General features: G+C 66.5%; 51 protein-coding genes and 2 tRNA genes. 21 read left to right on the forward strand and 32 right to left on the reverse strand.

All coding sequences use genetic code 11. From position 1 onward, the window contains the following. From VSO01S_RS11360 to hemP, 4 genes are all read left to right on the forward strand, one after another. A partial coding sequence (locus tag VSO01S_RS11360; protein ID WP_245684183.1) for an energy transducer TonB occupies nt 1–333 on the forward strand: 333 nt, incomplete at its 5' end. 21 nt (nt 334–354) lie between these two features. Continuing rightward, nucleotides 355–1,074: a MotA/TolQ/ExbB proton channel family protein gene (locus VSO01S_RS11365; RefSeq protein ID WP_068642392.1), complete on the forward strand. Its 720-nt coding sequence runs from the start codon at nt 355–357 to the stop codon at nt 1,072–1,074. Between the two features lie 5 nt (nt 1,075–1,079). Further along, complete coding sequence (locus tag VSO01S_RS11370; RefSeq protein ID WP_068642394.1) at nt 1,080–1,496, forward strand: ExbD/TolR family protein; 417 nt, start codon at nt 1,080–1,082, stop codon at nt 1,494–1,496. 141 nt (nt 1,497–1,637) lie between these two features. Beyond that, a complete protein-coding gene (gene hemP / locus VSO01S_RS11375; RefSeq protein WP_245684184.1) occupies nt 1,638–1,805 on the forward strand; it encodes a hemin uptake protein HemP in 168 nt (55 codons plus the stop codon). Nucleotides 1,806–1,980: 175 nt separating this feature from the next. Here the strand turns inward: hemP and VSO01S_RS11380 are convergent, their stop codons facing one another. Continuing rightward, nucleotides 1,981–2,388: a GlcG/HbpS family heme-binding protein gene (locus VSO01S_RS11380; RefSeq protein ID WP_068642472.1), complete on the reverse strand. Its 408-nt coding sequence runs from the start codon at nt 2,386–2,388 to the stop codon at nt 1,981–1,983. Nucleotides 2,389–2,560: 172 nt separating this feature from the next. On the opposite strand from VSO01S_RS11380, the gene VSO01S_RS11385 reads away from it, so the two are divergent. After that, nucleotides 2,561–3,262, forward strand: coding sequence for a Bax inhibitor-1/YccA family protein (locus tag VSO01S_RS11385; protein WP_068642398.1), 702 nt, complete (start codon nt 2,561–2,563; stop codon nt 3,260–3,262). Nucleotides 3,263–3,334: 72 nt separating this feature from the next. Here the strand turns inward: VSO01S_RS11385 and rlmD are convergent, their stop codons facing one another. The 5 genes from rlmD to surE are packed head-to-tail and all read right to left on the reverse strand — an operon-like array spanning nt 3,335 to nt 8,438. Beyond that, a complete protein-coding gene (gene rlmD, locus VSO01S_RS11390) occupies nt 3,335–4,795 on the reverse strand; it encodes a 23S rRNA (uracil(1939)-C(5))-methyltransferase RlmD (protein ID WP_068642399.1) in 1,461 nt (486 codons plus the stop codon). Nucleotides 4,796–4,841: 46 nt separating this feature from the next. After that, entirely contained in the window at nt 4,842–5,885 is a 1,044-nt protein-coding gene (locus VSO01S_RS11395; protein ID WP_068642401.1) for a sigma-70 family RNA polymerase sigma factor, read from the reverse strand. 4 nt (nt 5,886–5,889) lie between these two features. Next, complete coding sequence (locus VSO01S_RS11400; protein ID WP_068642403.1) at nt 5,890–6,837, reverse strand: peptidoglycan DD-metalloendopeptidase family protein; 948 nt, start codon at nt 6,835–6,837, stop codon at nt 5,890–5,892. Between the two features lie 12 nt (nt 6,838–6,849). Then, nucleotides 6,850–7,668, reverse strand: coding sequence for a protein-L-isoaspartate(D-aspartate) O-methyltransferase (locus VSO01S_RS11405; RefSeq protein ID WP_084241825.1), 819 nt, complete (start codon nt 7,666–7,668; stop codon nt 6,850–6,852). Nucleotides 7,669–7,676: 8 nt separating this feature from the next. Then, nucleotides 7,677–8,438, reverse strand: a complete 762-nt coding sequence (gene surE / locus VSO01S_RS11410) for a 5'/3'-nucleotidase SurE (protein WP_068642407.1) — start codon at nt 8,436–8,438, stop codon at nt 7,677–7,679. A gap of 102 nt (nt 8,439–8,540) precedes the next feature. On the opposite strand from surE, the gene VSO01S_RS11415 reads away from it, so the two are divergent. Beyond that, complete coding sequence (locus tag VSO01S_RS11415; protein WP_068642408.1) at nt 8,541–9,527, forward strand: NADPH:quinone oxidoreductase family protein; 987 nt, start codon at nt 8,541–8,543, stop codon at nt 9,525–9,527. 66 nt (nt 9,528–9,593) lie between these two features. On the opposite strand, the gene VSO01S_RS11420 is transcribed toward VSO01S_RS11415, so the two are convergent. From VSO01S_RS11420 to VSO01S_RS11455, 8 genes are all read right to left on the reverse strand, one after another. Then, a complete protein-coding gene (locus VSO01S_RS11420) occupies nt 9,594–9,932 on the reverse strand; it encodes an H-NS histone family protein (protein WP_068642410.1) in 339 nt (112 codons plus the stop codon). Between the two features lie 127 nt (nt 9,933–10,059). Next, nucleotides 10,060–11,499 (reverse strand): amidase, encoded by a 1,440-nt coding sequence (locus VSO01S_RS11425; RefSeq protein ID WP_068642412.1) that lies wholly within the window; start codon nt 11,497–11,499, stop codon nt 10,060–10,062. A 143-nt stretch (nt 11,500–11,642) separates the two neighbouring features. Further along, a tRNA-His gene (locus VSO01S_RS11430) sits at nt 11,643–11,718 on the reverse strand. Between the two features lie 44 nt (nt 11,719–11,762). Continuing rightward, the gene (locus VSO01S_RS11435; RefSeq protein WP_068642414.1) at nt 11,763–13,682 is read right to left on the reverse strand and encodes a SurA N-terminal domain-containing protein; all 1,920 of its coding nucleotides are present in this window, start codon (nt 13,680–13,682) and stop codon (nt 11,763–11,765) included. Nucleotides 13,683–13,766: 84 nt separating this feature from the next. Further along, a tRNA-Val gene (locus tag VSO01S_RS11440) sits at nt 13,767–13,842 on the reverse strand. Between the two features lie 17 nt (nt 13,843–13,859). Next, nucleotides 13,860–14,132, reverse strand: coding sequence for an HU family DNA-binding protein (locus tag VSO01S_RS11445; RefSeq protein WP_068642416.1), 273 nt, complete (start codon nt 14,130–14,132; stop codon nt 13,860–13,862). Nucleotides 14,133–14,367: 235 nt separating this feature from the next. Continuing rightward, nucleotides 14,368–15,453 carry a tartrate dehydrogenase gene (locus tag VSO01S_RS11450; protein WP_068642418.1) on the reverse strand — a complete coding sequence of 362 codons (1,086 nt, stop codon included), beginning with the start codon at nt 15,451–15,453 and terminating at the stop codon, nt 14,368–14,370. Then, the gene (locus tag VSO01S_RS11455; protein ID WP_245684185.1) at nt 15,450–16,331 is read right to left on the reverse strand and encodes an alpha/beta fold hydrolase; all 882 of its coding nucleotides are present in this window, start codon (nt 16,329–16,331) and stop codon (nt 15,450–15,452) included. Before VSO01S_RS11455 ends, VSO01S_RS11450 begins: the two co-directional genes overlap by 4 nt. 124 nt (nt 16,332–16,455) lie before the next feature. Between VSO01S_RS11455 and VSO01S_RS11460 the strand changes: the two genes are divergently transcribed. Then, entirely contained in the window at nt 16,456–17,436 is a 981-nt protein-coding gene (locus VSO01S_RS11460) for a LysR substrate-binding domain-containing protein (RefSeq protein ID WP_068642478.1), read from the forward strand. Here the strand turns inward: VSO01S_RS11460 and VSO01S_RS11465 are convergent. The 3 genes from VSO01S_RS11465 to uvrC are packed head-to-tail and all read right to left on the reverse strand — an operon-like array spanning nt 17,393 to nt 20,821. After that, nucleotides 17,393–18,235: a DMT family transporter gene (locus VSO01S_RS11465; RefSeq protein ID WP_068642476.1), complete on the reverse strand. Its 843-nt coding sequence runs from the start codon at nt 18,233–18,235 to the stop codon at nt 17,393–17,395. The two genes, VSO01S_RS11460 and VSO01S_RS11465, sit on opposite strands and share 44 nt — an antisense overlap. A 41-nt stretch (nt 18,236–18,276) precedes the next feature. After that, nucleotides 18,277–18,843 (reverse strand): CDP-diacylglycerol--glycerol-3-phosphate 3-phosphatidyltransferase, encoded by a 567-nt coding sequence (pgsA, locus tag VSO01S_RS11470; RefSeq protein ID WP_068642420.1) that lies wholly within the window; start codon nt 18,841–18,843, stop codon nt 18,277–18,279. Between the two features lie 43 nt (nt 18,844–18,886). Then, on the reverse strand, nt 18,887–20,821 hold the full coding sequence (gene uvrC, locus VSO01S_RS11475) for an excinuclease ABC subunit UvrC (protein ID WP_068642422.1): 1,935 nt from the start codon (nt 20,819–20,821) through the stop codon (nt 18,887–18,889). 62 nt (nt 20,822–20,883) lie between these two features. Here uvrC and earP point away from each other — a divergent pair, with 62 nt between their 5' ends. The 4 genes from earP to VSO01S_RS11495 all read left to right on the forward strand — a co-directional run bounded on the left by earP (nt 20,884) and on the right by VSO01S_RS11495 (nt 24,483). Further along, a complete protein-coding gene (earP, locus tag VSO01S_RS11480; protein ID WP_068642424.1) occupies nt 20,884–21,966 on the forward strand; it encodes an elongation factor P maturation arginine rhamnosyltransferase EarP in 1,083 nt (360 codons plus the stop codon). Nucleotides 21,967–22,147: 181 nt separating this feature from the next. Then, nucleotides 22,148–22,702 carry an elongation factor P gene (gene efp / locus VSO01S_RS11485; RefSeq protein WP_068642426.1) on the forward strand — a complete coding sequence of 185 codons (555 nt, stop codon included), beginning with the start codon at nt 22,148–22,150 and terminating at the stop codon, nt 22,700–22,702. 71 nt (nt 22,703–22,773) lie between these two features. Further along, the gene (locus tag VSO01S_RS11490) at nt 22,774–23,562 is read left to right on the forward strand and encodes a crotonase/enoyl-CoA hydratase family protein (RefSeq protein WP_068642480.1); all 789 of its coding nucleotides are present in this window, start codon (nt 22,774–22,776) and stop codon (nt 23,560–23,562) included. A 54-nt stretch (nt 23,563–23,616) separates the two neighbouring features. Next, nucleotides 23,617–24,483 carry an LOG family protein gene (locus VSO01S_RS11495; protein WP_153305231.1) on the forward strand — a complete coding sequence of 289 codons (867 nt, stop codon included), beginning with the start codon at nt 23,617–23,619 and terminating at the stop codon, nt 24,481–24,483. Here VSO01S_RS11495 and VSO01S_RS11500 read toward each other — a convergent pair. The 5 genes from VSO01S_RS11500 to pncB all read right to left on the reverse strand — a co-directional run bounded on the left by VSO01S_RS11500 (nt 24,471) and on the right by pncB (nt 30,685). Further along, nucleotides 24,471–25,655 (reverse strand): MFS transporter, encoded by a 1,185-nt coding sequence (locus VSO01S_RS11500; RefSeq protein ID WP_084241822.1) that lies wholly within the window; start codon nt 25,653–25,655, stop codon nt 24,471–24,473. The two genes, VSO01S_RS11495 and VSO01S_RS11500, sit on opposite strands and share 13 nt — an antisense overlap. Before the next feature lie 61 nt (nt 25,656–25,716). Continuing rightward, nucleotides 25,717–27,081: a DNA recombination protein RmuC gene (locus tag VSO01S_RS11505; protein ID WP_068642431.1), complete on the reverse strand. Its 1,365-nt coding sequence runs from the start codon at nt 27,079–27,081 to the stop codon at nt 25,717–25,719. 23 nt (nt 27,082–27,104) lie between these two features. Further along, the gene (locus VSO01S_RS11510) at nt 27,105–28,097 is read right to left on the reverse strand and encodes a 2-hydroxyacid dehydrogenase (protein ID WP_068642432.1); all 993 of its coding nucleotides are present in this window, start codon (nt 28,095–28,097) and stop codon (nt 27,105–27,107) included. A 6-nt stretch (nt 28,098–28,103) separates the two neighbouring features. Further along, nucleotides 28,104–29,459 carry a sodium:proton antiporter gene (locus VSO01S_RS11515; protein WP_068642484.1) on the reverse strand — a complete coding sequence of 452 codons (1,356 nt, stop codon included), beginning with the start codon at nt 29,457–29,459 and terminating at the stop codon, nt 28,104–28,106. Then, nucleotides 29,456–30,685, reverse strand: coding sequence for a nicotinate phosphoribosyltransferase (gene pncB / locus VSO01S_RS11520; protein ID WP_068642434.1), 1,230 nt, complete (start codon nt 30,683–30,685; stop codon nt 29,456–29,458). The genes VSO01S_RS11515 and pncB overlap by 4 nt, the downstream gene beginning before the upstream one ends. Nucleotides 30,686–30,858: 173 nt before the next feature. Between pncB and VSO01S_RS11525 the strand changes: the two genes are divergently transcribed. Both VSO01S_RS11525 and VSO01S_RS11530 read left to right on the forward strand, forming a co-directional pair. Continuing rightward, nucleotides 30,859–31,080 (forward strand): CsbD family protein, encoded by a 222-nt coding sequence (locus VSO01S_RS11525; protein ID WP_068642436.1) that lies wholly within the window; start codon nt 30,859–30,861, stop codon nt 31,078–31,080. A gap of 35 nt (nt 31,081–31,115) precedes the next feature. Further along, nucleotides 31,116–31,568, forward strand: a complete 453-nt coding sequence (locus VSO01S_RS11530) for a hypothetical protein (RefSeq protein WP_153305232.1) — start codon at nt 31,116–31,118, stop codon at nt 31,566–31,568. Between the two features lie 16 nt (nt 31,569–31,584). Here VSO01S_RS11530 and VSO01S_RS11535 read toward each other — a convergent pair whose 3' ends face one another. After that, nucleotides 31,585–32,025: an acyl-CoA thioesterase gene (locus tag VSO01S_RS11535; RefSeq protein WP_068642438.1), complete on the reverse strand. Its 441-nt coding sequence runs from the start codon at nt 32,023–32,025 to the stop codon at nt 31,585–31,587. A 227-nt stretch (nt 32,026–32,252) separates the two neighbouring features. Between VSO01S_RS11535 and VSO01S_RS11540 the strand changes: the two genes are divergently transcribed. Both VSO01S_RS11540 and VSO01S_RS11545 read left to right on the forward strand, forming a co-directional pair. Then, nucleotides 32,253–32,810: a phasin family protein gene (locus VSO01S_RS11540; protein WP_068642440.1), complete on the forward strand. Its 558-nt coding sequence runs from the start codon at nt 32,253–32,255 to the stop codon at nt 32,808–32,810. A 127-nt stretch (nt 32,811–32,937) separates the two neighbouring features. Beyond that, nucleotides 32,938–33,696: a 3-hydroxyacyl-CoA dehydrogenase gene (locus VSO01S_RS11545; protein WP_068642442.1), complete on the forward strand. Its 759-nt coding sequence runs from the start codon at nt 32,938–32,940 to the stop codon at nt 33,694–33,696. Here the strand turns inward: VSO01S_RS11545 and VSO01S_RS11550 are convergent. Beyond that, entirely contained in the window at nt 33,644–34,597 is a 954-nt protein-coding gene (locus VSO01S_RS11550) for a YihY/virulence factor BrkB family protein (protein ID WP_068642444.1), read from the reverse strand. The genes VSO01S_RS11545 and VSO01S_RS11550 overlap by 53 nt on opposite strands. An 80-nt stretch (nt 34,598–34,677) precedes the next feature. Here VSO01S_RS11550 and dnaG point away from each other — a divergent pair, with 80 nt between their 5' ends. The 3 genes from dnaG to VSO01S_RS11565 all read left to right on the forward strand — a co-directional run bounded on the left by dnaG (nt 34,678) and on the right by VSO01S_RS11565 (nt 40,767). Continuing rightward, a complete protein-coding gene (gene dnaG, locus VSO01S_RS11555; protein WP_068642446.1) occupies nt 34,678–36,669 on the forward strand; it encodes a DNA primase in 1,992 nt (663 codons plus the stop codon). 351 nt (nt 36,670–37,020) lie between these two features. Further along, nucleotides 37,021–39,384 carry an RNA polymerase sigma factor RpoD gene (gene rpoD / locus VSO01S_RS11560; RefSeq protein ID WP_068642448.1) on the forward strand — a complete coding sequence of 788 codons (2,364 nt, stop codon included), beginning with the start codon at nt 37,021–37,023 and terminating at the stop codon, nt 39,382–39,384. A 153-nt stretch (nt 39,385–39,537) separates the two neighbouring features. Then, nucleotides 39,538–40,767 carry a multidrug effflux MFS transporter gene (locus VSO01S_RS11565; RefSeq protein ID WP_068642450.1) on the forward strand — a complete coding sequence of 410 codons (1,230 nt, stop codon included), beginning with the start codon at nt 39,538–39,540 and terminating at the stop codon, nt 40,765–40,767. Nucleotides 40,768–40,830: 63 nt separating this feature from the next. Here the strand turns inward: VSO01S_RS11565 and VSO01S_RS11570 are convergent, their stop codons facing one another. The 8 genes from VSO01S_RS11570 to VSO01S_RS11605 form a co-directional block, all read right to left on the reverse strand. Further along, on the reverse strand, nt 40,831–41,559 hold the full coding sequence (locus VSO01S_RS11570; RefSeq protein WP_068642452.1) for an ABC transporter ATP-binding protein: 729 nt from the start codon (nt 41,557–41,559) through the stop codon (nt 40,831–40,833). Continuing rightward, complete coding sequence (locus VSO01S_RS11575) at nt 41,552–42,319, reverse strand: ABC transporter ATP-binding protein (RefSeq protein ID WP_068642454.1); 768 nt, start codon at nt 42,317–42,319, stop codon at nt 41,552–41,554. Before VSO01S_RS11575 ends, VSO01S_RS11570 begins: the two co-directional genes overlap by 8 nt. Beyond that, on the reverse strand, nt 42,316–43,308 hold the full coding sequence (locus tag VSO01S_RS11580) for a branched-chain amino acid ABC transporter permease (RefSeq protein ID WP_068642456.1): 993 nt from the start codon (nt 43,306–43,308) through the stop codon (nt 42,316–42,318). Before VSO01S_RS11580 ends, VSO01S_RS11575 begins: the two co-directional genes overlap by 4 nt. After that, entirely contained in the window at nt 43,308–44,180 is an 873-nt protein-coding gene (locus VSO01S_RS11585; RefSeq protein WP_068642458.1) for a branched-chain amino acid ABC transporter permease, read from the reverse strand. Before VSO01S_RS11585 ends, VSO01S_RS11580 begins: the two co-directional genes overlap by 1 nt. A gap of 63 nt (nt 44,181–44,243) precedes the next feature. Further along, nucleotides 44,244–45,416: an ABC transporter substrate-binding protein gene (locus VSO01S_RS11590; RefSeq protein WP_068642460.1), complete on the reverse strand. Its 1,173-nt coding sequence runs from the start codon at nt 45,414–45,416 to the stop codon at nt 44,244–44,246. 158 nt (nt 45,417–45,574) lie between these two features. Continuing rightward, nucleotides 45,575–46,552, reverse strand: coding sequence for a PDR/VanB family oxidoreductase (locus VSO01S_RS11595; protein WP_068642461.1), 978 nt, complete (start codon nt 46,550–46,552; stop codon nt 45,575–45,577). Nucleotides 46,553–46,593: 41 nt separating this feature from the next. After that, nucleotides 46,594–47,358: a GntR family transcriptional regulator gene (locus VSO01S_RS11600; RefSeq protein WP_068642463.1), complete on the reverse strand. Its 765-nt coding sequence runs from the start codon at nt 47,356–47,358 to the stop codon at nt 46,594–46,596. After that, nucleotides 47,355–48,470 (reverse strand): aromatic ring-hydroxylating dioxygenase subunit alpha, encoded by a 1,116-nt coding sequence (locus VSO01S_RS11605; protein ID WP_068642466.1) that lies wholly within the window; start codon nt 48,468–48,470, stop codon nt 47,355–47,357. Before VSO01S_RS11605 ends, VSO01S_RS11600 begins: the two co-directional genes overlap by 4 nt. Nucleotides 48,471–48,617: 147 nt before the next feature. Here VSO01S_RS11605 and VSO01S_RS11610 point away from each other — a divergent pair, with 147 nt between their 5' ends. The 3 genes from VSO01S_RS11610 to VSO01S_RS11620 all read left to right on the forward strand — a co-directional run. Then, complete coding sequence (locus VSO01S_RS11610) at nt 48,618–49,739, forward strand: 5-methyltetrahydropteroyltriglutamate--homocysteine S-methyltransferase (protein ID WP_068642468.1); 1,122 nt, start codon at nt 48,618–48,620, stop codon at nt 49,737–49,739. Nucleotides 49,740–49,767: 28 nt separating this feature from the next. Next, nucleotides 49,768–50,439, forward strand: coding sequence for a glutathione S-transferase family protein (locus VSO01S_RS11615; RefSeq protein WP_068642470.1), 672 nt, complete (start codon nt 49,768–49,770; stop codon nt 50,437–50,439). Nucleotides 50,440–50,466: 27 nt separating this feature from the next. Next, a partial coding sequence (locus VSO01S_RS11620; protein ID WP_174544724.1) for a PLDc N-terminal domain-containing protein occupies nt 50,467–50,702 on the forward strand: 236 nt, incomplete at its 3' end.

Genomic DNA, 50,702 nt, shown 5'->3' on the forward strand with positions numbered 1-50,702 from the left:
CCTGCTCCACCGGCGCCGGCGCCCGCCCCGCCGGCTCCGCCCGCCGTGCAGCTGCCCAGTACGGACGCCGACTACGCGCAGAGTTGCAGGCCTGTGTATCCGTCCATGAGCAAGCGCCTGAGCGAGCAAGGCAGGGTCGTGGTCAAGGTGGTGGTCGGTGCGGACGGTTCGCCCAAGCAAGTCGAGATCAAGAAGTCGAGCGGCTTCGACCGCCTCGACGAGGCTGCGCGCGAAGCCATGCTGCGCTGCCGCTTCGTGCCGGGCAAGGTCAACGGCGTGGCGCAGTCCATGGCCTATGACGCGCCGGTCAATTTCGTCCTCAACAACAACTGAACTTCGCTGGAGTAGCTTCGTATGGAAACCCAATTCGGTCTCTTGCACCTGTGGACGCAGGGCGACCTCGTCACCAAGGCAGTCGCGGTGCTGCTGCTGGGCATGTCGCTGGCGTCGTGGATCGTCATCCTGGTCAAGGCGCTGGATATCGTTCGCTACAAGCGCCAGGCGCGCCGCTCTTCCGACTTCTGGCACAGCGAAGACTTCGCCACCGCCATGGAAAAGCTCGGCAAGGACAACGGCAATCCCTTCCGTGCCCTGGCATTGGAAGGCCGTGAAGCAACGGCCCACCACCGCAACACCAAGGCACATCTGCATGACACGCTGGACGTGAGCGACTGGGTGACCCGCTCGCTGCGCAACGCCATCGACGAATTCACCGCGCGCATTCAAAGCGGCCTGGCGATCCTGGCGTCGGTGGGCTCCACCGCTCCCTTCATCGGGCTGTTCGGCACGGTCTGGGGCATTTACCACGCCCTCATGAGCATCGGCACCGCCGGGCAGGCCACCATCGACAAGGTGGCGGGCCCCATCGGTGAAGCGCTGGTCATGACGGCACTGGGCCTGGCGGTGGCCATCCCTGCAGTGCTCGGCTACAACGCGCTCGTGCGTGGCAACAAGTTCGTGCTGACCAAGCTCAACAGCTTCGCGCACGACCTGCATGCCTACTTCGTCACCGGCGCCCGTGTACAGGCCGGCGGCAGCAGCGAATCCACCGTGGTTGCGCTCAAGAAAGGCTGAATGCCATGGCCTTCGGGACCCAAGACGACACCGATGACGTGATGAACGAGATCAACATGACGCCGCTGGTCGACGTCATGCTGGTGCTGCTCATCATCTTCATCATCACCGTGCCGGTGATGAAGCATGCGGTCAACATCGACCTGCCGCGCGCCAGCAGCGAGCGCGAGCAGACCAAACCGGACAACATCCTGTTCAGCGTGGCGGCCGACGGCAGCTACTTCTGGAACGAGCAGAAGATCAGCGACACCGAATTCGCCAGCCGCCTCGCCGTCGAAGCGGCCAAGGAGCCGCAGCCCGAACTGCACATCCGCGGCGACAAGGAAGTGCGCTACGAACGCGTGGCCCAGGCCATGTCGCTGGCACGCGAGGCCGGCGTGCGCAAGATCGGATTCATCACCGAGCCCAAGCCGCAACAGTAGACGGCCGAGCGTTTCGCATTTTTTTCTATCGGATCGATTGACTTTTAAATGCGAACCATTATCATTTAGCCATCGACACCGCCAAAGCTCGCCAGTCCCATGCAAATCACTCTGACCTCCATGAACGCCATCCATCGCGCGATGCCCGTCGCGGCCGGCTCGAATGAGCTTGCATCTTCCGAACGGCCGGTCACCCTGGTGGAAAGCACCGAACTGCTGCGCGGCAACAAGACGGTGGGCATTCTGCACAACGGCTCGCTCTACCGTTTGCAAGCCACCAAGCTCGGCAAGCTGATCCTCACCAAATAGCCGAATCAGCCTGCCCCTGTTTCATCGTGGGGCGACTTGAGGGGATCATTCTCCAAGGGTCGTTTTTTGCTAGCCAAAGGTTCGCCGCCGCCAAGCATTTTTTCTCACGCATTGCCCAAGGAAAAAGCCGCCGACCAGGAAGGTCGGCGGCTTTTGTTTTTGTGCGACGCCGGGATCAGAGGCCGAGAGCGGCGATGCCTGCGCGCGCGATCTGCGCGTCTTCGTTCGACTTGACGCCGCTCACGCCGACGGCACCGATCACCTGGCCGTCCTTGACGATCGGCACGCCACCTTCGAGCAGGCCCTGCACGCCGGGCGCCGTGAGGAATGCCGTGCGGCCGCCGTTGATGATGTCCTCGTAGCCCTTGCTTTCGCGGCGGCCCATGGCGGCCGTGTGAGCCTTGGCCGGCGCAATGTGCGAAGAAAGTGCGGCGGCGCCATCCAGGCGCTGCAGCCACAGCAGGTTGCCGGCGTCGTCGGCAATGGCAATGGTCACGGCCCAGTTGTTCTTGAGGGCTTCGGCTTCAGCCGCAGCGGCAATCGCCTTGACGTCGGCCAGTTCGAGATAGTGCTTGGTCTTCATGAGGTCGCTCTTGTGCAAAGTCGGGAAAACCCACGAGCATACCGCCACGCCGAAGCAGTAGCCCTACAAACTGTAGGAACAGCGCATAGCGGGTATTTGGCGAGGCGCCCCTTGCACTTGCCTAGAATGGCCCTTACCTGTCGATACGGCAGCTTACAAGGAGATCTGATCCATGAACGAACGCGTCACCACCCTGGACACTTCGCACGGTTACGGGCTCAGCCTGGACCAGGCGCAGCGTCAGCGCGTCCTGCGCAACACCTACTGGCTGCTGGCCCTGAGCCTCATTCCGACGGTGCTGGGCGCCTGGCTGGGCGTGGCCACCGGCATCACCCGCTCCCTGACGGGCGGCTTGGGCCTGATCGTTTTCCTGGGCGGCGCCTTCGGCTTCATGTTCGCCATCGAAAAGACCAAGAATTCCGGCGCCGGCGTGCCGGTTTTGCTGGGCTTCACCTTCTTCATGGGGCTGATGCTCTCGCGCCTGATCGCCGTGGTGCTGGGCTTCAAGAACGGCTCCGAACTGGTGATGACCGCCTTTGGCGGCACGGCCGGGGTGTTCCTGGTCATGGCGTCGCTGGCCACGGTCATCAAGCGCGACCTGTCGGGCCTGGGCAAGTGGCTCTTCGTCGGTGCACTGGTGCTGATGGTGGGCGCCATCATCAACGTGTTCGTCGGCTCCACGGCGGGCATGGCAGCCATCTCCGTGGCGGCCATCGGCATCTTCTCGGCCTACATGCTCTACGACCTGAAGCAGATCATCGACGGCGGCGAGACCAACTACATCAGCGCCACGCTGGCCCTGTACCTGGACCTGTTCAACGTGTTCCAGAGCCTGCTGGCCCTGCTGGGCATTTTCGGCGGCGAGCGCGACTGAGCGCCGCCTGACGCGCTGAACGAAAAAAGGGCCCCGCGGGGCCCTTTTCTCTTGGCTGCAGCTGCGGTGCGTTCAGGCCGCCAGTTCGAACACCGCCATCGATTCGACGTGCGCGGTGTGGGGAAACATGTTGATCACGCCTGCATGGGTGCAACGGTAGCCTGCCTGGTGGACCAGCAGCCCGGCATCGCGCGCCAGCGTGGCCGGGTTGCAGCTCACATACACGATGCGCCGCGGCGGCTGCCACCCACCCGGCGCTGGCGCTTCTTCAGGATGCGCCAGGCGCTCCTGATGCAGGTCCGCGAGCGCCTTGGCGAGTGCAAAGGCGCCTTCGCGCGGCGGGTCGACCAGCCACCGATCTGCGTAGCCGTCGCGCACCAGCATCTCGGGCGTCATGTCGAACAGGTTGCGTGCCACGAAAGTGGTGGGGCAGAAACTGCGGCCTCCACCTGCGGCTGCCGCCTTGTTGGCCTGGTAGTTGTCGGTGGCACGACCGACCAGAGTGTCGCTGCCTTCGATGCCCAGGACTTCGCGCGCCTGCGTCGCCAGGGGCAAGGTGAAATTGCCCAGACCGCAGAACCAATCAATCACGCGCTCATTCTTCTGCACGTCCAGCAGCCTCAAGGCCCGTGTCACCAGCGCGCGGTTGATGTGCGGATTGACCTGGGTGAAGTCGGTGGGCTTGAAGGGCATGCGCACACCGAAGTCGGGCAGCTCGTAATGCAGCATCGGGCTGTCCTCGTCCAGAAGACGGACCGTGTCGGGCCCTTTGGCCTGCAGCCACCATTGCACGCCCTCGTGCGCCCGGGCAAAGGCCCTGAGGCGTTCGATGTCGCCTTGGGACAGCGGCTCCAGGTGGCGCAGCACCAGCGCGATCACGCCCAGCTGGGTCGAGCCCGGCGCATCGCCGCAGGCCAGTTCGATCTGCGGGCAGGTCTCGCGGGCGTCGAGGGAACCGATCAGCGCGCGCAGCGGCAGGAGCATGGCACTCACCTGCGCTGGCAGAACGGGGCAGACCTGCATGTCGGCGATGTAGCGGCTCTTGCGCTCATGGAAGCCGATCAGCACCACGCCCTTCTTGATCACGTAGCGCACCGACAGGCGGGCGCGATAGCGGTAGTTCCAGGCCGGCCCCTCGAGCGGCCGAAGCATGTTCTCGGCCTTGACCTTGCCCAGGTGCCAGAGCTGGTCTTCCAGCGCGCGCTGCTTGACCGCCACTTGGGCCGCCGCGTCGAGGTGCTGCATCTTGCAGCCGCCGCAGGCGCCTGCATGCAAGCCGAAGTGCGGGCAACCGGGTCGCACGCGCTGCGAAGACTCGCGCCGCATGGCGGTCAGTACGCCCTGCTCCCAGTTGTTCTTCGTGCGCAGGAGCTTGAACTGCACGTCCTCGAAGGGCAGCGCGCCTTCGATGAACACCACCTTGCCATCGGGTTTGCGAGCCACGCCCTGCGCGTCCAGGTCCAGCGATTCGACCTGCAGCCATTCGCCGTCCTCGTGGGAGGCCGCATCCTTCTTCTGTTTGGAATCCGTCATGCCTCGATTGTCTCAGGCGCCGGCAGGCGCCATGGCGGGGCGCAGGCTAGAACAGGGCGTCGCGCCCGACGCCGGAGCGGGCCAGCTGGCGCCTCATCTTCGCCAATGCCTCGTTCTGAATCTGACGCACCCGCTCGCGCGTCAGGCCCAGGCGCACGCTCAGGACCTCCAGGGTTTCCGGCTCCCGGTCGTGCAGGCCGTACCGGCCTTCCAGCACCTCGCGCTCACGTTCGCTGAGCGCCTGAATCCACTGGTTGAGCAGCCGCTCGACTTCATGTGCCTGGGCCACGCCGGTTGGGTCGCCCTCCTCATCGTCCGATGCCACCGTGTCGGCCAGCGTGAAGCCTGGCTCGCCGTGGTCGCCGGCCGCGTCCAGCGAACGGGGCGCCTCGGCCAGCGCCAGCAGCTCGGCGACCTCCTGAGGTTCCCGCCCCAGAAGCGCGGCCACGTCCTCCACGCGCACGCCATCGGGGCGGCTTTCGGCAAACTTCGGATCGGCTTCCAGCGATCGGCGCGCGCGCAGCACCTGCTGCAACTCGCGCACCACATGCACGGGCAGACGGATGGCGCGGCTTTGCATCATGGCGGCCCGCTCGACCGACTGGCGGATCCACCAGGTCGCATAAGTCGAGAAGCGAAAGCCTCTTTCGGGCTCGAACTTGGTGATGGCATGCATCAGGCCCAAGTTGCCCTCTTCGATCAGGTCGATCAAGGGCACGCCCCGGCCGAGATAGCCCTTGGCGATGTTGACCACCAGCCGCAGGTTGTGCTCGATCATCGACTGCCGCGCCGAGAAATCGCCCGCGCGCGCAGCGCAGGCGCAGCGGTATTCCTCTTCTGGCGTGAAAAGCTCGGTGCGCCGTACTTCGCTCAGGTAGTGCGTGAGCGAATCGCCGCCCTCGCCCGATGGCACTGCAGACAGCCCCTTCAGGGTGGCATCTGCGCCATCGATCAAAGAATCTGGCCCTACCGATGCACCGGCGTTTTCGCCCGCACTGGGCAGGGCGTGGCGCTCGGCGCCCGGTTCGCCTCGGCCTTGGCCCGCAGACCCGCGCGCAACCCGAATGCGGCGGATTCGCGGGGCGGCCATGGCATCACCGTGACGGCAGGTAGCGCGCCGGGTCGACTGGCTTGCCCTGGCGGCGGATCTCGAAGTGCAGCTTCACGCGGTCAGCGTCGCTGTTGCCCATTTCGGCAATCTTCTGGCCCTTTTGCACCGACTGGTCTTCCTTCACCAGCAGCGCCTGGTTGTGCGCATACGCGGTGAGGTAGGTGTTGTTGTGCTTGAGGATGATGAGGTTGCCATAGCCGCGCAAGCCGGCGCCGGCGTACACCACCCGACCATCGGCAGCGGCAAGCACCGGATCCCCGGCACGGCCGCCGATGTCCAGGCCCTTGTTCTTCACTTCATCGAAGCCAGCGAGGAGCTGCCCCTGGGCCGGCCAGATCCAGCCCACGTCGTCGTCACCCGATGCGGTCGCCGGAGGCGTCGGCTTGGTCGGCGCGGCGGTCGATGGCGTCGTGGTCGCAGGCGAAGAGGACGGCGGCGCCACAGCCACGGCGGTGCCGGCCGCAGCAGCGCCGGTGGTGGCGACGCCAGGCGTGCTGGTGCCCGTAGTGCTACCAGCCGCCACGACCGGGGTAGTCGCCGCAGGCGTGCCGCTCACTGGCGGAATCACGCGCAACACCTGGCCGACTTCGATGAGATTGGCGTTCTCGAGGTTGTTCCACTTGACGATGTCGCGCCAGTTCTGTCCCGTTTCCAGGCCGATGCGCATGATGGTGTCGCCGGGACGCACGGCGTAGTAGCCAGGCTTGCCGTAGTTCTCGATGCCGGGCAGCGGCTTGCCATTGGCATCGACGGTGATCGGCGGGACCGGCATGCCAGGCGTCGCCGGCGTGGCGGAACCGGCGGGCGTTCGGCTCGCACCGCCACGGTCTTCAACAGGAGCAGGCGTGCGGGGACTGGTGCAGCCAGAAAACACGAGCAACACAGCCAGCCAGGCGCTGACGATAGAAGCTCGACGACCAAGACCCTGCATGCATTTCCTCCATTAAGCAATCCCGGATTTTAGGGGGACAAAGTGAACCGCCTCAAGAACGCGTCTCTGTACCCCCGAAGGGCCGCGATCGATGACGACGAGGGCCTGCCCTCCATCGGCCGATCGCGTCGGCGCCACGATGCGGCCACCCACTGCCAGTTGGGCGATCCAGGCATCCGGCACGGCATCGCCGCCGGCTGCGGCAATGATGCCTGCATAGGGTGCGCCCTTCGCATAGCCCAGCATGCCGTCGCCGAGCAGAAGATGAACGGTGGCCAGGCGGAAGTGGCGCAGATTGGCGCGCGCGCGCTCGTTCAGCCCGCGCAGCCTTTCGATGCTGTACACCTCGCTGGCCACATGGCTGAGCACCGCTGCCTGATAGCCGCAGCCGGTGCCGATCTCCAGGACGCGGCCTAGCCGCGCGTCGGCCTGGCCGTTCAAGGCCGGGGCCCCCAGCAGCAATTCGATCATGCGCGCCACCACGCTCGGCTTGGAGATGGTCTGGCCCAGGCCGATGGGCAGGCTCGTATCTTCGTAGGCCTGGTTGACCAGCGCGCTGTCGACGAAGCGATGTCGCTCGACGCTCGACATGGCGCGCAGGACCCGCGCATCGGCAATGCCTTGCGAGGCCAGTTTCTGCACCATGCGGGCACGCACGGCGTCCGAAGCCATGGACGGGGTCGCCGGAATCGGCGCAGCAACAACTGCCGCAGCACCTCTGGTGCCCGGCTTGGGTGGCATGCCTGCAGGCACCTTGGCAGCACGCGCGCCAGGGCCTGGCGCAGGTGCCGACGTCGTCAGCCGGGCAGGAAAGCCAGGGCGCGGCTTCACACCGCCGCTCACTGCGCGCCCAGCCGCATGACCGCTTCGCCCCAGTGGCCCAGGCGGGCATGGTCGGTCAGGTCGATCTGCAAGGGCGTCAGGGCCACGTGGCCTGCCGCAGTGGCGTGGAAGTCGGTGCCTTCGCTGCTGTCCTTGGCACCTCCGGCCCCGGCGATCCAGTACATGGTCTCGCCGCGCGGACTGTCCTGCGTGATGACGCGCTCGGCCGCATGGCGCCGGCCCAGCCGGCAGACCTTCACCGGCTTGAGTTCTTCGAGCGGCAGGTTCGGCACGTTGACATTGAGCAGCCACGGCTCGCCCTTGAGCATGCCTTCGCGTTCGATCTGCTGGACCAGGCGCCGCGCCACTTGTGCCGCCGAATCGATGTGTTGCCATCCCTTCTGGATTTGCGAGAACGCAATGGCCGGCACGCCGAAGAGATAGGCCTCCATCGCCGCGCCCACGGTTCCGGAGTAGATCGTGTCGTCGCCCATGTTGGCACCGTTGTTGATGCCCGAGACCACCAGGTCCGGCCGATAGTCCAGCAAGCCCTTGAGCGCAATGTGCACGCAGTCGGCCGGCGTGCCGGTGACATAGCGAAAGCCGTTGTGCGCCTCGTGCACATACAGTGGCGCGGCCAGCGTGAGCGCGTTGGACTTGGCGCTGTTGTTGTGCTCGGGGGCAATGACCTCGACCTCGGCAATGTCCTTCAACGCCGCATGCAATGCGACGATGCCGGGCGCCTGATAACCATCGTCGTTGGAAATGAGAATTTTCATGGGCGTCAATCGATGTGCCATTCTAGGATGCGCGCGGTCACGGCTGAGACATTGGCCGGGTCCAGCCGCTCTTATCATGGCCGCCCGAATTAGGAGACCTCCATGCATGCATGGCTTTGCGAAAACCCGACCGGCGTCGACGCGCTGAACTGGAAAGAACTGCCTACGCCGCAACCCGGCCCCGGCCAGGTGCTGATCGAAATCAAGGCGGCCAGCCTGAATTTCCCGGATCTGCTGATCGTGCAGAACAAGTATCAAATGAAGCCGCCGCTTCCTTTTGTGCCGGGCTCCGAATATGCGGGCGTGGTGCAGGCCGTGGGGGAAGGCGTCACCCACTTGAAGGTCGGCCAAAACGTGGCGTGCCTCTCGGGCACCGGCGGATTTGCAACGCACACGCTGGCACCTGCCGCTTTGTGCATGCCGTTGCCCGATGGCTTTGGCTATGTGGATGCCGCCGCATTCATCATGATTTACGCCACGTCCTGGCATGCATTGATGGATCGCGCGCAACTCAAGGCCGGAGAAACTGTGCTGGTGCTGGGCGCCGCGGGTGGTGTCGGGACCGCCGCCATTCAAATTGCAAAGGCGGCAGGCGCCAAGGTGATTGCCGCGGCGTCGTCCGACGAAAAATGCGCGCTGTGCAAATCGATCGGCGCCGATGCCACCATCAACTACAGCACGCACGCGGTGCCCAACGCATTTCGCGAAGCAATCAAGACGGCCACGGACGGCAAGGGCCCGGACGTCATTTACGATCCGGTCGGCGGTGATTTCGCCGAGCCCGCATTTCGTTCGATCGCATGGCGGGGCCGCTATCTCGTCGTGGGTTTTGCTTCGGGACCGATACCGGCACTGCCCTTCAATCTGCCGCTGCTCAAGGGAGCGTCGGTGGTCGGCGTCTTCTGGGGCGATTTCGCCAAGCGTGAACCCAGGGCGAACGCCCAGATGATGGCGGAATTGGCCAGCTGGTATGGCCAGGGCAAGGTCAAGCCGGTGATCGATCGCACCATGCCCATGTCGCAATTGAAGGAGGCCTATGCCCACATGGGCTCGCGCGCAGTGATGGGCAAGCTGGTCATGGTGAACTGACGCTCGCCCACGGCAGCCAGAAAAAAAGCCCGCGAATGCGGGCTTTTTATTTGGAGTCGGCCACTCTTACTTGATCTCGAAATCCGAAAGCGACTTGCCGGCCGCCAGCGCTTCGGTCACCCAACGCGGCTTGCGGCCGCGGCCACCCGACCAGGTTTCTCCCGTGGGCCCGCGGTATTTCGCTGCACCGCGCGAGGAGGCCACAGAACCAGCGCGTCGTCCAGGGACGCGGCTGGTCAACTTGAGGTCCGAAGCAGTAATACCATATTCCGCAATCTTCTTGCGGATCTCCTCGATCACTCCGGAGCGTTCCTGATTGCGGAGTTGTTCGGCCTGCATGCGCAATTGTGCGATCTGCTCGTCGTGCTTTTTGATCTGGGAATTGATATCGGCAAGGGTGGTCATTCCGGATTCCTCGAATTGAAACGGGAAAAATTGTAATTCAAGACCACGAAAAAAAACAACAACCGGAGAATCCGGGTAAAAAGCAAGTGCTAATGGACCTTTGGTTCGCAATGGCCAGCAAACGAACTCAGTGGGGGTCCGGTGGACGGCGCCGGATCACATCCCCCATCAATTGCTCATAAATGGCTGCCAATTGCAGCAGTTCGGCCTCGCCGCCTGGTTTGCCAATGAGTTGGAGCCCCATCGGCAGGCGCTCGGCAGGGTCAAAACCGGCCGGAACGCTCATGGCCGGCAAGCCCGCAAAAGTGGCATAAAGCGTCACTTCCATCCATCGGTGGTAGGTATCCATCGGCCGGCCCGCAATTTCGCGCGGCCAGCGCTCGCGAATGTCGAAAGGCCAGACCTGGGCCGATGGCAAGGCCAGCACGTCGAAGCGCTCCAGCAATGCCAGCATCTGGCCGTGAAAGGCGCTGCGCGCCTGGCTGGCGTGCATGAATTGCGAGAAGCTGAGATCGGCGGCACTGTCGTGCTCCCAAAGTGCCTCGGGCTTGACGCTGCCGCGCGCGCCGGGCTGGGCCAGCACGGCGCCGACGGCAGACGCCACGAGTGCGCGGCGCCAGACCAGCCACGCCTGCCACACCGCCTCGGGTTCGAAGCCTGGCGCCACTTCTTCGACGTGCGTGCCCGCGCTGGCCAGCACGCCCAGCGCCTGCTCGCACACGGGCAGAACCCCGGGCTCGATCGCCAGGTAGCCGCCCAGGTCGCCGAGCCAGCCGACGCGAAGCTGCGCAGGTTCCGGCAGGCGGATCGGAACGAAGCTCTGCGGCCCCTGCGCGATGGACAGGGGTACCCGCGCGTCATGGCCCGCCTGGACCGACAGCAGTTGTGCCAGGTCGCGAACATTTCGCGCCATGGGGCCATCGGTGGCCAGCTGATTCACCCAGATTTCAGGCTTGGGCCAGCCCGGCACCCGGCCCTGGCTCGGACGCAGGCCGAAGACGTTGTTCCATGCCGCCGGATTGCGCAGCGATCCCATGAAATCAGAGCCGTCGGCCACGGGCAACAGCCGATGCGCCAGCGCCACCGCCGCACCGCCGCTGCTGCCGCCTGCTGAACGCTGCGGATCCCAGGCATTGGCGGTGGGGCCGAAGAGTTCGTTGAAGGTGTGCGATCCGAGGCCGAACTCCGGCATGTTGGTCTTTCCGATCACGATGCAGCCCGCGGCCTTCATGCGTGCCACATAGAGACTGTCGACCGCAGGCGTCGCCTGCTCGAGCACGCGACTGCCCAGGGTGGAGGGAAATCCCAGCGCATGGGCCGTGTCCTTGATGGCCTGCGGCATGCCATGCATCCAGCCGCGCGACTCGCCGCGCGCCAGCTCGGCATCGCGCTCGTCGGCCTGCTCGAGCAGCGGCTCCGGGGGCGCCAGATTGACGATGGCGTTGAAGCGCGGATTGAGCCTGTCGATGCGTGCCAGGTAGGCCTGCATCACCTCGCGGCAGGAAAGCTTGCGGGCATGGATGGCGCGCGAGAGCGCGTCGGCGTCGAGTTCGGTGGGATCAGCCATGGCCGCATGTTAGTTGCGACGCTGACGATGTTCTTTTGATCTTCGGTGCGCCGGGCCTCGCCGCGCAATCCAGGTACAAGGGGCACCCTGTACCCGCGCACAAATGAAAACAGGCGCCGCGGGGGCGCCTGTTCAATGCTATTTGGGGTGGCTGATGGGACTCGAACCCACGACGACCAGAATCACAATCTGGGACTCTACCAGCTGAGCTACAGCCACCGTTTGAGAAGCTCGCTATTGTAGCCTGAAATTTCGCGACTCCATCAGCGGGCTGCGGCAGGCAGTGCCTCGGCCACACGCGGCACCAGGATCTGCGCCTTGTAGCGCGCCTTGAGCAGCTCGTAGTAGGCCAAGTCTTCCGCGCCTGCCACCGACTGTGTGATCTGCGCGGCCTCGCGCTGGGCCACCTCGGGCGCAGCCGCCTCGCGGGGCAGCGACTTGTTCACGCGCAGCACGGCGTAACCCTGCGCCGCAAGGTTCACCCCGACCCACGCGGGCAGCTTGGTGCCGTCGGCGCGCAGGGCGCCATCGACCAGCTGCTGCGACTGTCCTTGCGTGTCGGTGCGGGACAGGACGAGCGGCGAACCCAGTTGAGCGCTCTTCGGATCGGCCTGCCACGCAGCCAGCTTGGCCTCGCCTTCCTTGCGCGCGAGTTCGGCTGCGCGCACGTTCACCAGTTGCGCGCGAACCTGCTCCTTGACCTCGGTAAAGGGCAAGGTGCGCGCAGGTGCGTACTGGGTGATGCGGCCTGCGGCCAACTGATTGGCACCGACCTCGACGGCTTCGGTGTTGTGCTTGCGCTCGAGCGAATCGGGCGCAAACAGCGCATTCAGGAAATTGCGGTTGCTCAATGCGCCGGCGGCGCCTGGCGCCGGCTGGCGGCCCACCTTGGTCGCGGTCTGGACCGTCAGCTTGAGCTTGTCGGCCGCCGGCTGCAGGCTGTCGGCCTGCTGGTAGACCGCGTCGCTGAAGGCTTCCGCGGCCTTGGCGAACTCCGCCGTGGCCTGCTGTGCGCGCAGGTCGTTCTCGATGGAGGCACGCACCTTGTCGAAGGGCGGCACCACACCCGGCTTGATGTCATCCAGCTTGATGATGTGATAGCCGAATTCGGTTTCGACCACCTTGCTGGAGATTTCGCCCTTCTTGAGCGCGAACACCGCATCTTCAAAAGGCTTGACCATGGCGCCGCGGGTGACGAAGTCGAGGTCGCCGCCCTTCTCGGCCGAGCCGGGGTCCTGGGAGTTCTTGCGTGCCACGTCGGCGAACGTAGCCGGCGCGGCCAGCACCTGGGCCAGCAACTCTTCCGCCTTGGCCTTTGCCTTGGCCTTCTCGTCGGCCGAGGCAGTGCTGGGAGCGGTGATCAGGATGTGGCTGGCGCGGCGCTCTTCGGGCGTACCCAGGCGCGCGCTGTTCTGTTCGTAGTAGGTCTTGAGGTCCGCCTCGTTGACGGAGATGCCCTTCTTCACCGCGTCCATGTCCAGCACGACGTACTGGATGCTGGCTTCTTCGGGCGCCTGGAACTGCGCCACATGCTCCTTGTAGTAGCTCTCCAGTTCGGCGTCGCTCACGCTGACCTTTGAGGCGAAGTCCTCGGGCTTGAAGCGCGCCAGCTGCACTTCGCGGCGCTCATAGAAGGCGCCCACGGTGGCGTCCGCCTGCGCCTTGGACACGAAGGCACCGGCATGCACGCCGAGCATGACCTGCTGCGTGGCCATTTCGCCGCGCACGGCCGCCTCGTACTGTTCGGGCGTCTGGCCGGTGGCGCGCATGAAGAGTTCGCGGTCGAACTTGCCGTCGGGCTTGCGGAAGCTGGCCAGGCCCGGCTCCTGCGCAAAGTAGCGCGCCAGGCGCTCGTCGGGCACCGACAGGTGCGACTTGGCCGCTTCGGCGGCCAGAACGCGCTCGCGCACCATGCGCTCGAGCGTGCCGTAGCGCGCCATATCGGAATCGAGCACGGCGGCGTCGATGTTGGGCATTTGCTGGCGGATGCGGTCCACCTCGTTGCGGTGACGCGCATCCCACTCGGGCCGGGTGATGTCGCGGCCGTCGACCTTGGCGACCACCTCGCCCTTCTGGTTGCCATCCATGAACCGCTCCACGCCGAAGAGCACGAACGAAGGGATGATCAGCAAGAACAAGACCACCATCATGACCTTGTTGTACTTGCGGAAGAAATCAAACATGCTTTGTCACTCTTTCATGGGTGGACGCCTTTGGGCGGCCCAACAAAAAAGGCGAACAACTCGTTCGCCTTTGCTTGCTTCGGGTGGTGGGTGCTGAGGGGTTCGAACCCCCGACCTACGCCTTGTAAGGGCGCCGCTCTACCAGCTGAGCTAAGCACCCCACCGTAAACCTTCGCCTTAGTTCAGCGCGTCTTTCAGCGCCTTGCCGGGACGGAACTTCGGGATCTTGGCGGCCTTGATTTTAATCGCAGCGCCGGTACGCGGATTGCGGCCGGTGCGGGCAGCGCGCTTGCCGACCGCGAAAGTACCAAAACCGACGAGCGAAACGGAGTTGCCCTTTTTCAGCGTGGTGCGGATCGCGCCGATGGTCGACTCGAGTGCGCGGGTGGCCGCTGCTTTGGAAATGTCTGCGTTCTTTGCGATGTGCTCAATCAGTTCGGTTTTGTTCACAAGGGCCCCTTGTCGAAAAAAGTTGGTCGGAATGATTCGTCAACTGCAAAGCCATCCGTACGGCAATATCGCTCGGGATATCACTCGTGGCATGGCGATGGAGGAGGAGATCTGACACATTGGCAGCGCACTGCCAACAAGCATTAAAGCCACTGGTCTACGGGGTGTCAATAAGGCTCAACGACTTGCAAACCAGCGAGAGCCGCGATTCTAGATGTGTTTCGTGCGGTCCTTCTCAAAGGGCCTGTTCAATCGCACGGCCGAGGTCGCTGGTCGTTGCATTTCCGCCGATATCGGGCGTCTTGGGCGCGCCGCTTGCGGGCGCCAGAACCTTCTCGATGGCGGCAAGGATCGCGTCATGGGCGTTCTTGTGACCCAGGAACTCCAGCATCATCGCGCCGCACCAGATCTGGCCGATCGGGTTGGCGATGCCCTTGCCCGCAATGTCCGGCGCCGAACCGTGCACGGGCTCGAACAGCGAGGGCATCGTGCGATCCGGATTGAGGTTCGCACTGGGTGCGATGCCGATGGTGCCGGTGCATGCCGGGCCCAGGTCCGACAGGATGTCCCCGAACAGGTTGCTGGCCACCACCACATCGAAGAAGTCGGGGCGCTGCACGAAGTGCGCAGTGAGGATGTCGATGTGGAACTTGTCCAGGTTGACGCCCGGGTAGTGCCTGGCCATTTCCGCCACGCGCTCGTCCCAGTAAGGCATGGTGATGGCGATGCCGTTGGACTTGGTCGCGCTGGTCAGGTGCTTCTTGGGCCGCGCCTCTGCGAGTTCGAAAGCGAACTTCAGCACGCGGTCGACGCCGTGGCGCGACATCACCGTTTCCTGCATGACGATCTCGCGCGGCGTGCCGGGGAACATGCGCCCACCGATGCTGGAGTATTCGCCCTCGGTGTTCTCGCGCACGATGTACATGTCGATTTCACCCGGCTGGCGCGGGCTGCCGTCGCGCCGCACCACCGGCGCGATGATGCCGGGCATGAGCCGCGCCGGGCGCAGGTTGACGTACTGGTCGAACTCGCGCCGGAACAGCAGCAGCGAGCCCCACAGCGACACGTGGTCGGCAATCTTCTCGGGCCAGCCCACCGCGCCGAAGTAGATGGCGTCGTGGCCCCCGATCAGATCCTTCCAGTTGTCCGGCATCATCTGGCCGTGCTTCTCGTAGTAGTCCCAGCTCGAGAAGTCGAAATGGTCGAAGTGCAGGTCGATGCCGAACTTGCGCGCCGCCGCGTCCACCACGCGCAGGCCCTCGGGCATGGTCTCCTTGCCGATGCCATCGCCGGCGATGACTGCGATCTTGCGGGTGCTCATGGTCTCGATCCTTCTCGTGATGATGATGTAGGTGCAAAAAACTCGAAGGCCTCGGCGAGCAGCTCGCCCGGCGCTTCTTCGGGAATGTAGTGGCCGCACGGCAGCGCGCGGCCGTCGACCTGCCCGGCGCGCTCGCGCCACAGCGCCAGCACATCGAAGCAGCGGCCCACGGCGCCATGCGCACCCCACAAGACGCGAAGCGGCATCGGAAGGCGCGCACCGGCGGCGATGTCCGCCCGGTCGTGCTCGAGGTCGATGCCCGCCGAGGCGCGGTAGTCCTCGCAGATCGATTCTGCCGTGCCGGCGATGGCGGCGCAGCGCTCGTACTCGGCGAGCGCCTCGGGCGCGAACGGCGCCAGCCCGGCATGCCGTGCTCCCATCACGCTGCGGATGTAGCGCACCGGATCGGAGGCGATCAGCGCCTCGGGCAAGGGCGGCGGCTGGATCAGGAAGAACCAGTGCCAGTAGGCGCGGGCAAAGGCTTCGCCGGTTTGCTCGTACATGGCGAGCGTGGGCGCGACGTCCAGCAGCAGCATCCGGTCCACCGCCGCCGCATGGTCGGCCGCCAGGCGGTGCGCCACACGCGCGCCCCGGTCGTGCGCCAGGATGCCGAAGCGCTCGAAGCCGTGGTGACGCATGGCCGCCAGCGCATCGAGCGCCATTTCGCGCTTGCTGTGGTTGGCATGCGCCGGATCGGCGGGCGGGCGGCCCGAGTCGCCGTAGCCGCGCAGGTCGACGGCCACCACGGTAAAGCGCTGCGCCAGCGCGGGTGCGACGCGGTGCCAGATCAGATGGGTCTGCGGATGGCCGTGCAGCAGAAGCAGCGGCGCGCCTTGCCCGCCAATGCGGCCGTGCACACGCACGCCGCCGCGCGTGATGTCGAAGCGGGGAAAGTCGAGGAACGAGGCCGGGGCTGTAGTCACGCGGCGATTGTGCGTTGCGCCCTGGTTGCCATCAAGCAACAATGAGCCAATTCATACTTTCCCATTTGGAATGAATTCCCTGGAGCGCTCCGACCTCGAACTCGTGATGGCGATTCGCTCGCAAGGCAGCCTGGCGGGCGCGTCGCAGCTTCTGCAGGTGGTGCCTTCGGTCGTGACCAAGCGGCTCGGCGCCCTGGAGGCACGCCTCGGCCAGCGCCTGTTCGAACGCACCACCCGCCGGCTCAGCGCAACCGCAGAGGGCGAGGCCGTCTGCCGCCATGCCAAGGCGCTGCTGGAAGGATTCACCGCGCTGGAGAACGAACTGGGCGAGCGGCAGAACGAGCTGCGCGGCCCGGTGCGGCTGGCCGCCACCTTCGGCTTCGGCCGGCGTTGGCTGGGCCCGGCGCTCGCCGCGTTCCAGGCCCGGCACCCGGCCCTGCGGATCGAGTTGCAACTGACCGAGCGCCTGCCCGACCTGGGCGCGGAAGGCTTCGACGGCGCCCTGTGGCTGTGGGAGGTGCAGCAGCGCCGGGCGGCCGACTGGACTTCGCGCCGCATCGCGCGCAACCAGCGGGTGCTCGCGGCCTCGCCGCACTACCTTACACGCCGCGGCACACCGGCCTCGGTGGAGGCACTGGCTTCGCACGATTGCCTGGTGGCGCGCGAGAACGGCGAGGCCCCGCGCCAGGAATTCGCCCTGTGGACCCTGCAGCATGTTCGGGACGGCAGCACCGCCCGCGTGCGCGTGCAAGGGCCGCTGTCCAGCAACTCCGGCGAGATGGTGCGCGACTGGTGCCTGGCCGGCCACGGCATCATGCTGCGCAGCCTGTGGGATATCGGGCCGCAGTTGGTCTCCGGCGAGCTGGTCCGGGTGCTGCCGCAGTACGCCATGCCCGATGCCGACATCCATTGGGTGGCGCCATGGCGGCCCAAGACGCCGCGCCGCGTGCGGCTGCTGGTGGATCATCTGGCCGAGCAGTTTCGCGGCGAGCCCTGGAAGCCCGCAGCAGCCGGCCTCAGCGCCCCGCGCGAACGACCAGGCTCACGCCCACCGCGGTAAGCGCGGTGCCCACCACCGTGGCGACGGTGATCGGCTCGCAGAACAGCAGCCAGGCCATCAGCGCCGTCGTCGGCGGCACCAGGTAGAGCAGGCTCGTCACGGCCGTCGCAGTGCCGCGCTGGATCAGCATGTAGAGCAGCGAACTGCCCCCCAGGGACAGCGCCAGCACCGACCAGGCCATCGCGCCGACCGAATACGCGTTCCATTCGATGACCGCCGGCTCCAGCATGGCGAAGGGAAGCGTGACCACCAAGGCGGCCATCATCTGCACGGCGCTGGCGCTGCGCACGTCGCAGGGGGCGACGAAGCGCTTCTGGTAGAGCGTGCCGGCAGTGATCGCAGCCAGCGCCATCAGCGCCAGGCTCATCGTCATCAGGCTGACTTCGCTGCCTTCGCCGAACTTGCGAGACACCACCAGCACCAGCCCGGCAAAGCCCAGCACCAGGCCCAGCCACTGGCGCGGCGACACGCGGCCGCCTGTCATTGACATCCACACCGCCGTCAGCACCGGCTGCATGCCCATCAGCAGCGCCACCAGGCCCGAGCCCATGCCGGCGCGCACGGCGGCCCACACCCCGCCGAGGTAACCCGCCTGCATCAGGATGCCGGTGACCGCCAGGTGGCCCCATTGCGCGCGGCTTCGCGGCCAGGCCACGCGGGCGATCACGACCCAGGTACAGAAGCAAAGAAGCGAAAGCCCGAAGCGCACCGCCAGGAACTTGAGCGGCGGCGCGTAGGGCATGCCATAGCGCGCCACGATGAAGCCCGTGCTCCAGATCAGCACGAACACCGCCGGCATGGCCCGCACCCAACCCGGCGTGCGGGCTGCGGGCGCGCTGCTCACTTGGCGCGCGCCCGGATTTCGGGAATGGCCTTTTGCAGGTAGTAGACCATCGACCAGACGGTGAGCACCGCCGAGATCCAGATCAGCCAATGGCCCCACAGGCCGGTGTCGATCACGCCCCACAGCACGCCGTTGTAGAGCAGGAAGGGAATGGCCACCATCTGCACCGTGGTCTTGACCTTGCCGATCATGTGCACGGCCACGCTCTTGCTCGCGCCGATCTGCGCCATCCATTCGCGCAGGGCCGAAATGGCGATTTCGCGGCCGATGATGATGAGCGCCACGAACACGTCGGCGCGCTGCAGGTGCACCAGCACCAGCAGCGAGGCGCACACCAGGAACTTGTCGGCCACCGGGTCGAGGAAGGCGCCGAAGGCCGAGGTCTGGTTCAGCCGCCGGGCCAGGAAGCCGTCGAGCCAGTCGGTGGCGGCGAAGACGATGAACATCACGGTGGCGATCAGATTGCGCACCGGTTCGGCCAGGGGCAGGTAGAACACACCAACAAGCAACGGGATCGCGACGATGCGCGTCCAGGTCATGATGGTGGGCAGGGTCCAGAACATTGGGGCGATTGTGGCATGCAGCCGCAGGTGTTCCGGATGGAGCCTAGTGCAATGCCCGGTAGATTTCCTCGGCCAATTCGAAGGCGATGCCGTCCACCGAGGCCAGGTCTTCCACGCTGGCCGCCGCCACGCCGCGGATGCCGCCGAAGCGCTGCAAGAGGCGCGCGCGCCGCTTGGGACCGATGCCCGGAATGTCCTCCAGCTGGCTGCCGCCCACCCGCACCTTGGCGCGGCGCGCCCGCATGCCGGTGATGGCAAAGCGGTGCGCCTCGTCGCGGATCTGGGCGATGAGCATCAGCGCGGCCGAATCGCGGCCGAGGTAGACCTTCTCCCGGCCGTCGGCAAACACCAGTTCCTCCAGGCCGACCTTGCGCCCCTCGCCCTTTTCGACGCCCACGATCAGCGACAGGGGCAGGCCGAGTTCTGAAAAGACTTCGCGCGCCATCGACACCTGCCCCCTGCCGCCGTCGACCAGGACCAGGTCGGGCATGCGCGCACCGATCGTGCCGGGCTTGGCATCGGCGCCCGAGGCGTCGCCCGGCGTGGGCGCGTCGGATTCGGCCGCGATCGCCTCGGCCAGCTTGCCGTAGCGGCGGTGCAGCACCTGGCGCATGGCGGCATAGTCGTCGCCCGGCGTGATGCCGTCGATGTTGTAGCGGCGGTATTCGCGGTTCTGCATGGCATGGCGCTCGAACACCACGCACGAGGCCTGCGTGGCCTCGCCGGCCGTGTGCGAGATGTCGAAGCACTCCACCCTGAAGCTGTCCAGGTCGTCCGGCGCAATCTCCAGCGAATCGACCAGCGCACGGGTGCGGGCCTGCTGGGAGCCTTCCTCGGCCAGCAATCGGGCGAGCTGGATGTCGGCATTCTTCTGCGCCATGTCCATCCACAGGCGCCGCTGCCCGCGCGGCTGGAACACCGCCGTCACGCGGATGCCGGCCTGCTGCGTGACCGCCTCGACCAGTTCGCGGCCGACCTGCACGCCGACCACGAGCGTGGGCGGCACCGGCACGTCGATGTAGTGCTGCGCAATGAAGGCCTCGAGCACCTGCTGCTCGATGGGCGCGAGCACGTCCTCGTCGTCGGCGCCCATCTGCGCCGCATCGTCCACGTGCACCGGGAAGTAGGCACGGTCGCCCAGGTGGCGGCCGCCGCGCACCATGGCCAGGTTCACGCAGGCCTTGCCGCCCTGCACCTTCACCGCGAGGATGTCCACGTCCTTGTCGGAGGTGGTGCTTTCCACCGCCTGCTGGTGCAGCACGCGCGACAGGGCCGAGATCTTGTTGCGCAGCTCCGCCGCCTGCTCGAACTCGAGCTTCTCGGCATGCGCGGTCATGCGCGCTTCCAGTTGCGCCAGCACCAATTGCGAATCGCCCAGCAGGAAAGCCTCGGCATTCGCGATGTCCTGCGCGTACTCGTCCTTGCTCACCAGGCCCACGCAGGGCCCGCTGCATCGCTTGATCTGGTAGAGCAGGCACGGGCGCGTGCGGTTGCTGTAGACCGTGTCCTCGCAGGTGCGGATGCGAAACACCTTCTGCAGCAGCTGGATGGATTCCTTGACCGCCCACGCGCTCGGGTAGGGCCCGAAGTAGCGGTGCCTGCGGTCGACCGAGCCGCGGTAGTACGCCATGCGCGGAAAGTCGTGCGAGGCGATCTTCAGGTACGGATAGCTCTTGTCGTCCCGGAACAGGATGTTGTACTTGGGCTTGAGCGTCTTGATGAGGTTGTTTTCGAGCAGCAGCGCCTCGGCCTCGGTACGCACCACCGTCGTTTCCATGCGCACGATCTTGCTGACCATGTGGCCGATGCGCGTGCCGCCATGGTTCTTCTGGAAATAGCTCGATACCCGCTTCTTCAGATTGCGCGCCTTGCCCACGTACAGCACGCCGTCGGCGGCGTCGAAGTACCGATAGACGCCCGGCAGCGAGGGCAGCGCCGCCACTTCGGCGAGCAGTTGTTCCGAATGGGTTTCCGACATGCGTGGGATCTGGGAGTCTCTGTCTGTGGGCGTGGTGCGGGTGGGCTGTAGAGTATCCCGCGATGCGCTGGGACATTTTCTGCAAGGTCATCGACAACCATGGCGACTTGGGCGTGTGCTGGCGCCTGGCCCGCGCGCTCGCCCGTGGCGGCGACCCCGTTCGGCTCTGGGTCGACGACGCCTCGGCGCTGGCCTGGATGGCGCCGCAGGGCTGCCCCGGCGTCGAGGTGCTGGCCTGGGACGACAAGCCGATCGCCGCCGAACACCTGGCCACCAGCGCCGCCCCCGACGTGCTGATCGAGGCCTTCGGCTGCGACCCGGTACCGGCCGTCGTGGCGCAATTCGCCCAGGCCATGGAGAAGGACGGCCGCAAGCGCTGCTGGATCAACCTCGAATACCTTTCGGCCGAACCCTACGTCGAGCGCCTGCACGGCCTGCCCTCGCCCGTGTTCCGCGGGCCCGGCGCGGGGCTCACCAAGCACTTCTTCTATCCGGGCTTCACTTCGGCCACCGGCGGCCTGCTGCGCGAGGACGACCTGGCCGCGCGGCAGGCGGCCTTCGACCGGAAGGGCTGGCTGGCGAGCCAGGGCATCGACTGGCGCGGCGAGCGGCTGGTCTCGCTGTTCAGCTACGAGCCGCCCGCCCTGGCTTCGCTGCTGGCGCAGTTGAAATCCGCACCCGAGCCGACCCGACTGGTCGTCACCTCAGGCCGGGCCACGGCGGCGGTGCGGGCCCTGTGCCCGTCCGGCGAACCGGGCGGCGCCCTGTCGATCCATTGGCTGGCGCATGTGCTGCAGGAAGATTTCGACCACCTGCTGTGGTCGTGCGACCTCAATTTCGTCCGGGGCGAAGATTCGCTGGTGCGCGGCCTCTGGGCCGGCGCGCCGCTGGTCTGGCAGATCTACCCGCAAGACGACGACGCCCACCACGAGAAGCTCAATGCCTTCCTGGACTGGCTGCAGGCCCCGGAATCCCTGCGCCGCTTCCACCACGGCTGGAACGGTTTCGCCCGGGCGGCGCTGGCATGGCCGCAGGCCGCCGAGTTCGCCTCGTGGCGCCAGGCGGCACACGCCGCCAGGGCCCGGCTGCTGGCGCAGCCCGACCTCGTGACGAATCTCCGGCGCTTCGTCGCCCAAAAAAGCTAAAATAGGCGGCTTTGCGAATTCCGGGGCTTGCCGTTCACAGGAGCGGGCCCATATCCGGTCCATCGGAGTAATTCGCCGAACCCGCCGCGGGGTATGCGTTTAGGGCGTCCAGGGCAAGCTTTTTCAAGCACCGTCCCGACGATGCGCCAAGCGGCACATCTTCCAGACAGAGACTCGCTTTATGAAAATCGCTCAAGAAATCCGCGCCGGCAACGTCATCATGCACGGCAAGGACCCGATGGTCGTCCTCAAGACCGAATACAGCCGCGGCGGCCGCAACAGCGCCACCGTGCGCATGAAGATGAAGAGCCTGATCGCCAACTTCAACACCGAAGTGGTCTTCAAGGCCGACGACAAGATCGACCAGATCGTGCTGGACAAGAAGGAGTGCACCTACTCCTACTTCGCCGACCCCATGTACGTGTGCATGGACAGCGAATACAACCAGTACGAAGTCGAAGCCGAGAACATGGGCGACGCCCTGAACTACCTGGAAGACGGCATGCCCGTCGAAGTGGTGTTCTACGAAGGCAAGGCCATCTCGGTCGAACTGCCCACCAGCGTCGAGCGCGAAATCACCTGGACCGAGCCGGCCGTCAAGGGCGACACCTCGGGCAAGGTGCTCAAGCCCGCCAAGATCTCCACCGGCTTCGAAGTGCCGGTGCCGCTGTTCGTCTCGCAAGGCGACAAGATCGAAATCGACACCCGCACGGGCGAATACCGCAAGCGCGTCTGAGCGCTGGCCGCGTTTCCCGCACCTGCAAAAAGGGCTCCCTCGGGAGCCCTTTTCTTTTGTACGCTGCGCGCATGACAAGCTCCTTTGAAGCCAGCGTGCGCACCGAGATCGACGGCCCGGTCTGCACCATCGTCCTGAGCCGCCCGAAGCAGCGCAACGCGGTGGACGGCCCCACCGCCGCCGCGCTGCAAAAAGCCTTTGCCGACTTCGAAGCCGACCCCGCCCTGCGCGTGGCCGTGCTGTGGGGCGAACACGGCGTGTTCTGCGCCGGCGCCGACCTCACGGCGGTGAGCGATCCTGGCCGGCGCAACGAGCTCGACCCCGACGGCGGCGGCACCGGCCCCATGGGCCCGACGCGCATGGCGCTCAGCAAGCCGCTCATTGCCGCCATCAGCGGGCATGCCGTGGCCGGCGGGCTGGAGCTGGCCCTCCTGGCCGACCTGCGCGTGGCCGAGGAAGACGCCGTGCTGGGCGTCTTCTGCCGCCGCTGGGGCGTGCCGCTGATCGACGGCGGCACCGTGCGGCTGCCGCGCATCGTCGGCATGGGGCGCGCGCTGGACCTGATCCTCACCGGGCGCGCCGTGGCCGCCGACGAGGCACTCGCCATGGGACTGGTCAACCGGGTGGTGCCCGCCGGTGGGGCACGGCAAGCAGCCGAGCAGCTGGCCCGCGAACTTGCCGCCTTCCCGCAGCAATGCATGCTGGCCGACCGCGCCTCGGCCTATGCCCAGTGGGAGCTGCCCCTGGCCGAAGCGCTGCGGCGCGAAGGCCGCCAGGGCGTGCCCATCGTCGCAGCCGAAGGCGCCGCCGGCGCGGCCCGATTCGTGCAAGGTGCAGGACGGCACGGCAAGCCCGCCTGATCCACCTTGGCGCCGCCAAGGCGCAAAATGCCCGCCCGATTCTCGAAAACATTCATGCCCAACGCTACGCACAACATTCACGACAAGCGCCTGGCCGATGCCTGGGCCACCCTGCAAGCCCATGCCGACAAGGGCCTGCCCCTGGATCACGACCCGTCCCGCCTGGCCTTTGCCGACCCGGAGTTCCTGCTGCGCCGCGAGACCCGCGGCCTGCGCATGCAGCTGGAGCTGATGAAACCCGACCTGGAGATGCGCGCCCACGGCATCGAGAACACGGTCGTTGTCTTCGGCAGCGCACGCTTTCGCAGCCAGGAAGAAGCCGGCGCCATGCTGGCGCAGGCCGAAGCCGCCGGCGATCAGGCCGCCGCCGAGCGCTGGCGCAAGCTCGCCCGCGGCACGCACTACTACGAGCAGGCCCGGGCCTTCGGCGCGATGGTGGCCCACTACAGCAACGACAAGGAACCCGAGGACAAGCTCTTCGTGTGCACCGGCGGCGGCCCCGGCATCATGCAGGCGGCCAACCGCGGCGCCTACGAGGCGGGCGGCCTGAGCGTCGGCCTGGCCATCGCGCTGCCGATGGAAGAGCGGCCCAACCCCTACGTCACGCCGGCGCTGAGCTTCAAGTTCCACTACTTCGCCATCCGCAAGATGCATTTCATGATGCGGGCCAAGGCGCTGGTGGCCTTCCCGGGCGGCTTCGGCACGCTGGACGAGCTCTTCGAAGTGATGACCCTGGTGCAGACGCGCAAGTCGCGCCAGGTGCCCATCGTGCTGTTCGGCTCCGACTACTGGCGCCGGCTGATCGACTTCGACTTCCTGGTGGAAGAAGGCGTGATTTCGCCCGAGGACATCAAGCTCTTCGAGTACGTGGACACGCCCCAGGACGCCTGGGCCGCGATCGCCCGCTTCTACAAGTTGTGATCTTCGCGCGGCGGCGCCTGCAGCCGGCTCACGGCCGGCGTGCCAGCCGCCACCACGCCGCCCACCAGCCAGAACACGCCCGCAATGCCGATGGCGGCCCCCGCCGCGCCGAACACCATCGGCATGGCCACGCTCGAGGCATTGAGCGTCATCACCCGCAGCGCCAGCGCCTCGCCGTAGCGCGCCGGCGGGGTGATCTGGTGCAGCATGCTCATCACCATGGGCTGCACCGCCCCCAGCGCAATGCCCAGCAGCACCGAGCACAGGCCCATGGTCACGGCGCCGGGCATGAAGGGATAGGCGGCGAAGACGGCCGCCGTCATCACATTGGCTGCCATGATCACCTGCCGCTCGGCCAGGCGCGAGGCCACCATCGGCAGCACCACGCGGATGCCGGCCGCAGCCACCGCGAAGGCGCCGAGGATGGAGCCGATCACCGAGGCCGAGAGGCCGCGCTCGTGGCCGAGGATGGGCAGCACGAAGGTGTGCACGTCCCATGCCGCCGATTGCAGCCAGTTCACGAACAGCAGGCGACGGAACATCGGCTCGGCCAACAGGTCCCATGCGCGCAGCTTCGCGCCGCGGGCCGCCGGCGCCTCGCCCCCGCTGTCGTGTGCGGCACGCGCCAGCCACCAGCACAGCAGCGGCAGCAGGAACAGCAGGCCGAAGGCCACCCGGTAACCCAGCACGTCGCCCGGGCTGCGGCCTGCATGGTCGATCAGCAGGCCCGCGCAGAACGGGCCCATGAAGTTGGCCGCCGCGGGCGCGATCGCGAGCCAGCTGAACACCTTCTTAAGTTCGGTGGGGTTGCTGGTGGAGCGGCCCGCGTGCCGCTGCAGCGCGATCACCGTCACGCCGGTGGCGCCGCCGGTGAGGAGCGCCGCCAGGCACAGCACCGCGAAGGTCGGGAACACGGCCGCCAGGCCGGTACCGGCCGCGGCCGCAGCGACCGCGATGGCCAGCGGACGCCGAAGCCCGTGCCGGTCGGCATAGCGCCCCGCCGGCAATGCCAGGAAGACCTGCGTCAAGGCGAACAGCGACAGCAGCACGCCCACCGCAGCCGCGCTGTAGCCCTGCTGGAGCGCCAGCAGCGGCGCCGCCAGCCGCGTGCCCGTCATCGACGCATGCAGGCAGACCTGCGCGAGGATGAGGCGCAGCAGCTGCGCGTTCACCGGTCGGCCTTCGCGCTTCGCATGGCGGCGCGCACCCCTCTCGACGCAACCGGCCGCAGGCTCATGAGGCGAGATCGTCGTCGAGCGGAAGCTGCGGATCGGCCAGCGGCAGCAGCGCCTGGGCCTGCGACTCGGGCAGGGCCTCGACCTTGCGCAGCGCCAGGCGCATCTGCTTGGCACGGGTGTCGGCCTTGTCCAGCGTGTCGGACGCCTTGGCCACCTGCTCCTTCACGCGAGCGACCCATTCGCCATAGCGCTCGAACTCGGTCTTGACCGCGCCCAGCACCTTCCAGACTTCCGACGCCTGCTGCTCCAGCGCCAGCGTGCGAAAGCCCATGTGCAGGCTGTTGAGCATGGCCAGCAAGGTGGTCGGGCCGGCCAGCGTCACGCGGTGCTGGCGCTGCATGGCATCCATCAGGCCCGGGCGCCGCAGCACTTCGGCATAGAGGCTTTCCACCGGCAGGAAGAGGATGGCGAAATCGGTGGTGTGCGGCGCGGCCAGGTAGTTCTCGGCAATGGACTTGGCTTCCAGCCGGATGCGCGCTTCCAGAGCCTTGGCCGCGCTCTCGGCGGCGGCGGCATCGGCGCGCTCGTGCGCATCGATGAGCCGCTCGTAGTCGTCGCGCGGGAACTTGGCGTCGATGGGCAGCCATACCGGCGCGCCATCGTCGCCACGGCCCGGAAAGCGCACTGCGAAGTCCACCCGCTGGCCGCTGCGCGGCTTGGTCTCGACCTGGCGCGCGAACTGCTCGGTGGTCAGCACCTGCTCCAGCAACGCCTCGAGCTGCACTTCGCCGAACACGCCGCGCGTCTTCACGTTGGTCAGCACGCGCTGCAGGCTGCCCACGCCCACCGCCAGCGACTGCATTTCGCCCAGCCCCTTGTGCACCTGCTCGAGGCGCTCGGCCACCTGCTTGAAGCTTTCGCCCAGACGGGCTTCCAGCGTGCTCTGCAGCTTTTCGTCCACCGTCTGGCGCATCTCGTCGAGCTTGGCGGTGTTGGTCTGCTGCAGTTGGGCCAGCTGGGCCTCCATGGTGGCGCGCACTTCCGACAGACGCCGCGCGTTGGATTCGGCCAGGGCCTGAAGTTGCGTGGCCAGCGTGTCTCCCAGCGACTTCTGCAGCGAGGCGAGCTGGTGCGCGAAGGCGTCGATCTGCGCATTCTGCGTGCGGGTGGCTTCGGCGCTTTGCTGGAGCACGCTCTGCTGGAAGGTGGCGAAGGCCTGCGCGTTTTCCTGCCGGGCGCCGCGTGCGCTCTCGCCGATCTCGTGGCGCAGTTCGCGCTCGGTTCTTTCGTTGGCGCTGGCGAGGGCCTGCAGGATGTCTTCGTGGTCGGGCGGCGGCGGCTTGCGCAGCAGCAGCCAGACGAGCAGCAGGAGATTCAGGGCTGCAAGGGCCACAAGGCCCGCAAGGATCCAGGTTTCCAAGGTTCTTCTTCGCTCGTCTTCTCTTACTTGCGGGCTGCCGACAGCACGGACGGATTCAGCGGCGTCTTCGCTTCGCCGCGCGTCAGGTAGGCAATCAGGTTGTCGACCGCCAGGTTGGCCATGGCCTGCCGGGTGGGCACGGTGGCGCTGGCAATGTGCGGCGTGAGGACCACGTTGGGCACGGTGAGCAGGTCCGGATGCACCTTGGGCTCGCCCTCGAACACGTCCAGGCCGGCGGCGGCAATGCGCCTGTCGCGCAGCGCGGCGGCCAGCGCCGCGTCGTCCACGACGCCACCTCGCGCGATGTTGACCAGCGTGGCGGTCGGCTTCATCTGCGCCAGCTCGGCCGCACCGATGGTGTGGTGCGACGCCGCCGAATACGGCACCACCAGCACCACGTGGTCGGCCGTCTTCAGCAGCTCTTCCTTGCTCACATAGCTGGCCTTGCATTCGGCTTCCAGCGCCGCGTCCAGGCGCGAGCGGTTGTGATAGATCACCTTCATGCCGAAGCCGTGCGCGCCGCGTTTGGCAATGCCCTGGCCGATGCGGCCCATGCCGATGATGCCCAGCGTGCTGCCGTGCACTTCTGCGCCGGCGAACATGTCGTAGCGCCATTTCGTCCATTCGCCGCGGCGCAGGAAGTGTTCGCTCTCGGTCACGCGGCGCGCGGTGGCCATCAGCAAGGCAAAGCCGAAGTCGGCGGTGGTTTCGGTCAGCACGTCGGGGGCGTTGGTGGCCAGCACGCCGTGCGCGGTCATGGCGTCCACGTCGAAGTTGTTGTAGCCCACGGCCATGTTGGCGCAGATCTTCAGTTCCGGGCAGGCATCGAGCACCTCGCCGTCGATGCGCTCGGTGCCGGTGGTGAAAGCGCCGGCCTTGCCCTGCAGCCTGGCGATCAGCTGCTCCTTGCTCCAGCTCTCGTCGGCCTGGTTGGACTCGACCTCGAAATGCTGCGCGAGGCGTTCGATGGTTTCGGGAAAGATGGCGCGGGCGACGAGTACCTTGGGACGGGTCATGGTGTTTCAGCGAAAGAAGAGGAAGGTCTGGATGATGAACAGCGGCACCAGGATGCCGCCGGACCACAGCATGTAGCCGAAGAAGCTGGGCATGCGCACGCCGCGGTCTTCGGCAATGGCCTTGACCATGAGGTTGGGCGCGTTGCCGATGTAGCTGTTGGCGCCCATGAAGACGGCGCCGGCGGAGATCGCGGCCAGGGTGGCGGCATGCGTGGTCATCAGCACCGCGGGGTCGCCGCCGGCGCTGTTGAAGAACACGAGGTAGGTCGGCGCGTTGTCCAGGAAGGAGCTCAATATGCCGGTGGCCCAGAAGTACATGGCCGGATCGGGCTGGCCGTCCGGGCGCGTCACGGCCCGCACGATGGCGCCGAAGGGCCCGTCGGCGCCGGCCTTGAGCATGGCGATCACCGGCACGATGGTCAGGAAGATGCCGGCGAAGAGCTTGGCCACCTCGACCATCGGCCCCCAGCCGAACTGGTTGTCCGCATGCACGCGGCCCGGGGTGATCCAGAGCGACAGCAGGATGATGACGACAAGCCCGGCGTCGCGCACCAGGCCGGGCAGGCCCATGTGCGTGCCGTAGATCTCCAGCTGCACCGGCGACTTCCACAGGCCGCTGAGCAGCACCAGCGCCACCACGCCCCCCAGCAGCACGAAGTTGGCCGCGCCATCGAAGCCCATGCGCGGCGTGTCCGGCGTGGGGTCGACCTTGAGCACGCCCTCCTTGCGGTAGCAGTAGCCGTCGATGAGCCAGAACAGCACGAGCAGCACGCCCAGGGTGAAGAGGGTTTCGGGAAAGATGTGAAGGGCGGTCCAGAAGAAATCCACGCCCTTGAGGAAGCCCAGGAACAGCGGCGGATCGCCCAGCGGCGTGAGCGAGCCGCCCACGTTGGAGACGATGAAGATGAAGAAGACGACCACGTGCGCCTTGTGCACCCGGTTGTCGTTGGCGCGGATGAGCGGGCGGATCAGCAGCATCGACGCGCCGGTGGTGCCCATCAGCGAGGCCAGCACCGCGCCGATGGCCAGCAGCCCGGTGTTGAGCCCCGGGCTGCCGTGCAGGTTGCCGCGGATGAAGATGCCCCCCGCCACCACGAACAGGGCGGTGAGCAGGATGATGAAGGGCACATATTCGCCCAGCAGCACGTGCACCAGTTCGTGCGTGAGCGCCGGCAGGCCGAAGCTCGCGGCGAAAGGCACGATGAAGGCCAGGGCCCAGGCCGCCGCGACCTTGCCGTAATGGTGGTGCCAGAAGGAAGGCGCCAGCAGCGGCGCCAGGGCGATCGAAAGCAGAAGCCCGGCGAAGGGCACGCCCCACAGGGGCGACAGAGCGGATCCATCCATTTGTTCTTGTACCTTCAGGCCGAAGCCGGTTGCACGATGTCGAAAACCTGCCGCAGGTAGGCCAGGTAGCGTTCGTCCTCGCACATGTTCTTCGACGGCGTGTCCGACAGCTTGGCCACCGGCTGGTCGTTGCAGCGCACCATCTTGATGACGATCTGCAGCGGCTCGTAGCCCAGGTCGTTGGTGAGGTTGGTGCCGATGCCGAATGCCAGCTGGCAGCGCCCGCGGAACTGCTGGTAGAGCTCGATCGTTCGCGGCACGGTGAGCGCGTCGCTGAAGATCAGCGTCTTGGTGCGCGGGTCGACACGGTTGGCCACGTAGTGCGCAATCATCCGCTCGCCCCATTGGAACGGGTCGCCGCTGTCGTGCCGCGCGCCGTCGAAGAGCTTGCAGAAGTACATGTCGAAGTCGCGCAGGAAGGCGCTCATGCCGTATACGTCCGACAGCGCAATGCCCAGGTCGCCGCGGTACTCGCGCGCCCAGACCTCGAAGCCGAACACCTGGCTGTCGCGCAGCCGCGGGCCCAGCCCCTGGCAGGCCTGGAGGTATTCATGTGCCATGGTGCCCAGCGGAATCAGCCCGAGCTTCATGGCAAACAGGACATTGCTGGTGCCCGCAAGCTGCGCCGGCTTGCCGTCCGGCCTGGCCTGCGCGCCGGTGGCAGACGGCGCCACCGCGCCCAGCCGCGCGGTCAGCGTGCGCAGAACTTCTTCGTGCCATTCCTTGGAGAAGCGCCGGCGCGTGCCGTAGTCGGCAATCTTCAGGTCCGACAGGCCGTCCACCTGCAGCAGCGCAATCTTCTCCTCCAGCCGGCGGCGCCCCTGGGCCAGGTCAGGATTGGGCTGGGTATTGCGAAAGTACACCTCGTTGACGATGGCAAGCACCGGAATCTCGAACAGGATGGTGTGCAGCCAGGGTCCTTCGATGCGGATCTCCAGCTCACCCGACGGGCGCGGAATGATGCTGATGTACTTCTCGTTGAGCTGGAAGATGCCCAGGAAGTCGATGAAGTCGCTCTTGATGAAGCGCATCGAGCGCAGGTAGGCCAGCTCGGCATCCTTGAAGCGCAGCTGGCACAGGCTGCGAACCTCCTCCCGGATCTGCCCGGCAAAGCGCGCCAGGTCCACGCCCGGGTTGCGGCACTTGAACCGGTATTCGACCCGCGCACCGGGGAAGTGATGCAACACCACTTGCATCATCGTGAACTTGTACAGGTCGGTATCGAGCAGGCTTTGAATGATCATTTTCGTTCGGCGCAGTCTCTCTTGGGCGTGCGCTCGATTATCACGGTGTGCGTCGGTGGGTGCCTACGGTGCCTGCACAGGCATTCCTACCGGAGTGGAACAGGGGCAGACCTACAGTTTTCCTCACGGGCAGGCAACTGCCATCCGTTCCAACCCATGCAAGGAGTTCAGACATGAACAAGGACACCGTCCAAGGCAACTGGAAGCAGCTCAAGGGCAAGGTCAAGGAGCAATGGGGCAAGCTGACCGACGACGACTTCGACGTCATCGCCGGCAAGCGAGACCAACTGGTGGGCCGCATCCAGGAGCGCCACGGCATCAGCCGCGATGAAGCCGAGCGGCAGGTCAAGGACTGGGAAGAACGCAACCCCGGTGCGTTCTTCGAGCGAGTCTGAATCAACTCACACCACCACATGAAGGAGTACTCATCATGAAGCGACACCTCTTGATGCTGGCCGTGGCCTCGTGCTTTGCTGCAGCCCAGGCCGGTGCGATGACCGCCGATGAACACAAGGTGGCCAAGGAAAAGATCGAAGCCGACTACAAGGTCGACAAGGCCGCGTGCGACGCCATGAAGGACAACGCGAAGGACGTCTGCAAGAAGGAAGCCGAAGGCAAGCAGAAGGTTGCCAAGGCCGAACTGGAGCAGATGTACAAGCCCAGCGATTCCAACGCCCGCAAGGTGAAGGAAGAAAAGATCGAGGCCACCTACGCTGTGGCCAAGGAAAAGTGCGACGACCAGAAGGGCGACGCCAAGGACGCTTGCCAGAAGCAGGCCAAGGATGCGGAGAATCGCGAAAAGGCTGAACTGCGAGCTTCCGCCAAGCCGACCCCGACGCCGGCTTCGATGCCGCCCTCGGGCAAGACGACCACCCAGCAGTAAGGAAGGCCGAAGGCCTTCAGCCGGCGCGCAAGGCGTCGGCCACTTCTCTCAGCGCCCGGGGCAACGGCACCGGGCGCTGTGTTGCGCGGTCCACGTAGACGTGCACGAAATGCCCTTGGGCAGCCGCCGTGTCGGCGCCCTGGGCGAACAGGCCCACCTCGTAGCGGATGCTCGAGGTGCCGGCATGCGCCACGCGCACCCCCGCCTCCACCGTCTGGGGAAATGCGAGCGACGAGAAATAGTTGCACTGGGTTTCCACCACCAGGCCGATCACCTGGCCTTGGTGGATGTCCAAGGCCCCCCGCTCGATCAGCAGCGCATTCACGGCCGTGTCGAACCAGCTGTAATAGACGACGTTGTTGACGTGGCCGTACAGGTCGTTGTCGGCCCAGCGGGTGGGAATGGCCCGGAAAGCCGGGTAGCTGCTGCGCAGGTGGGGCGTGGGGCGGCTGCTCATGGCGGGCGATTCTGCCAGCGGCCGACCGGGCGGCCTGCAGCGCAGCGGACAGGCGGCTTTTTAGGTGACACCCTCTAAATTGCTGCGTTGCAACAAAAACGCCTTGATCCCGCCATGTTCCTGCCCCATACTTCGATCTATGCTGCACCGCAACATGAATACGGTCAGCAGCCACAGCGACTCGTCTCTCTTACCTGTTGACCACCACTTCTGACTGGAGCATCCACATGGCCCTCACCGCCGACCAAATCATCGCCGCTCAAAAAGCCAACCTCGAAACCCTGTTCGGCCTGACCACCAAGGCCTTCGAAGGCGTCGAGAAGATCGTCGAGCTGAATGTGACGGCCTCCAAGGCTGCCCTGACCGAAGCCGCCAGCACCGCCCAGGCCGCCCTGGAAGTCAAGGACGTGCAAGAGCTGCTGGCCCTGCAAGCGAGCCTCTACCAGCCCCTGGCCGAGAAGACCGCTGCCTACAGCCGTCACCTGTACGACATCGCCCAGAACACCGGCGCCGAGTTCGGCAAGGCCTTCGAATCCAAGGCCACCGAAGCCCAGCAAGCCATCGTCGGCCTGATCGACAGCGCCTCGAAGAACGCCCCGGCCGGTTCGGAAACCGCCGTTGCCGTGCTCAAGAGCGCCGTGGCCGCCGCCAACAACGCTTTCGAATCGGTGCAAAAGGCCGTCAAGCAGGCTTCGGACGTTGCCGAAGCCAACTTCAACGCCGTGTCGACCTCGGCCGTGAACGCCGCCAAGACCACCGCCCAGACCGCTTCGCGCAAGCGCTAAGCACACAGTACAAGTTGTCTCCTTGGGTCCCTCGGGATCCAATTGAGCCCCGCCTTCGGACGGGGCTCTTTTTTTGGGGCGCGCCTGCCCTCCCATAATCCAGCCCTGCAGTTCAGGAGACTTTTCTATGCAAATCGAAGGCAAGGTATTCATCGTCACCGGCGGCGCATCGGGCCTCGGCGAAGGCACGGCCCGCATGCTGGCGCAAGCCGGCGCCAAGGTGGTGGTGGCCGACATGCAGGTCGACAAGGGCGAGGCCGTGGCGCGCGAGATCGGCGGCACGTTCGTCAAGTGCGACGTGAGCCAGGAGGCCGACGGCCAGGCCGCGGTGGCCGCGGCGCTGAAGCTGGGCAAGCTGGTGGGCCTGGTCAATTGCGCCGGCGTGGCGCCAGCCGAGAAGACGGTGGGCAAGAACGGCCCGCACGCGCTGGCCGTGTTCAGCAAGACCATCACCGTCAACCTGCTGGGCACCTTCAACATGATCCGCCTGGCGGCCGACGCCATGGCCAAGAACGAGCCCGAGCCGACCGGCGAGCGCGGCGTGCTCATCTCCACCGCCTCGGTGGCCGCCTACGACGGCCAGATCGGCCAGGCGGCCTACAGCGCCTCCAAGGGCGGCGTGGTGGGCATGACGCTGCCCATTGCCCGCGACCTGGCGCGCAGCGGCATCCGGAACATGACCATCGCCCCCGGCATCTTCGGCACGCCCATGCTGTTCGGCATGCCGCAGGAGGTGCAGGACGCGCTGGCCGCCAGCGTGCCCTTCCCGTCGCGCCTGGGCACGCCGCAGGACTACGCCAAGCTGGTGAAGCACATCGTGGAAAACGACATGCTCAACGGCGAGGTGATTCGCCTGGACGGGGCGATCCGCCTGGCGCCTCGCTGACGGGCGGCTGCCGCCGGCCTGCCCGCGGGCGGCCGGTGAGGATGCGCTTTTCGAGCCGCTCGTACTCCGCGATCACCTGCGCGCCGAACAGCACCAGCGTGGCGGCGATCTCCAGGCTCAGCAGCACCACGATGGCCGTGGTGAGCGAGCCGTAGACCACCGTCACCTGGGACAGGGTCGAGAAGTACCAGATGAGCACGCGCCGCGTCACCTCCCAGAGCAGCGCCGCCGTCACCCCGCCCAGCAGCGCATGGGTGAGCGACAGGCGCCCGACCGGCATCACCATGTAGAGCGAAGTCAGCATGAAGATTTCGCCGGCCAGCCCCAGCAGGTAGAGCAGAAGGCCCGAAACGCCCGACAGCGACCAGCTGCGGCCCAGGAAATCGATGCTCTCCTGGCCGATCACCTGCAGCGCGCCGGCCACCAGCGTCACCAGCAGCAGGCCGATGCACAGGCACACGATGTAGACGTAGGGCATGACCGCCGAGACAAGAAAGTGCCGCGAGCGATGCTGCTTGCGGTGGTGGAAGATCACCGCCATGGCGCTTTCCAGCACGGTAAAGGCCAGCGAACTGAAGAACAGCAGGGTGACCAGCAGCACCGGCCCGAGCACGTCGCGGTGCAGCAGGAAGTTCGACAGCTCGGCCACCAGTGCATCCGATTGGCCTGGAAGAAGCCATTCGAGGTAGCGCCCCACGGTGGCCAGCAACTCGCCCTCCTCGATGAACCGCGACAGCGTCAGCACCGTCAGGATGAGCAGCGGCACGATGGACAGCAGCGCGTAGTAGGCCACCGCGCCGGCCAGCAACAGCCCCTGGTTCGCCTTGAAAGCCTTGGCCGACTCCCATGCGAACCGCAGGGGATGGCGTGCGGCGACGAGAAAGGGCTGCCTGCGCTTCATGAGTCAGCTCGCGCTGTGGCCTTCCAGTATGTCACCCGCGGGGGCGGCCGGCCCTTGCGTATGATTTGTCCCCCGCCGCCATGACCATTCCCGCATCCTTCATCCAGGAGCTGATCGCTCGCGCCGACATCGTCGAGATCGTCGGCCGCTACGTGCCGCTCAAGAAGGGCGGGGCCAACTTCATGGGGCTGTGCCCGTTCCACGGGGAAAAATCGCCCTCGTTCTCGGTGAGCCCGACCAAGCAGTTCTATCACTGCTTCGGCTGCGGCGCGCACGGCAACGCGATCGGCTTTCTCATGGAGCATGCCGGCATGGGCTTCGTGGAGGCGGTGCACGACCTGGCCGGCCAGTACGGCCTGCAGGTGCCCGAGGATGATCGCTCCTCGCCGCAGGACCGCGCCGCCGCCGCGGCCCAGCGCCAGAAGCAGGCCACCCTGAGCGAGGTGCTGGAAAAGGCTGGCGAGGCCTACAGGGCGCAGCTCAAGCGCTCGGATCGGGCGATCAACTACTTCAAGGGCCGTGGCCTGTCGGGCGAGATCGCCAAGCGCTTCGGCCTGGGCTATGCGCCCGAGGGCTGGCGCTCACTGGCCAGCGTGTTCCCCGACTACGAGGAGCCGCTGCTGGTCGAAAGCGGCCTGGTCATCGCCTCGGAAGAAGGCGACGGCAAGCGCTACGACCGCTTCCGCGACCGGGTGATGTTCCCCATCCGCAACGTCAAGGGCGAATGCATCGGCTTCGGCGGGCGGGTGCTGGGCGACGAAAAGCCCAAGTACCTCAATTCGCCCGAAACGCCGGTGTTCAGCAAGGGCCGCGAGCTCTACGGCCTGTTCGAGGCACGCACCGCGCTGCGCGAAAAGGGCTACGCGCTGGTCACCGAGGGCTACATGGACGTGGTGGCCCTGGCGCAGCTGGGCTTTCCCAACGCGGTGGCCACGCTGGGCACGGCGTGCACCAACGAACACGTCCAGAAGCTGTTCCGCTTCACTGACTCGGTGGTGTTCAGCTTCGACGGCGACGCCGCCGGCCGGCGCGCGGCGCGCAAGGCGCTCGATGCCGCCCTGCCCTTTGCCAGCGACGTGCGCACCATCAAGTTCCTGTTCCTGCCCGCGGAGCACGACCCCGACAGCTTCATTCGCGAATTCGGGGCCGATGCCTTCGCCCGTTTCGTGGGCGAGGCCACCCCGCTGTCGCGCTTCATGCTCGAGGCCGCCCGCGAAGGCTGCGACCTGGGCAGCGCCGAAGGCCGCGCCCACCTGAGCAGCAACATCGGCCCGATGTGGAGCGCCCTGCCCGAAGGCGCGCTCAAGCGCCAGCTGCTGGGCGAGATCGCCGGCCTGGTGCAACTCGGGGCGCAGGAACTGTCGCAGCTGTGGGCGCCGGCCGCGGCGCCACCTCGCCGTGCCGCATCGTCTTCCGGCCATGACGCCCCGCCCCCTTGGGAAGCGCCTTCCGAGCCTTACTGGGAAGGCAGTGGCGAGGGTGGACAGTGGCAATCGGACTACGGCGCTGGCAGCGGCAGTGGCACCGGCGAACGGCGCAGCTGGGGCGGCGGCAAGTTCAAGAACCGCCGGCAGCAGCCCTACCGCCCCCGTTCCCAGGGCCCGCGCGTCCAGCCGCCCAGCCGGCAGGAAGTGGCGGCACGCCTGCTGCTGTCCAACATGGCACCCTGGGAGGGCCTGTCGCACGAGCTGCACACCGTACTGTGCGACCTGCCGGGCGAGCTGGGCGAACTTTTTCGCTGGATCGACGCCCAACACCATGAGCACGGAACGCTGCCCTGGGCTGCGTTGCGGGAGGGCCTGCGCGGCCTGCCGATCGAAGCGCTGGCACTGCGCCTGATGACCGGCCCCGACGGCGCGCCGGTGGGCGACTTGGAAGCCGAAGCCCCCGCAGCCGGCCAGGCGGCGCCCGACACGGCCGCCGAGTTGAAGGACGTGCTGGCGCGCATGCTGATCGATCGATTGGGCGCCCAATTGACCGAGACGGCCAACGCCTTCGGAACCGACCCCGGCGCCCCGGAGCGCTACCGGGCGCTCGAAGCGCGCCGGCGGGAGCTGCAGGCCAGCCTGTAGCAGAAAGGCTTTAGCGGCCGCGGCGGGAGCCCGCCAGGAAAAACAGCACAACACCTGCTTGAAAAAGCAGCAAAACGCTATAATGTAAGGCTTCGTGCACGACAGAAATGTCTGCATGAGCTGGCAAGAGCGACAGCAGCACCTCCGGGCCGGCCCCTAAGCGCAATGCACTCCCTTCTGACGGGATCAGGGCCAATACACCGCAAGGACTGCACACCAAATGATCGCCCACACCCTTGCCGGTGCTCCGTGAACGGGGGCTTTGCGCCTTCCCGTTGCACCTGTTCCCTGCCTGCGCCGGGTTAGTGGCGCCTATGTGAATCCGCTAGTCATCTTGATGTTCGAGGTCGTATGCCCAGTACAAAGAAGCCTGCCGTTTCCGCCACGAAATCTGCCGCCGGCAAGACGCCGTCCAAGCCCGCAGCCAAGGCTGCGAGCAAGGCGGTAGCCACAGCGACCAAAACCGCTGCGGTGAAGAAAGCCAAAACCGTGACGACCAGCAGTACCCCCACCCCCAAGCTCAGTGCCGCCGAACTGAAGAAGGCCGCCGACCAGCTCATCGCCTCCGCCGCCGCGCCGGCCAAGAAGGTCGGCCGCCCGCCCAAGGCCGCCGGCACGACCGCCAAGACCACGACCACCACCGGCGCCAAGCGCGGCCGCAAGCCCAAGGCCGCGGCCGAAGCGCCCACGAGCGACATCGACCTGTCGGACATCGAGGACGATCTGGCCGGTGAGCCGGCGCCCGCCGAGACTCAGGAGAAGGTCAAGCCCCTTCGCATGAAGATCAGCAAGGCGAAGGAACGCGCCTTGATGAAGGAATTCGGCCTGGACGAGACCGTCCTGTCCGAAGAAGACCTGGCCAAGCGCCGCCAGCGCCTGAAGACCCTGATCACGCTGGGCAAGACCCGCGGCTACCTCACCCAGGGCGAAATCTCCGACCACCTGCCCGACAAGCTGGTCGACGCCGAGACCATGGAAGTGGTCGTGTCCATGCTCAACGACATGGGCGTGGCCGTGTACGAGCAGACGCCGGACGCCGAGACGCTGTTCCAGAACAACGTGGCGCCCACCGCCGCCACCGTGGAAGAAGCGGAAGAAGAAGCCGAAGCGGCCCTGTCCACCGTGGACAGCGAATTCGGCCGCACCACCGACCCGGTGCGCATGTACATGCGCGAAATGGGCACGGTGGAGCTGCTCACGCGCGAAGGCGAAATCGAGATCGCCAAGCGCATCGAAGGCGGCCTGATGGACATGATGCATGCCATCTCCGCCTCGCCCGCCACCATCGCCGAGATCCTGCGCATGGGCGCGGAAATCCGCGAAGGCAAGGTCGTCATCTCCACCGTCGTGGACGGCTTCTCCAACCCGAACGAAGCCGACGACTACGTGGCCGAGGAAGACTTCGACGAGTTCGACGAAGACGACGACGACGACGGCAACGGCGGCTCCAAGGCGCTGACCAAGAAGCTGGAAGAACTCAAGCGCGAAGCCCTCACCCGCTTCGATCGCATGGCCGAGCTGTTCGAGAAGATCCACAAGATCTACGACAAGGAAGGCTACGGTTCGCCCGCCTACATGAAGACCCAGACGGCGTTGTCGGACGAGCTGATGACGATCCGCTTCACCGCCCGCACCATCGAGAAGCTGTGCGACATGGTGCGCGCCCAGGTGGACGACGTGCGCAAGAAGGAACGCGAGCTGCGCCGCATCATCGTGGACAAGTGCGGCTTCCCGCAGGAAGACTTCATCCGCGACTTCTCCGGCTACGACAAGAAGGGCCAGCGCGTGGCCTCCAACCTGCTCAACCTCAAGTGGGTCGAGAAGCAGGCCGCCGCCGGCAAGCCCTGGAGCGCGGTGATGCAACGCAACATTCCGCCCATCCAGGAACTGCAGCAGAAGCTCGCGGACATCCAGGCCCAGGTCGTGGTGCCGCTGGCCGAGCTCAAGGACATCAACAAGCGCATGAACGCGGGCGAGTCGTCCTCGCGCGACGCCAAGAAGGAAATGATCGAGGCCAATCTGCGTCTCGTGATTTCCATCGCCAAGAAGTACACCAACCGCGGCCTGCAGTTCCTCGACCTCATTCAAGAGGGCAACATCGGCCTGATGAAGGCGGTCGACAAGTTCGAATACCGCCGCGGCTACAAGTTCTCGACCTACGCCACGTGGTGGATCCGCCAGGCCATCACGCGCTCCATCGCGGACCAGGCGCGCACCATCCGCATCCCGGTGCACATGATCGAGACCATCAACAAGATGAACCGCATCAGCCGCCAGCACCTGCAGGAGTTCGGCTTCGAGCCCGATGCCGGCATCCTGGCCGCGAAGATGGAGATCCCCGAGGACAAGATCCGCAAGATCATGAAGATCGCCAAGGAGCCGATCTCGATGGAAACCCCCATCGGCGACGACGACGATTCGCACCTGGGCGACTTCATCGAGGACAGCACCAACACCGCGCCGATCGACGCCGCCATGCAGGCCGGCCTGCGCGACGTGGTCAAGGACATCCTCGACAGCCTCACGCCGCGCGAAGCCAAGGTGCTGCGCATGCGCTTCGGCATCGAGATGAGCACCGACCACACGCTGGAAGAAGTGGGCAAGCAGTTCGACGTGACGCGCGAGCGCATCCGCCAGATCGAGGCCAAGGCGCTGCGCAAGCTCAAGCACCCGAGCCGCTCCGACAAGCTGCGCAGCTTTATTGACACACTTTGACCACCCCCAGCCTCGCGCACTTCGTGTCGCTCGGGCACCCCCTTCGAGGGGGCAACACCTGCGGCCCGGCAAAGCCGGTTCCGCGGTGTTTCCCGAATGGCTCCGTGCCAAGCGCCCGCGCAACGTCTGCCGGGCGCTTTTTCTTTGCATGAAATGAATCCCGACGCATCAAACATCTGGAAAGCGCCCCGCTGGGCGCTGGCCGTGCTGCTGGCGGTGCTGGGCATGCTGGGGCCGTTCTCCATCGACACCTACATCCCGGCTTTCTCGGGAATTGCCAAGTCCATCGGCGCCAGCCCGGTCGAGATGCAGCAGACGCTGTCGGCCTACCTGTTCGGCTTTGCCTTCATGAACCTGTTCCATGGCGCGCTGTCGGACAGCTTCGGGCGCCGGCCCGTGGTGCTCAGCGGCATCGCCGTGTTCACGCTGGCCTCGCTGGGCTGCGCGCTGTCGCAGACCATCGGGCAGCTGGTGCTGTTCCGTGCCCTGCAAGGCATGGCGGCAGGCGCAGGCATCGTGGTGTCGCGCGCGGTCATCCGCGACATGTTCCCGCCGGCCGAGGCGCAGCGGGTGATGAGCCAGGTGACGATCTACTTCGGCATTGCGCCGGCCATCGCGCCGATCATCGGCGGCTTTCTTTTCGTGCACCTGGGCTGGCACAGCATCTTCTGGTTCCTGGTGGCGGTGGGCGTATTGCTCTTCGCATCCAACTGGCGGCTGCTGCCGGAAACGCTGCACGTCAACGACCGCCAGCCCTTCCATCCGGCCCACCTGCTGCGCGGCTACTGGTCGCTGTGCTCCGATCCGCGCTTCCTGCTGCTGGCGCTGGCCAGCGGCGTGCCCTTCAACGGCATGTTCCTGTACGTGCTGTCGGCGCCGGCCTTCCTGGGCGAACACCTGGCGCTGCCGCCCACACAGTTCTTCTGGTTCTTCATCCTGACCATCGGCGGCATCATGCTGGGGGCCTGGCACAGCGGGCGCAAGGCGGGCAAGGTACAACCGAAGCGGCAGATCCGGGACGGCTTTTTCATCATGCTGCTGACCTCCATCGTCAACGTCGCGGCCAACCTGGTGTTCGCGCCGCACGTGGGCTGGGCGCTGTGGCCGCTGGGCGTGTTCGCCTACGGCTGGGCGTTGATGGTGCCGGTGGTCACCCTGCTCGTGCTGGACCTGCACCCGGAGCGGCGCGGCATGGCCTCGTCACTGCAGGCCGTGATCGGCGCGGTGGCCAACGGCGTGGTGGCCGGCGCCGTGGCGCCGCTGGTGATGCATTCCACCGTGCTGCTGGCCTGCACCTCCTTCGGCATGCTGTCGGTGGGGCTGGTGGCCTGGTGGTGGCTGCGGCGACGCTGGCCGGAGATCGGGCGCGAGCACGCGGCCTGATCAGAATCCGTTTCTCATTCTGTACAAACGTCCGATCTTGTACAGAATGAGAAACACAATCCGCTAGCGCGCAACGCCTAGCAGTCGCCCCAGCACTTCCGGCTGCGCCTTCAGCACGTCGGCCTTGTCGGCATGCACGATGGTCCCGTGGTCCAGCACCACCGCCTCGTCGGAAATGGCGAGGATGGCCTGCGGATGCTGCTCCACGATGATGGCGGCCAGGCCTTCCCCCTGCGTGATGCGGCGGATGGCGCGCAGCAGTTCTTCCACGATGATGGGCGCCAGCCCTTCCAGCGGTTCGTCCAGCAGCAGGATGCGCGGGTTGAGCACCAGCGCCCGGCCCACGGCCAGCATCTGCTGCTCGCCACCCGACAGCTGCGTGCCCAGGTTGCCCTTGCGCTCGGCCAGGCGCGGGAACATTTCGTACACCCGCGCCGGCGTCCAGGCCTGCTTGCTGCCCGATCGCGCCGGCCGCTCCACCGCCGTGAGGTTCTCGTGCACGGTGAGCGACTTGAAGATGTTGCGCTCCTGCGGCACCCAGCCGATGCCGGCCGCGGCGCGCTGGTGCGGTGCCAGCTTGTGCAGCGGCAGGCCCGCCAACTGGATGCTGCCGCCATGCTGGCGGGTGACGCCGGCCAGGGTGTTGATGAGCGTGGTCTTGCCGGTGCCGTTGCGGCCCAGCAGGGCCAGCGTCTGACCTTCGGCCAGCTTGAGCGAAACATCGTGGATCACCACGGCCTCGCCATAGCCGGCGCTGAGCTGCTCGGTCTGCAGAAGCACTTGATCAGCCATGTGCGACCTCGCCGTGGCCGAGGTAGACCTCCTTGACCTTCGCGTCGTTGGCAATGCTGTCGGGGTCGCCTTCGGTGAGAAGGGTGCCGTTGACCAGCACCGTCATGCGGTCGGCAAAACTGAAAACCAGGTCCATGTCGTGTTCGATCAGCAGCACCGAGACATCGGCCGGCAAGGCGGCCACGGTCTGCAGCAATTCCTCTCGCTCGCCCGCTGGCACGCCGGCCACCGGTTCGTCCAGCAGCAGCACCTTGGGCTCGCAGGCCAGGGCAATGGCGATTTCGAGCAGGCGACGCTTGCCGTAGGCCAGGTGCTTCGTCTGCACCTGCGCCACGTCGGCCAGGCGGAATTGCTCCAACAGCTGGGCCGCGCGCTCGGCCACCGCCTTGGCGCTGCCCAGCGGCTTCCACCACTGGCGTCCGAGCCCTGCGTGCTGCGACACCACCAGCGCCAGCGTTTCCAGCGGCGTCATCGAATCGAAGAGCTGGTTGATCTGGAAGGTGCGCACCATGCCCCGCGCCACGCGCTGGTGGGGCGCCAGGCGGGTGATGTCCTCGCCCAGCAGCTCAATGCGGCCTTGCGTGGGCGTGAGCACGCCGGTCAGGATGTTGATGAGGGTCGTCTTGCCGGCACCGTTGGGGCCGATCAGCGCATGCCGCGCACCCGGGCGCAGCTGCAGCGACACGTTGTTCGTGGCGGTGATGCCGCCGAAGCGCATCACCAGCCCGCTCGCGGAAAGCACGGGAGCTGCACTGCTCATGCCTTGGCCCCCTTCCTGGCCGAACGGCCGCCGAACCAGGTCCAGGGCCGCAGTAGCCGCTCGCGTCCCACCAGCACCAGCAGCACCAGGATCAGGCCGATCCAGAACATCCAGTACTGCGGCGTGACGGCCGAGAGCCAGTCCTGCAGCACCTTGAATACGATGGCACCGGCCACGCCGCCGTAGAGCCAGCCTACGCCGCCGATCACCAGCATCAGCATCACGTCGGCCGAGCGGTCGAAGGCCAGCACGTCCAGCGAGGCGAAGCCCGTGGTCTGCGCCAGCAGTGCGCCCGCAGCACCGGCCACCGCGCCAGCGATGGTGTAGATCACGGCCAGGCGCGAGATCACGGGCACGCCGATGGCCATGGCGCGCAGCCGGTTGTCGCGGATCGCCTTGAGCGTGGCACCGAAGGGCGAATGCACGATGCGCCGCATGACGAGGAAGAGCACGAAAGCCACCGAGATCGAATACCACGCAGCCGTCTGGCCGAACAGGTCGAACTCGAACTTGCCCAGCACCGGCCCCATGACCACGCCCTGCAGTCCGTCGGCGCCGCCGGTGAGCCAGTCGAGCTTGTTCGCCAGCTCCAGCAGCAGCAGGGCCGTGCCCAGCGTGACCATCAGGCGGGTGAGGTCCGTGCCGCGCAGGATGGTGACGCTGGCCACCGCGCCCAGCAGCGCAGACGCCAGGATGGCGGCGAGCAGGCCCACCGTCGGATCGGGCATCACATGCTTGGCGAACAGCGCGGCGACGTAGGCGCCGAAACCGAAGAAGGCCGCATGGCCCAGCGACACGATGCCGGTGTAGCCCAGGATCAGGTCCAGCGACATCGCGAACAGCGCGACGATGGCGATCTCGTTGATCATCAACGCATGCGAGGGCGTGACGGCCGGCAGCGCGAAGGCCAGCGCCCACACGGCGAATTCCCAGGGGCGCCAGCGCGCGTTGCGCAGCAACCCTGCCTGCAGCTCGGAAGGTGTGCTCATCACTTCCCCCCCTTGCGCGTGAACAGGCCTTGCGGGCGCCACAGAAGAATGACGATCATCAGCAGGTAGACGGTGAAGGCCCCCATCTTGGGGATGAAGTACTTGCCGCCCACGTCGGCAATGCCCAGCAGCAGCGCCGCCAGCAGCGGCCCGGTGATCGACGAGGTGCCGCCCACCGAGACCACGATCAGGAAATAGATCATGTACTTGAGCGGGAAGGTCGGGTCCAGCCCCAGGATCTCGGCGCCCAGCGCACCCCCCAGGCCGGCCAGGCCCGAGCCCACCGCGAAGGTCAGCAGGAACACGATGTTGACGTTGATGCCCAGGCCGGAGGCCACGCGCGGGTCGTCCACCGCGGCTCGCAGGCGGCTGCCGAAACGCGTCTTCGAAAGAATCAGCTGCAGCACCACGGTGAGCACCGCGCACACCGCAATGATGAAGAGGCGATAGTGCCCCATGCCCAGCAGCAAGGCGCCGTCGCCGATCTCGGTGCGCCCGCGCAGCCACTCGGGCAGGTGGATGTTCTGCTGCGACGAACCCACAAAGTAGTCGATGGCCGCCACCGACATGAAGGCCAGGCCGATGGAGAACAGCACCTGGTCCAGGTGCGCCTTGCCGTACATCGGCCGGTACAGCGTGCGCTCCAGCACCGCGCCCAGCAATCCCACGACGATGAAGGACAGCGGCAGGCATAGCAGGAACGGCACGCCCAGCTTCTGCATCGCGTACACGGTGAGGTAGCCGCCGGCCATGGCAAAAGCGCCGTGCGCCAGGTTGATGAAGTTCATCAAGCCCAGCGTCACGGCCAGCCCGACCGCGAGAACGAAGAGCAGCATGCCGTAGGCGATGCCGTCGAAAAGAATGGTCAGCATGTGTCTTGCTCCCTCTCCCCCCGGGAGAGGGCTGGGGTGAGGGCAGAGGGGAGAGGGTTCTGGTTACTTCTCTTTGCCGGGGTCTTTCACGGCCTTGATCACGTCGAACTCGACGTTGTAGAGCTGGCCGTTCTTCTTCTCGACCTTGCGCAGGTACACGTCCTGCACGATGTCGCGCGTCTGCGCATCGATCAGCACCTGGCCGCGCGGGCTTTCGAACACCTGGCCCTTCATGCCGGCCAGCAGCGCGTCGCCGCCGCCCTTGCCCTTGGTGGACTTCAGCGCTTCATAGATGACGCGCATGCCGTCGTAGCCGCCCACGCCCATGAAGTTGGGACGCATGCCCTTGTTGGCCTTCTCGAAGGCCTCCACGAACTTCTTGTTCAGCGCCGAGTTGTGGTCCGCCGAGTAATGGTGGGTGGTGACCACGCCCAGCGCGCCGTCGCCCATGTCGTTGAGTTGATCGTCGTCCGTCACGTCGCCGGTGGCGATCAGCTTGATGCCGGCCTTGTCCATGCCGCGCTCTGCGAACTGCTTCATCACCGCCGCGCCGGCGCCCGAGGGCACGAACACGAACAGCGCATCGGGCTTGGCATCGCGCACCTTCTGCAGGAACGGCGCGAAGTCGGGGTTGCGCAGCGGCACGCGCAGCTTCTCGATCACCTTGCCGCCGTTGAGCGCGAAGCGCTCGCTGAAATACTTCTCGGCGTCGTTGCCGGGGCCGTAGTCGGACACCAGCGTCACCACCGACTTGATGCCGTTCTTGGGCGCCCAGTCGCCCATGGCCACCGACACCTGCGGCAGCGTGAAGCTGGTGCGCACGATGTAAGGCGATGCATTGGTGATCGACGACGTGGCGGCAGCCATCACCACCAGCGGCGTCTTCGACTGCGTGGCCAGCGGCGCGGTGGCCATGGCCGAGGGCGTGATGCCCATGCCGGCCAGCACATCCACCTTGTCGTTCACGATGAGTTCCTGCGCCAGGCGCTTGGTCACGTCCGGCAGGCTGGTGTCGTCCTTGACGATCAGCTCGATCTTGCGGCCGGCCACCGTGTCGCCGTTCTGTGCCATGTACAGGCGCGCAGCCGCCTCGATCTGGCGGCCGGTGCTGGCCTGCTGGCCGGTCATGGGCAGCACCAAGCCGATCTTGAAGGGAGCGCTCTGCGCCAGCGCCAGCGGCGCGGCCAGTGCCACTGCGGTCAGGCCGCAGACCTGAATGAGATGACGGCGTTTCATGAAAAGGATCTCCTTATCGAAGGGACAGGCAAAGCCCAGCTATTTTCAACAATTTGCAACACTCGCGTTTCGCCGCTATCCCCTAGAGCGCGCGCCGGGGTGAGCTTTGCTGCGCGTTATACGCCCAAGTTGCGCGATGATCGCGCACGTGGGGCCACTCAATCCGGGCGGTAGGCCGAATCGATGGTGAGTGTGCCCACGGCGCGCGACACGCAGGCGCAGATGCGGGAATTGGACTTCTTCTCGTGCTCCGACAGGAACACGTCGCGGTGGTCGATCTCTCCGTCGACGGCCAGCACATTCATCGCGCACAGCCCGCACTCGCCGCGCCGGCAATCCCACAGGGTCTGCACGCCCGCGGCTTCGAGCGCCTCGAGCAAGGTGCTGTTGGCCGGCACCTCGACCTCGAATTCGTGCCTGGGCACCCGCAGCTTGAAAGCCTGGGTCGGCAGGCGGCCGCTGCTGCCGAAGGTTTCGAAGCGCAGGTCGGGCAGCGGCCGGCCAGCCTCGCTCCACGCCCGCTTGACGGCCTCGAGCATGGGCACGGGGCCGCAGGTGTAGAGCTGCGCGCCGGCCGGCAGTTGCGCAATCTCCGCCGCAAAGTCGATGGGCGCCGCGCCGACATGCACGGCCACCCGATCGCCGAGTGCGCCCTGCAGCTCGGACAGATACGCCAGTTCTTCCGGATTGCGCGCGCCGTACAGCATGCGCACACCGGCGCCGCTGCGCGCCGACAACGCCGCCAGGCGCTGCGCCATGAACACCAGCGGCGTGATGCCGATGCCGCCCGCCACCACCAGGTAGGCGGGAGCCCCGAGGTCCAGCGAGAAGTGGCTCTGCGGCTCGCTCACCAGCATCCGGTCGCCCGCCGCCAGGCGCCACATGGCCAGCGAGCCGCCCCGGCCCTCGTCCATGCGCTTGACGGCAATGCGCCAGTGAATGCCGTCGGGCTCGCCCACCAGCGAGTACGAACGCGTCTGCATGCGCCCGGCCAGGACCTGGACCTGCAGGTGCGCGCCCGGCTCGTGCGGCGTGGCCGCGCCCGATTCGGGGCGAATGAGGAACTCGCGCACGGTGGGCGTGAGGTCGCGCGTGGCCGCGACGCGCGCGGGCATCCAGTGAATCTCGCTTTTCATTTCGTTCTGAAGAAAGGCTGGGGGCTTGTGTCTTGACGGACTCAGCCGCGGCGGCGGATGAGCTGCACGCCGGGCAGGGAATGGTCGGCACTGCCATGCAGCGCCTCGCGCAGGTTGCGCCGCGCAATGCGGCTGTGTTCGCGCATCAGCGATTCGGCGCGCGCGCCTTCACGCGCCTCGATGGCATCCAGCACCTGGGTGTGCTGGTCCTGCGCGATCACCAGCATGTCGCGCGCGGCCGGCGAATTGGCCTGCACGACCACGAATGCCGAGGGCGAGGCAAAGGGCAGGTTCACCGCACGGTCGAGCTGCTGCGTGACGAGCACGCTGCCGGACATCTCGTACAGCAGCGCATGGAACTGCTCGTTCAGCGCCACGTAGCGCGAGAAGGCGGCATCGTCCAGCGCGCTTTCGCGCAGCAGCTCGTCGATGCGGGCCAGGCAGGCACGCGCCTCGCGCAGCACCACCGGCGGTGCGCCGCGCTCGGCCGCGAGCCGCGCCGCCAGGCCTTCGAGCGTGCCGCGCAGCTCGATGGCGTCGGACACGTCGCGCTCGGAAAAGGTGCGCACCGCATAGCCGCCGTTGGGCAGCGCCTCGAGCAGGCCTTCCTGCTCCAGCCGCATGAGCGCACTGCGCACCGGCGTGCGCGACACGCCCAGCATCTCGGAGATGGCGACTTCGGCAATGCGCGTGCCGCCCGCCAGTTCGCCGGCCAGGATCAGCTCGCGCAGGCGCAGCTGCGCCTTGACCGCCTGCGAGCCGCCCGACTCGGTCGACGCATCGCTGGTGCCCGCCACCGCACTCATACCGGAACGTGCTGCGACTGCACGGGCTGGATGGCGATGGTGGGCGAGCGTGGCCGCTCGCGCTCGATCAGGCCGTCGATCAGGCGGCGCGCCCACATCGAGCCGGCGTCGATGTTGAGGTTGTAGAAGGTATGGCCAGGCCGCTCGTCCATGGCGCGCTGCTGCGCCTCCAGCACCAGTTCGTCCTCGCGGAAGATGGAGGCCACGCCTTCGCGCAGCTCGTGCGTCAAGCGCTGCTCACTTAAAGCATAGTTGCGTGCAAAGGCCCAGAAGTACAGGCAGGTCTTGTCGGTCTCGGGCGTGATGGTGTTGAGCACGTAGCCGTTCACGCCGCGGCTGCGGTCGCCCGGCGACGTCTTGGTGGGCACCGCGCCGCTGCCGGCCTCGGCCACGCCCACGTCGATGTTCACCGTGCATGGCGCCTCGAAGCGGATGATCTGCCAGCGGTCCACCGGCCCCTTGTAGCCGCGCGCATGGTTGATCTGGGCAGCCCAGAAGGGCGGCGCCTCGATGCCTTCCATCCAGCGCGTGACGGTGGCCGAGCGGTCGCCATGCGTGGCCACGAAAGGCGCCTCGGCCACGGCCCGGTTGCCGATGGACGAGCCGTGCACGAAGGTCTCGTGCGTCAGGTCCATGAGGTTGTCGACCACCAGCCGGTAGTCGCAGTTCACGCGGATCATCTTGCCGTCGCCGGCCCAGGCGGGGTCGTCGTTCCAGTGCATGTCGGGCACCAGCGCCGGATCGGCCTTGGCCGGGTCGCCCGGCCACACCCACACGAAGCGGTGCTTTTCCACCACCGGGTAGCTGCGCACGCAGGCCGAGGGGTTGAGCGTCTCCTGGCTGGGCATGTGGGTGCAGCGGCCCTGGCTGTTGTAGACCAGGCCGTGGTAGCCGCAGACCAGTTCGTCGCCCTCCAGCCGGCCCAGCGACAAGGGCATCAGCCGGTGCCAGCAGGCATCTTCCAGCGCGGCCACCTGGCCGTCGGTGCGGCGGAACAGCACCATCTTCTGGTTGCAGATCGTGCGCGCCAGCAAGGCGTGCTTGACCTCGACGTCGTACGCGGCGGCGTACCAGGCATTCAGCGGAAAGGAAGGGCTTGCAGCGGCAGTCATGGATACTGACTGTATACATTGATACCGAAAAGTCCATGATATTCAGGGGTTTCAAGGGTAAACACCAACGTCTCTGTATACATTGGGGGCCAGCATGCTGCGTTTACGATCCTTTTTCTTTCTTTCAGCCTGCACGGAGTTCCACTCATGTCCCAGCACGCCCACCTGCCCGCCCGCTTCGACCACGTCGGCAGCTTCCTGCGCCCCAAGTACCTGCTCGAGGCGCGCGAGAAGAAGGCCAACGGCCAGATCAGCGCCGAACAGCTTCGAGAAGTCGAAGACAAGGCCATCACCGAAATCGTGAAGTTCCAGGAGGACCTCGGCCTCAAGAGCATCACCGACGGCGAGTTCCGCCGCACCTACTTCCACATCGACTTCCTGGAGCAGCTGGGCGGCGTGAAGACGGATATTCCTGTCACCATCCGCAAGCCCGACGGTACGGAAGAACTGGCACCGCCCGTCATGCGCGTGATCGACAAGGTGCGCCACGCCAAGAACATCCAGCTGGCCGACTTCGAGTACCTCAAGAGCCAGGTCTCGGCCGGCCACACGCCCAAGGTCACCATCCCCTCGCCCACCATGCTGCACTTCCGGGGCGGCCGTGCCGGCATCAGCAAGGAGGCCTACCCCGAGCTGGACCCGACCTTCTACGACGACGTGGCCAAGGCCTACGGCGACGAGCTGCGCTCGCTGGCCGCCGCCGGCTGCACCTACGTGCAGATGGACGACACCAACCTGGCCTACCTGTGCGACGAGCACCTGCGCGAAGCGGCCCGCCAGCGCGGCGACGACCCCAACGAACTGCCCCACCGCTACGCCAAGTTCATCAACAAGGTCGTCGCGCAAAAGCCGCCGGGCATGCTGCTGGCCATGCACCTGTGCCGCGGCAACTTCAAGAGCACGCATGCCGCGGCCGGCAACTACGAGCCGGTGGCCGAGGCGCTCCTGAAGGAGATGGACCTGGATGCCTACTTCATGGAATACGACGACGCCCGCTCGGGCGACTTCAAGCCGCTGCGCTACCTGCCCAAGGGCAAGACCGTGGTGCTGGGCCTGGTGACCACCAAGTTCGGCGAGATGGAAGACAAGGACGAGCTCAAGCGCCGCATCGAGGACGCCACCAAGTACGCCCCGCTCGAGCAGCTGGCGCTGTCGCCGCAGTGCGGCTTCTCCAGCACGGTGCACGGCAACAACATCGCCGTGGAAGCGCAGCGCGCCAAGCTGCGCCTGGTGATCGAGACTGCGCAGGAGGTCTGGGGCTCGACCTGAGCCACCGGTTCATGTTGAACTCGGGGGCATGGATAAGACGACAAGGATCTATTCAGGCCCCCTGAGCCTCTTCGGTGCCAAGGCGCAGATCGCCGCGCTCGAAAAAGGTCTGGCGTTCGAGCTGGTGATGGTCCCGTTCGACCGGGACGACAACTACCTGCCCAAGCACCCCGAGGTGCTGCGCGTCAATCCGAAGGCGCAGGTGCCGGTGCTCGTCGATGACGAGGTCGAGCTGTTCGACTCGACCCAGATCTTCGAGTACCTCGAAGACCGCTACCCCACCCCGCCGCTATGGCCGCGCGAGGTGGCGGCACGCGCCAGGGCGCGGCAGCTCGAGCTGCGCGCCGACGAAGTCTTCTTTCCGCAGATCTACAAGCTCTTCGGCCTGCAGGACCACATGCAGGGCGCCGCGGCGCAGGCGGCCTGCGCCGCCTGCCACGCCATCTACGGCCAGCTGGAGGCCTTGCTGGCCGACCGCGAGTACCTGGCCGGGCCCTACTCTTACGCCGACATCGGCTTCTACATGGCCTGCGTCTTCGCGGACCGCAAGGGCGCGGGCATGCGCCCGGACACCCCGCGCCTGCTGGGCTGGCGCACCCGCGTGGGCGAGCGGCCCGCCGTGCGCGCCGTGGTCGACCCCATGATGAACTTCCTGGCCTCCCAAGGACGCGGGGTGCCGGCCTTCCTGCAACGCCAGTAGCGCGCGCACCCGGAAGGCAAGCCCGCCATGGCGAACATCCTGTCCGACTGGTTGCCCTCCCCTTCCCAGCACTTCCTCGTGGTGTCCGTGGCGCTGCTGGTCTATGTGCTCACCACGCGCGCGCAGCGCCAGCAGCGGGCGCCCACCACGGCCATTGCCTGGGTCATGGCGCTGGTGCTCATGCCGTACCTCATGCTGCCGATGTACCTGCTGTTCGGCCGGCGCAAGCTGCGGCCGGCCGGCGCGCCGCGCCCGCCGCGCTC

This window comes from Variovorax soli NBRC 106424, from assembly GCF_001591385.1.
GTDB lineage: Bacteria > Pseudomonadota > Gammaproteobacteria > Burkholderiales > Burkholderiaceae_C > Variovorax > Variovorax soli.

Excerpts from the sequence above, each read along its gene's own strand:
- VSO01S_RS11600 (WP_068642463.1), bottom strand. The coding sequence starts at position 47,358 with ATGAGTGCGGTGGCGGGCACCAGCGATGCGTCGACCGAGTCGGGCGGC.
- surE (WP_068642407.1), bottom strand. The coding sequence starts at position 8,438 with ATGAAAATTCTCATTTCCAACGACGATGGTTATCAGGCGCCCGGCATC.
- efp (WP_068642426.1), top strand. The coding sequence starts at position 22,148 with ATGAAAATCGCTCAAGAAATCCGCGCCGGCAACGTCATCATGCACGGC.
- VSO01S_RS11580 (WP_068642456.1), bottom strand. The coding sequence starts at position 43,308 with ATGAGCACACCTTCCGAGCTGCAGGCAGGGTTGCTGCGCAACGCGCGC.
- VSO01S_RS11510 (WP_068642432.1), bottom strand. The coding sequence starts at position 28,097 with ATGACCCGTCCCAAGGTACTCGTCGCCCGCGCCATCTTTCCCGAAACC.
- VSO01S_RS11615 (WP_068642470.1), top strand. The coding sequence starts at position 49,768 with ATGGATAAGACGACAAGGATCTATTCAGGCCCCCTGAGCCTCTTCGGT.
- VSO01S_RS11535 (WP_068642438.1), bottom strand. The coding sequence starts at position 32,025 with ATGAGCAGCCGCCCCACGCCCCACCTGCGCAGCAGCTACCCGGCTTTC.
- VSO01S_RS11415 (WP_068642408.1), top strand. The coding sequence starts at position 8,541 with ATGCATGCATGGCTTTGCGAAAACCCGACCGGCGTCGACGCGCTGAAC.
- VSO01S_RS11365 (WP_068642392.1), top strand. The coding sequence starts at position 355 with ATGGAAACCCAATTCGGTCTCTTGCACCTGTGGACGCAGGGCGACCTC.
- pgsA (WP_068642420.1), bottom strand. The coding sequence starts at position 18,843 with ATGTTCTGGACCCTGCCCACCATCATGACCTGGACGCGCATCGTCGCG.
- VSO01S_RS11575 (WP_068642454.1), bottom strand. The coding sequence starts at position 42,319 with ATGAGCAGTGCAGCTCCCGTGCTTTCCGCGAGCGGGCTGGTGATGCGC.
- VSO01S_RS11530 (WP_153305232.1), top strand. The coding sequence starts at position 31,116 with ATGAAGCGACACCTCTTGATGCTGGCCGTGGCCTCGTGCTTTGCTGCA.
- VSO01S_RS11590 (WP_068642460.1), bottom strand. The coding sequence starts at position 45,416 with ATGAAACGCCGTCATCTCATTCAGGTCTGCGGCCTGACCGCAGTGGCA.
- VSO01S_RS11585 (WP_068642458.1), bottom strand. The coding sequence starts at position 44,180 with ATGCTGACCATTCTTTTCGACGGCATCGCCTACGGCATGCTGCTCTTC.
- VSO01S_RS11370 (WP_068642394.1), top strand. The coding sequence starts at position 1,080 with ATGGCCTTCGGGACCCAAGACGACACCGATGACGTGATGAACGAGATC.
- VSO01S_RS11435 (WP_068642414.1), bottom strand. The coding sequence starts at position 13,682 with ATGTTTGATTTCTTCCGCAAGTACAACAAGGTCATGATGGTGGTCTTG.
- VSO01S_RS11545 (WP_068642442.1), top strand. The coding sequence starts at position 32,938 with ATGCAAATCGAAGGCAAGGTATTCATCGTCACCGGCGGCGCATCGGGC.
- VSO01S_RS11605 (WP_068642466.1), bottom strand. The coding sequence starts at position 48,470 with ATGACTGCCGCTGCAAGCCCTTCCTTTCCGCTGAATGCCTGGTACGCC.
- VSO01S_RS11380 (WP_068642472.1), bottom strand. The coding sequence starts at position 2,388 with ATGAAGACCAAGCACTATCTCGAACTGGCCGACGTCAAGGCGATTGCC.
- dnaG (WP_068642446.1), top strand. The coding sequence starts at position 34,678 with ATGACCATTCCCGCATCCTTCATCCAGGAGCTGATCGCTCGCGCCGAC.
- earP (WP_068642424.1), top strand. The coding sequence starts at position 20,884 with ATGCGCTGGGACATTTTCTGCAAGGTCATCGACAACCATGGCGACTTG.
- VSO01S_RS11610 (WP_068642468.1), top strand. The coding sequence starts at position 48,618 with ATGTCCCAGCACGCCCACCTGCCCGCCCGCTTCGACCACGTCGGCAGC.
- VSO01S_RS11385 (WP_068642398.1), top strand. The coding sequence starts at position 2,561 with ATGAACGAACGCGTCACCACCCTGGACACTTCGCACGGTTACGGGCTC.
- VSO01S_RS11570 (WP_068642452.1), bottom strand. The coding sequence starts at position 41,559 with ATGGCTGATCAAGTGCTTCTGCAGACCGAGCAGCTCAGCGCCGGCTAT.
- hemP (WP_245684184.1), top strand. The coding sequence starts at position 1,638 with ATGCCCGTCGCGGCCGGCTCGAATGAGCTTGCATCTTCCGAACGGCCG.
- VSO01S_RS11465 (WP_068642476.1), bottom strand. The coding sequence starts at position 18,235 with ATGCCGGCGGTGTTCGTGCTGATCTGGAGCACGGGCTTCATCGTGGCG.
- uvrC (WP_068642422.1), bottom strand. The coding sequence starts at position 20,821 with ATGTCGGAAACCCATTCGGAACAACTGCTCGCCGAAGTGGCGGCGCTG.
- VSO01S_RS11490 (WP_068642480.1), top strand. The coding sequence starts at position 22,774 with ATGACAAGCTCCTTTGAAGCCAGCGTGCGCACCGAGATCGACGGCCCG.
- VSO01S_RS11420 (WP_068642410.1), bottom strand. The coding sequence starts at position 9,932 with ATGACCACCCTTGCCGATATCAATTCCCAGATCAAAAAGCACGACGAG.
- VSO01S_RS11565 (WP_068642450.1), top strand. The coding sequence starts at position 39,538 with ATGAATCCCGACGCATCAAACATCTGGAAAGCGCCCCGCTGGGCGCTG.
- VSO01S_RS11540 (WP_068642440.1), top strand. The coding sequence starts at position 32,253 with ATGGCCCTCACCGCCGACCAAATCATCGCCGCTCAAAAAGCCAACCTC.
- VSO01S_RS11495 (WP_153305231.1), top strand. The coding sequence starts at position 23,617 with ATGCCCAACGCTACGCACAACATTCACGACAAGCGCCTGGCCGATGCC.
- VSO01S_RS11450 (WP_068642418.1), bottom strand. The coding sequence starts at position 15,453 with ATGAGCACCCGCAAGATCGCAGTCATCGCCGGCGATGGCATCGGCAAG.
- VSO01S_RS11425 (WP_068642412.1), bottom strand. The coding sequence starts at position 11,499 with ATGGCTGATCCCACCGAACTCGACGCCGACGCGCTCTCGCGCGCCATC.
- VSO01S_RS11595 (WP_068642461.1), bottom strand. The coding sequence starts at position 46,552 with ATGAAAAGCGAGATTCACTGGATGCCCGCGCGCGTCGCGGCCACGCGC.
- VSO01S_RS11400 (WP_068642403.1), bottom strand. The coding sequence starts at position 6,837 with ATGCAGGGTCTTGGTCGTCGAGCTTCTATCGTCAGCGCCTGGCTGGCT.
- pncB (WP_068642434.1), bottom strand. The coding sequence starts at position 30,685 with ATGATCATTCAAAGCCTGCTCGATACCGACCTGTACAAGTTCACGATG.
- rpoD (WP_068642448.1), top strand. The coding sequence starts at position 37,021 with ATGCCCAGTACAAAGAAGCCTGCCGTTTCCGCCACGAAATCTGCCGCC.
- VSO01S_RS11395 (WP_068642401.1), bottom strand. The coding sequence starts at position 5,885 with ATGGCCGCCCCGCGAATCCGCCGCATTCGGGTTGCGCGCGGGTCTGCG.
- VSO01S_RS11550 (WP_068642444.1), bottom strand. The coding sequence starts at position 34,597 with ATGAAGCGCAGGCAGCCCTTTCTCGTCGCCGCACGCCATCCCCTGCGG.
- rlmD (WP_068642399.1), bottom strand. The coding sequence starts at position 4,795 with ATGACGGATTCCAAACAGAAGAAGGATGCGGCCTCCCACGAGGACGGC.
- VSO01S_RS11525 (WP_068642436.1), top strand. The coding sequence starts at position 30,859 with ATGAACAAGGACACCGTCCAAGGCAACTGGAAGCAGCTCAAGGGCAAG.